The organism is Rhizobium centroccidentale, from assembly GCF_030182565.1.
GTDB lineage: Bacteria > Pseudomonadota > Alphaproteobacteria > Rhizobiales > Rhizobiaceae > Rhizobium.
In genome coordinates, this window is the sequence record NZ_JAQJCG010000008.1 from 1 (window position 1) to 56,577 (window position 56,577).

The window sequence follows — 56,577 nt, forward strand, 5'->3', positions numbered from 1 at the left end:
TTGCCGTAATACTCAATGACTTCTCGCTTGAATGCGCTGCTGTATTTGGACATGCAAAACCCCCGAAGTTGGGTGTCCAACTTTCGGGGGTCAATTCATGATGACGGGGCCTTCATATCCGATTTGCGCGCCCGCACCCCGTCGAGACCGCGGGCGCGTTTTCGATCAGAAGTTCCGTTCGAAACGAAGGATGCCGGCGACCGTATCATCCTTGATGTAGTCATAATGCACATAGGTGAGTTCCGGCTCGACCAGGAAATCCTTGACCGGATAGATCTTGAGGTTTGTGGTCGCCTCGAACATCTTAGACTCTGTATAGGCAAGCTGCAGGTTCCACTTCAGCTTGTCGTTGACCGGGACGCCAACGCCGGCCCAAAGCGCCCAGTCACCCCAGCCACATTTGGCCGCGTTGGTGCCGCTTGAGGTCGTGCAAGCTGAAATATCCTGGTTGGTGCCGGCATATTTGTTCAGCTTGTCGCCGTCGGTATTCCAGCCACCCATCAGAAAGGCTTCCACGCCGCCGAACTTGGCGTCGAGACGAGCCTTGATGGCACCTTCCTCAACAATGGAATCATAGCCGCCGACGACCTTGATGCCCCAGTTGCCGGCCTTGTAGCCGAGCCCGGCAACGACGTCGGGAGCATAGTGGTTGGATTTGTCGTCCGTCCACCAGCCGGCACCGTAAGAGGCTTCACCGTCGGAGGTGGAATTGGAGTCTTCCAGCGAGATCACAGCCGAGAAGCCATTGTCCGGCTCGTATTTATAGGTCAGCTGATTAAGTTCATACGGCCCGTCATAGATCACGTCGTCGTTGATGACATCGCCCGCATAGCCCACGTAAAGATTGTACTGAGAATCGAGTTTGCCGACTGTGAAGCCGCCGAGGCTGATATTGGCAAATAGCAGTTTGGAGGAGGTCGCGCCTCCATCATTCCACTCCCAGCGGAAGATGGTGTTGGTCTTCAATGGACCGTATTCGGTGTCGGTCGCCGTATCGACATTGAGCTCCACACGCTCATGCCAGAGCGTGCCGACTTTACTGCGCGGATTATAGGCGTCATACCACTCGCCTTCCGTGCGAACCTTTCCGCCGACTTTCAGGCAGGTTTCAGTACCGGGAATATAGAAATAGCCTGTGCCGTATCCATCGCAGATGCGGACATATTCAAGCGGTTCGGGTTCCGCAGCGACAATAGCGTCGGCGGCATGGGCAGCGCTCGCCGCGACAATGGCGGCGGCGGAGCCAAGAAGAAGGCTCTTGATGTTCATGGTGTCTCCATTCGACTATCTGTCAGAGATGGAGTCTCCCGGCAGACAACAGCGTGCCCCTCCATAGCCTGACTGTTCCCCTCAAACAGGGCGAAGCAATAAGCTTCGCCGTCAAAACTGAACCCGTGAGCTTGTCCCAGCAAGTTAATAAGGCTGCCGAACTAATTCCTGCAACGCAGAAGAGTAGCGGACGTGACAAAAATGTCACGCGCCTGTCGCAATGACAAAACGGACACGACACACGCGCTGGAGCGAATGCATACCACAGTTGTACACTTGCGAAACACAATGCTTTGGCCACAATCCCCAACACGTGCGGCCCCAACGCGTGCGGGCAGCCTTATCGCACCTGATCGAGGAGACGCTTGCATTCCAGAAGATCGTAAAGCGTCTCCTGAAGCAAAGCGCGATCCTCCTTGCCGACACTCGATTTGCCGATGGAGACATCAGGCACGCCGTCGTCACCGCTGACGAAATTGAAGAAACGGCGGCTGATCGGCGCCTTGGCGCGACCGACAATCTGGTCTTCGTCAGAATTGGCAGAGGCCACGCGGGGCTCCACGGCGGCGGGCTCTTGAGCTGCCGCGAGCGCTTCCACACTGGCCAGATCGCCATGCCCGACGGCGATGACGAACTTGTTGCCGTTGGTCTTCAGGAGCTTCTGAACACCCTTGATCGTATAACCGTGATCGTAGAGCAGATGGCGGATACCATTCAGCAGGTCGACATCCTCGGGGCGATAATAGCGCCGGCCGCCACCCCGCTTCATCGGCTTTATCTGCGGAAACCGGGTCTCCCAGAACCGTAGGACATGCTGCGGCAGATCAAGGTCTTCCGCGACTTCGCTGATCGTGCGAAATGCATCCGGGCTCTTGTCCATCATCATACTCCCACACTGCGCATACGGCGCCGTTTGGCCGGATCACGCAAAAGCGGATGTCGGCATTCGTATCACTCCATGATACGACTCACCATATTTCAACGGTTTGGCGGTGGAAATTCAAGTCACATCTTCAGCCGCTGCACAGGCTGGCGACAAATCAGCACAAAAGATGCTCCGGAGCGACCGCACGGCAAAGCGTGCGACCGAACGAAAACAGAAATCACAAGGATGGATCAGGAGGCGGGATTTACCGGCTTGGCCTTCGCCTTGCGGCTCGCATGTGCTTTCAGAATGCGGGTCTTGAGGACGTTCGACGCCTTGAAGGTCATGACACGCCGCGGAGAGATCGGCACTTCCTCGCCGGTCTTCGGATTGCGGCCAATGCGTTCATTCTTGTCACGCACCTGGAATGTCGCAAACGAGGAGAGCTTTACCGTTTCTCCACGCACGATGGCGTTGCAAATTTCATCGATCACAGTCTCGACGAGCTCCGCCGACTCCGTTCTGGAGAGACCAACTTTCCGGAATACCGACTCCGCCAGGTCTGCGCGCGTCACTGTCTTGCCCGTCATAGCTCCCCGCCCATATTGCTGCGTAATCTTCTTCAGGTTTTGCGAGACTATTGCCGTTGCGCCGAACGGTCAAGCTCTTGTTCGGAACGGCTTTTAGAGATGCGGCACTACCAGCGCAACAGGACCGCGCCCCAGGTGAAGCCGCCGCCCATGGCCTCCAGCATCACCAGGTCGCCCTTCTTGATTCGCCCGTCACCGGCCGCAACGGCGAGCGCAAGCGGGATGGACGCAGCCGACGTGTTGCCGTGAAGGTCTACAGTGACCACAACTTTCTCGGGAGCGATTCCGAGCTTCTTGGCGGACCCATCGATGATGCGGCGGTTGGCCTGATGCGGCACGAGCCAGTCGAGATCGTCGGGCGTGGTGCCCGTCGCATCGAATGCGGCCTGGATGACGTCGGTAATCATGCCGACGGCGTGCTTGAACACTTCGCGCCCCGCCATATGCAGGACACCGACCGTTCCCGTCGTGGACGGGCCGCCATCGACATAAAGCTTTTCCTTGTGGGAGCCATCGGAGCGCAGACTTGCCGTCAGCACACCGCGATCGCTATTGGCACCGCTTCCCTCGCCAGCTTCAAGGATCAGCGCACCAGCGCCATCACCGAAAAGGACGCACGTCGTACGATCGGTCCAATTGAGGATACGGGAAAATGTCTCGGCGCCGATGACGAGCACGCGCTTGGCAAGGCCGCCGCGAATATAGGCGTCGGCCGTGGTTACCGCATAGACGAAGCCGGTGCAGACGGCCTGAACATCGAAGGCGAAGCCATGATGCATGCCGAGCCGATTCTGGATATTCACCGCCGTGGCAGGAAAGGTATTGTCGGGCGTCGATGTGGCAACGATGATGAGGTCGAGGTCATCCGGCGTCATCCCGGCATTGGCGAGAGCCGCACGCGCCGCCTGCTCGCCAAGCGAAGCCGTGGTTTCACCTTCGCCGGCGATATAGCGTTGGCGAATGCCGGAGCGCTGGACGATCCAGTCGTCGCTGGTATCGACGACCTGCTCCATCTCGGCATTGGTCATGACGCGTTTGGGGAGCGCCGCCCCAAAACCGCGAACAATTGAACGGATCATTCTGCTTGTACCCCGTCTCTCATGCCGCTTCCGGCCCGATGGGGGGCAGCCGTTTGGCATGATATCTCTTCAAATCGTTTTCGATTTTCTGCGTGAGCCCATTCTTGGCCATATCATAGCCGACATCGATGGCGGCTGCGAAGGCTTCCGCATTGGCGCCGCCATGGCTCTTGATGACGATACCGTTGAGGCCGAGGAAAACGCCGCCATTGACCTTGCTGGGGTCGAGCTTCTCGCGCAGCAGATCGAAGGCGCCCTTGGCTAATACATAGCCGATACGCGCAAGCAGCGTGCGCGACATGGCGGCGCGCAGATAGGCGCCGATCTGCTTTGCCGTGCCTTCCGCCGCCTTCAGCGCGATATTGCCGGAAAAGCCTTCCGTGACGACGACGTCGACCGTGCCCTTGCCGATATCATCGCCTTCGACAAAACCGGAATACTCAAGCGATTCGAGATTGGCTTCGCGAATGAGACGGCCGGCGTCTTTAACCTCTTCCTGGCCCTTGATTTCCTCGACGCCGACATTCAGCAGGCCGACGGTCGGGCGTTCGATCTCGAAGAGCGCGCGCGCCATAGCGCCACCCATCAGGGCAAAGTCGAGCAATTGCTGGGCATCGGCGCCGATCGTCGCGCCGACATCGAGCACGATGCTTTCGCCGCGCAGCGTCGGCCAGATCGCCGCGATTGCCGGACGTTCGATATTGGCCATGGTGCGGAGACAGAATTTCGCCATCGCCATCAGCGCGCCGGTGTTGCCGGCGGACACGACGACATCGGCATCGCCCGTCTTCACCGCCTCGATGGAGCGCCACATGCTGGAGACGTAGCGGCCGCGGCGCAGCGCCTGGCTCGGCTTTTCATCCATGCTGATGGCAACCTCGCATTCGTGAAAGACCGATTTTTCGCGAAGCTTGGGATATTTGGCGAGGACCGCCTCGCAGCGTTCCTTCTGTCCGTACATGATGAATGTAATATCGGGATGCCTATCCAGCGCCTTGGCCGCGCCGGGAACAACAACCTCAGGGCCGAAGTCGCCACCCATTAGGTCAAGAGAAATTCTGATCACGCGTCCCTAGTCCTTTTTCTCCGCCGCGACGGGCGAATTTGGCGTCAAAATACCGTTTTCTCCCCCGGTTACAACTGAATTGTGCTCGAACGGCACCGGGGCCTATTCCTTTTTCCAATCTTTCAGAACGGCAAAGGGCGAAGGTTTTCTGTCATCTTCGCCCGTGTCTTCTATATGCGCATCGAACTCGACCCCGGGCTTGCGCGGATAGGGATCGATGGCGAGGGCGGCAAATTCCGCAACGGCCGCGCCGGCGTCAATCGTATCGCCGGTAAAGGTCTCCGGAAGATCCGGGCCATCGGGATCAAGTATCATTTCTCCGGCATCCACAGAAGGCGCACGCGCCAGTTTGGAATCCTCGGGCACGAAGATGTGCTCGAAGTCCTCGTCGATATCAGATTCGACCGGCTCGAGTGTGACAACGCAAGCCTGAACGATCTTTGCTTTCACATTGCCCTTGATGCGCACGCCGTCACGCTTCCAGCGAGAAATCTTGAGGTCGGCTTCGAGCTTGCCGACCGAAAGAACATCCCAGAGAGCGGCGAGCCCGGCCAATTCGCGATCGTCAGCCTCGACATGGACATCCACCGGATTGGCGGAGATATGTCCCACCTTCACCGGATAGGAAAATGGCGTTTCATCGGAGTCGTGTCTTTTCATTTTTATCTCCTAACCGGCCCGTTGGCCGACTTTATCCGGCACTGGCAGCGTCGCCGAGCCCGTAGCGATCTGGTTTTCGGTTATGGTCGCCAAGTGCGCTTCCGCGATCATCATCCAATCGGCCAGCGAACGCATGGATGCCGCGCTTTCGCTCGCCTTGGGATAGATGTTGCGCTGAAGCGCCGCGGCAAGCGCGGTGCGATCGCCGCTATCCATGGCACCCGCATAACTTTCGAGCCGCCCATAAAACATGCCGGCCAGCTTCTTCATGCGCTTCGGCACGCTGTTGTCGCCTATACCGAGCTCGCGGATCGAATAATCGATATCCTCGAAGAAAGCATCCACGATTTCCTGCGCCAGTTCCTGACCGCTTGTCGCCGACGATCGCGTGCGGCGAAAGAACAGGATCATCATCACCGACAGCAATTCGAAGCGCCCCATCACCGTATCGGGCACCTCGTAGTCGGTATAGAAAACCGGCTGTCGCGCCATGGATGTCAGCGCCTCATACTGCCTGACAACGATGATCTGATTGTGATTTCTTTTGCGGAAGAGCCCAAAAATCATGAAAATTCCCGGAATTGGCTCCCTCGGAGCGCGCCGATTTTGCTTGGCCTTGTTGCATCCACGCAAAAGCTGGTTTACCGAAGCAGGCGCGAATTGCAATGCCGTTTGTGCCCGCTTCGAGGCTCCAGCCCTTACCGTCGTCACGTTGTGCATGATCGGTGACGAAGAGTGCCGAACAACATGATTGTGCCTTTTGCCATCGCGGAAAGGCCACAATGATGTGCACAGCAAGGTCATATCGGCCGTCCGGCCATCGGATTGATTCATTAGGGGAGATGAGATGTCGTTGACCAGACGGTATTTCAAGTCTGACATTACTTTCAGCAGCGCTGCCGCCATCGCCCTCGTGATTGCGACCATGGGTCTTTCGGGTTGCAAGACCAGCGAGGTTATGAACAACGGTTATATCTTCGACCCGCAGTCGCTGGCACTTGCGCCGGTCGGTTCGAGCCGCGAACAAGTCCTGCTGTCGCTCGGCACGCCTTCCACCACCGCGACCTTCGATGGCGAAGTCTTCTACTACATCTCCCAGAAGCGTACGCGCGCCGTCGCTTTCATGAAGCCGAAGCTGGTCGATCAGAACATTCTGGCGATCTATTTCGACAAGGACGGGGTGGTGAAGCAGGAAGCCAACTACACGCTGAAGGACGGCAAGGTCTTCGACATGATCAGCCGCACGACCCCGACCGGCGGTCGCGACATCACCTTCCTGCAGCAGATCCTCCAGGGCAGCGGAAGCGGCGTCAACGGCGCAAGGAACTTCCTCAACAACCTCAACCCGGGCCAATAAGACCGGACGATATCTCAATGAAAAACCCGCGAGGCACTGCGCTCCGCGGGTTTTCTTTTTGCGTTTTGTCTGCTTCGCTTAGCCGGCAAGGATCGCAAGCAACAGCAGGGCGACGATATTGGTGATCTTGATCGCCGGATTGACGGCCGGACCTGCCGTATCCTTGTAGGGATCGCCGACGGTGTCGCCCGTTACCGATGCCTTGTGAGCTTCCGAGCCTTTCATATGGCGCGTGCCGTCCTTGTCGACGAAGCCATCCTCGAAGCTCTTCTTGGCGTTGTCCCAGGCGCCGCCGCCCGACGTCATCGAGATGGCGACGAAGAGGCCGTTGATGATCACGCCGAGCAGCGAAGCGCCGAGAGCGGCAAAGGCAGAGGCTTTGGAGCCGGACAATAGCAGGACGCCGAAATAGACCACGACCGGCGCCAGAACCGGCAAGAGCGACGGAATGATCATCTCGCGGATGGCCGCCTTGGTCAGCAGATCGACGGCGCGGCCGTAATCGGGACGCTCCGTGCCCTGCATGATACCGGGCTTTTCACGAAACTGCTTGCGAACCTCTTCCACGATCGCTCCGGCGGCTCGGCCGACGGCCGTCATGGCGATACCGCCGAAGAGATAGGGGATGAGGCCGCCGAACAGCAGACCGGCAACGACGTAAGGGTTCGAAAGCTCGAACGAGATCGTGCCGATATTGGCGAAGTACGGGTATTTGTCACCGTGAGCGGCAAAATACTGCAAATCGTTCGCATAGGCCGCGAACAAGACCAGCGCGCCGAGGCCCGCCGAACCGATTGCGTAACCTTTGGTAACGGCCTTAGTGGTGTTACCGACAGCGTCCAGCGCATCGGTGGATTTGCGTACTTCCGGCGGAAGATGCGACATCTCCGCGATGCCGCCGGCATTGTCCGTGACCGGGCCGAAGGCGTCGAGCGCGACGATCATACCGGCAAGGCCGAGCATGGCGGTGACCGCAATACCCGTGCCGAACAGGCCGCCGAGCTGGTAGGTGGCGATGATGCCGCCGACGATGACGATCGCCGGCAATGCCGTCGATTCCAGCGAGACGGCAAGGCCCTGGATGACGTTGGTGCCATGACCGGTAACCGATGCCTGGGCGATGGAATTGACCGGCCGCTTGTTGGTGCCGGTATAGTATTCGGTGATGACGACGATCAGCGCCGTGACGATGAGACCGACGATACCGCAGGTAAAGAGCTTCGTGCCGGTGATGTCGAAGCCGCCAACGGTGCCGATCGAACCCCAGCCGATGGTGAGCGAGGTGGCTGCGGCCAGACCGATGATCGACAGTACGCCGGTCGCGATGAGGCCCTTGTAAAGAGCACCCATGATCGAACCATTGACACCGAGCTTGACGAAGAAGGTGCCGATGATCGAGGTGATGATGCAGGCGCCGCAAATCGCCAGCGGGTAGATCATGGCCGAGCCAAGAAGCGGTGAGCCGGCGAAGAAGATAGCAGCGAGAACCATGGTCGCGACAACGGACACCGCATAGGTTTCGAACAGGTCGGCCGCCATGCCGGCGCAATCGCCAACATTGTCGCCGACGTTGTCGGCGATGGTGGCCGGATTGCGCGGATCGTCCTCCGGAATGCCGGCTTCAACCTTGCCGACGAGGTCACCGCCGACGTCGGCCCCCTTGGTGAAGATACCGCCGCCGAGACGGGCGAAGATCGAGATCAGCGAGGCGCCGAAACCAAGGGCGACGAGCGCATCGATCACGTCACGCGAACCGGCTTCATGGCCGAGAATACCGGTCAGGACGTAGAAGTAGATGGACACCCCGAGCAAGGCGAGGCCCGCGACCAGCATGCCGGTAATGGCGCCCGACTTGAAGGCAATGTCGAGGCCAGCAGACAGGCTCTGCGACGAGGCTTGCGCGGTCCGAACATTGGCACGCACGGAGACGTGCATGCCGATGAAACCTGCGGCGCCTGAGAGGATTGCGCCGATCAGGAAGCCAAAAGCGGCTTCGGCCGACAAGAGGAGCCAGGCCGCGATGAAAACGATGATCCCGACGATGGCGATGGTTCTATATTGGCGCGCCAGATAGGCTTGCGCTCCTTCACGAATATACCCGGCAATCTCCTGCATGCGGGCGTTGCCCTGATCGGCAGCGAGCACCGACCGGGTTGCCCATACGGCGTAAATCACCGAGAGCAGTCCGCATGCGATCACTCCTAAAAGAATCGACATTTCGCTTTTTCCCTCCAAAAAAGCCGGCGGTTCACTCCTCCCCCGGCCGCCTGCAACAACGGTCGATCCCCTCCTCCAGGAGATCGGCCGATGTGCAGTTGCGAGATTGATGGCGGGAAAACGTCGCGTCAAGACCGTCCGCGGGTAAAACACCCGCAGAAGGTTCAAAAGAATATTCGAAGATGAAATCAGGCGCGAACGAAGGAAACGAAAATGCGTACCGCTACGATCCGAGCGTCCGACGAGGCTTATTTCTTCGCTTCGCCGCGAACCTGCTTGGCGATTCGGTCGAGCACGGCATTCACGAGCTTCGGCTCGTCCTCCTCGAAGAAGGCATGCGCGATTTCGACATATTCAGTGACTATGACAGGAACCGGCACGTCCTTGCGGTCGATAAGCTCGAAGGTGCCAGCGCGCAGGATAGCGCGCACGGTGCTATCGAGACGCGACAATGCCCAGTCGTCTTGAAGCGCAGAGCCGATCAGCGGATCGAGCCGCGTCTGCTCACGCACGACGCCCGACACGATGGAGCGGAACCAGGATGCATCGGCCTTCAGATAGGTCTCGCCATCCAGCTCCTGCCCGAGACGGTGGGCTTCGTATTCAGCCACCACCTCCAGAACGCCGGTTCCGCCGATATCCATCTGATAGAGCGCCTGAACCGCCGCAAGACGCGCGGCACCCCGCTGGTTGGCGGGCTTGGCCGGTCGCTCGTTATCCTGATTGCTCATCTATTATGCACCCAACTTCTCTTTCAGCGCGATCATGGTCAGCGCCGCACGGGCGGCGAAACCGCCCTTGTCCTTGTCCGAACGGCGCGCACGCGCCCATGCCTGCTCATCGTTCTCGACGGTAAGGATACCATTGCCGATCGCGAGAGATTCGCTGACGGCCAGATCCATCAGAGCCCGCGAGGATTCATTGGCGACGATATCGAAATGATAGGTCTCGCCGCGGATAACCATGCCGAGAGCCACATAGCCGTCATAAACCACATTACCATTGTCGCCGCCATCGAGCGCCATGGCAATTGCCGCGGGGATCTCCAGAGCACCGGGCACGGTAACGATATCATAGGTCGCGCCTGCCTCCTCGAGAGCGGCCTTGGCGCCGTCGAGCAGGGCATCGGCCATATCGTCATAGAAGCGAGCTTCGACGATAAGGATATGAGCATTGGAAGAGCTGGTCATACATCACCTGCAATTTGAGAGGGCGCGGCACCTTGTTAGGCCGGGTCAAACCACGGCGGGCCTCGCTTGGCAAGTGTTTTTCAATGGCCCGCGCCGATTCCGACCCTATTTGGAAATGATCGGCGCGCCGCGGAAATTGTGGCTTCCGCACACGCAACCGCTTCGATAATAATTTGCAGCCTGCGAGGGGGAGGTTCATGACGAAGAAATCCACACCCGCCATCAATGTCGGCGAGCTTGAACTGGAACATTGGCAGCAAGGCAGCTTCTTTGCCGGCAGCGACACGTCCTTCGGAGCGAAGCTCGGGCTGAAGCAGCTCGGCATCAGCTACAACGAGGTGCCCCCGGGCAAATCCGGCTGTCCGTTTCACAATCATCATGTCGAGGAGGAGATGTTCGTCATTCTCGACGGCGAAGGCGAATATCGCTTCGGCGGCCAGCGCATCGCGGTCGGCAAGGGCGATGTTCTGGGCGCTCCAGCCGGCGGCCCGGAAACGGCACATCAGCTGATCAATGTCGGCCCCGGCGTGCTCACCTATCTCGCCATTTCCACGAAGGCGCGGACCGAAATCGTGGAATATCCCGATTCCGGCAAGTTCCTGGCCAAAACCTATAGCGACGGCAGGACGGCTTTCCGTGCGATCGGCCGCGCCGCTGCCACCAACCTCGACTACTGGGACGGCGAGCCCGGCGCCTCCGACGACTGACCACCACCAAAACCATTTTCAGCAAAGACCTAATCCGATGACCCATATTCCGACACTGACGACCGATCGGCTTCTGCTGCGGGGCCATACGCTTGATGATTTCGACGAATTCCTCGAGCTCTGGAAATACAAAGATATCGTCCGCTTCATCGGCGGCGAGATGCCCACGCGCGAACAGGTTTGGGCCCGCCTTTTACGCTATGCCGGCCTATGGCATCATCTCGGCTTCGGTTTCTTTGCCGTCGAGGAACGCCAAAGCGGCCGGCTGATCGGCGAAGTGGGATTTCTGGATCTGCATCGCGACATGACGCCGATGACGGAAGGCACGCTGGAAGCCGGCTGGGGCATCACGCCGCCGATGCAAGGCAAGGGCTATGCGACGGAGGCCATGAACGCAGCGATCGCCTGGGCGGACGGGCAGTTCGCAGGACGTCGCATGACCTGCATCGTGGATTTCGAAAACCTGCCGTCGATACGGGTTGCCGAAAAGATCGGCTTCCGCCGTATCGGCGAAGTCATACTAAAGGACAGGTCCAACGTCCTATTCGAACGTTAAGCGCTGTGGGGAGAACTATCATGCTGGATAGGTTTTCCGTCAAACCTTACGAGCTCGATGACGCCGAAGCCACGATCGACATTTTCCTGAGGGCCATTCGCGAGGTGGCGTCCAAGGACTACAATCCGGCACAGATCACTGCCTGGGCGAAGGTCGATGATGCCGAAATATGGGCACAATATCGAGCGAGCCGGCCGACCTGGCTTGCGATGGATGGTTCAAAGCCCATCGGCTTTACCGATCTGAAATCGGATGGTTGCCTGGATATGATGTTCGTCTCGCCCGATTATCAGGGAAAGGGCGTCGCCAGCCTGTTGCTCGCGACCGTCGAAAGCGCGGCCCGCGAACAGGGCTTTCAACGGATATTTACCGAAGCAAGCCTGACAGCCCGCCCCTTCTTCGAACGCAACGGCTTTGTCGTCGTGACCGCGCAGCAGGTAGAAAAGCGCGGCCAGATATTGTCGAACTTCCTGATGGAAAAAACTCTCACGTAAGCTGCCAAGGCGCCGACCGGCGCCTTGGCAGCGAGCCTGCGACATTCAGCCCTCGCGGACGATCGGGAATTCCGCCAGCCGGGCGGCGTAGCGTGCCATGGTGTCGACTTCGAAATTGACGAAGTCACCGGCCTTGCGTTCGCCCCAGGTCGTCACCTCCAGGGAATGGCGGATCAGCAGTACGTCGAATTCCGTACCCTCGACGGCATTGACCGTGAGCGAGGTGCCATCGAGCGCAACCGAACCCTTCGGTGCGACGAATCTTGCGAGATGCTCCGGGGCGCGCAGGCGGAAGCGGGTGGCCTCGCCCTCTGATGTCACGGAGAGGATTTCCGCCCTGCCGTCGATATGGCCTGACACGATGTGACCGCCGAGCTCGTCGCCGACCTTCAGGGAGCGCTCGAGATTGATCTTGGCTCCGGCCTCCCAGCTGCCGATGGTCGTCAGGCGGAGTGCCTCTTCCCAGGCCTCGACCTCGAACCATCGTCCGTTGCTGCCCTGCTCAGGCAGACCCGTAACCGTCAGGCAAACCCCGGCGTGCGAGATGGACGCGCCCATATCGATCGTCTCGGGATCGTAATTGGTGGCAACGCGCAGCTTGATGCCTTCCTTCAAGGGAGAAATGGATTCAACCGTGCCGACGTCGGTGACAATTCCGGTAAACATCAAAAACCTCTTTCGTATTCGTAGCAGAGATCGTCGCCGAAGCGGCTCTCGCCGACATGAATAAAATCAGCTGGGATATTGGACTTGAGAACCGGCGATTCAATACCGCCCTCGCCGATATCGGCCGGCCCCTGGAACAGCAGGATGCGATCGACCAGTCCGGCATCGAGGAAGCGCCGCGCCGTCCTGGCGCCGCCTTCCACCAGCAGGGACGAGATGCCGCGTGTACCAAGCGCCTCCAGCAGCTCTCCCGGCTCGCTGGAATTGGATTGCAATACCTCGACACCGGCGGCATCGAGCGCCACACGACGTCCGAGGAATGCGGCATCGGTATTGTCATCGAAGGACGGCGGATGGCCGGCGACCGCGATGACCGGGTACTTGCGTGCAGTCTGCACAAGCTTGCTGCCGAGCGGAAGCTGCAGTTGCTCATCGATGACGATACGGAGCGGCGAACGATCCTCCAAGCCGGGAAGCCGGCAAGTCAATTCCGGATCGTCTGATATCGCTGTGCCGATGCCGACGAGAATGGCGTCGCTTTCGGCGCGCAGCATCTGCACCTGCGCGCGCGCGATATCGCCGGTAATGCGCACCTGCCCCTCGCCCGTCTTGCCGATCATGCCATCGGCGGAAACGGCAAGCTTGAGAGTCACATAGGGGCGGTTTCTCGTCTGGCGCATGAGATAGGCAGCGAGTGAGCGCCTGCCCTCCGTCTCCAAAACACCGGTATCGACCTCAATGCCGGCCTCGCGCAGCATGGTGATACCACGCCCGGAAACGCGCTGATCGGGATCGGTGACGCTGATGACGACGCGTGCCACGCCGTAAGCGATGAGCGCCTCGGCGCAGGGCGGCGTCTTTCCGTAATGCGAGCAGGGCTCGAGCGTCACATAGGCGCTGGCGCCTCTGGCCGCCTCGCCTGCCTCGGCCAGCGCCTGAGGCTCGGCGTGCGGGCGACCGCCGAGTGCGGTTACGCCGCTGCCGAGGATGACACCATCCCTAGCGACGATGCAGCCGACGGACGGATTGGTGGAGGTCAGTCCAAGATGCCGGCGCGACAGGCGGATGGCCGCGGCCATGAAACGCTCGTCCTCGGGCCGCGGCGCCATGGTCAGGGATCCAGCGGATCGCGAGCGATCTTCGCGTTGATCTCGTCGATCACGTGCTCGAAATCCTCGGCATGCGAGAAATCGCGGTAGACGGAGGCATAGCGCACGAAGGCGACGTCATCGAGGCTCTTCAGCGCCTCCAGTACCTGCAAACCGATCTGCTCGGAGCTGATTTCGGTCTCGCCGGAGCTTTCGAGGCGACGGACGATGCCCGATACGGCCCGCTCGATCCGGTCACGATCGACCGGGCGCTTGCGCAGCGCGATCTCGAAGGAGCGCACCAGCTTGTCGCGATCAAACGGCACCTTGCGGCCGGTCTTCTTGATGACCATCAGTTCGCGCAGTTGCACGCGCTCGAAGGTGGTGAAGCGGCCGCCGCAATCCGGACAAATGCGCCGACGGCGGATGGACGTGTTGTCCTCCGCCGGGCGCGAGTCCTTGACCTGGGTATCTTCTGAGCCGCAGTAAGGGCAGCGCATGCGCTCTCCTTAGCCCATATAGCCGTACATCGGGAAGCGGTCGGTGAGCTTGACCACCTTCTCGCGCACGGCAGCCTCGACGGCGGCATTGCCTTCGTCGGAATTGGCGACCTTCAAACCATCGAGCACTTCGATGATCAGATTGCCGATTTCACGGAATTCGGCTTCCTTGAAGCCGCGCGTCGTGCCGGCCGGGGTGCCGAGGCGAACGCCTGACGTGACGAAGGGCTTCTCGGGGTCGAAGGGAATGCCATTCTTGTTGCAGGTGACGTAGGCGCGGCCGAGTGCGGCCTCGGCACGCTTGCCGGTGGCGTTCTTCTTGCGCAGGTCGACCAGCATCAGATGGTTGTCGGTGCCGCCGGAGACGACGTCGACGCCGCCGGAAATCAGCGTTTCGGCAAGAGCCTTGGCGTTCTTGACGATCTGGGCGGCGTAGTCCTTGAACTCCGGCTGCAGCGCTTCGCCGAGGGCGACGGCCTTTGCGGCGATGACGTGCATCAGCGGGCCGCCCTGGAGGCCGGGGAATACGGCCGAATTGAATTTCTTGGCCAGATCCTCGTCATTGGTGAGGATCATGCCGCCGCGCGGGCCGCGCAGCGACTTGTGCGTGGTCGTCGTGGCAACGTGGCAATGCGGGAATGGCGACGGGTGCTGACCACCGGCAACCAGACCGGCGATGTGGGCCATGTCGACCATCAGATAGGCGCCGACGCTGTCGGCGATCTCGCGGAAGCGCTTCCAGTCCCAGATGCGGGAATAGGCCGTGCCGCCGGCGATGATGAGCTTCGGCTTGGTTTCTTCGGCCTTGCGCTGCACTTCATCCATATCGAGCAGGTTGTCGCCTTCGCGCACGCCGTAGGACACGACGTTGAACCACTTGCCGGACATATTGACCGGCGAGCCATGCGTGAGGTGACCGCCCGAATTCAGGTCGAGGCCCATGAAGGTGTCGCCGGGCTGAAGGAGCGCGAGAAAGACTGCCTGGTTCATCTGCGAACCGGAGTTCGGCTGAACGTTGGCGAAGTTGACGCCGAACAGCTTCTTGGCTCGCTCGATGGCGAGTTCCTCGGCGATATCGACGTACTGGCAGCCGCCGTAGTAGCGCTTGCCCGGATATCCCTCGGCGTATTTGTTGGTCATGATCGAGCCCTGCGCTTCCAGAACGGCGCGTGAGACGATGTTTTCCGAGGCGATCAGTTCGATTTCGTGCCGCTGGCGACCGAGCTCCTTGCCGATCGCGCCAAAGATTTCCGGATCGGTATCGGCAAGCGAGCGATTGAAAAAGGGTTCGGTGGACGCATTGGTCATCGTGAAAGCTCCTGAACGGGCCGGAACGGCAATGCAGACGGTATTAGCGTCAGGGTCGCCGGAGAGCAATACGATCAGCGACATTTGCTGGGCAAACTACGATGAGCGCCGACGACGAACGAAAAAGCCGCACCCGGGGATGCGGCTTCCATGTCGATAGTGATTCGAACAACGCCGATTACTGAACCGGCTGCTCCATGCCCTGGGTCGTATTGAGCGCTAACTGGGAGTTGCCGTCGAGATTATAGATGTCGTCACGGAACTGGACGATACCGTCGCGGGCGCTCCAAGCCGAAATATAGACGAAATAGACAGGCACTTCCGACGCCAAGGTGATCGGCGTGTTGACGCGGGTGGAGATGACCTGCTCGATGTGCTGACGCGGCCAGCCGGGCGTTTCGGCCAGCAGCCAGGTTGCGAGATCGCGCACGTTCTGAACGCGGACGCAGCCAGAGCTGTCGAAACGCATCAGCTTGTTGAACAGGCCCTGTTCCGGCGTGTCGTGCATGTATTCGTTGTTGGGATTGTGGAAGTTGATCTTCGTGGACGCCATGGCGTTGGTCTTGCCCGGGTCCTGACGGAACATCAGGTCTGGCGCCTTGTCCGAATTCCAGTCGATCGTCTCCGGCGCCACTTCCTGGCCCTTACCGTCGAGAAGGCGAATGTTGTTCTTCGTCAGGTAGGTCGGATCCTTGCGCATCAAGGGCACGATGTCCTTAATGACGATGGAGCGCGGCGCCGTCCAGTACGGGTTGAGGATGACCTCATAGATCTTCGAATTGATGATGTGCGTAGGCCGCGATTCCCGGCCGACGATCGCCTGGTGGCGCAACGCCACCTGACCATCCTCGACGGCCTCGACACGTGTCGCAGGGATATTGACCATGACGTGACGACGGCCGAGGTCGGACGGGAACGTCTGGAGGCGGACGAGATTGGTGTTGAGCTGCTGCAGACGGACATTGGCGGGGATGTTCATCGCCTTCAGCGTGAAATCGCCCAGGACGCCATCTGCCGGCAGACCGTGACGGGCCTGGAAACGCTTGACCGCGCCGTCGACATAGGAGTCGAAGGCGGAGGAGATGCCAGCCTCACGCGGCAGGTCGCCGGTTATCATCAAATGCTGGCGCAGCGACTGTACGGCCGGATCGGTCGCACCGAGCTGCAGCGCCTGCTGGCTTGTCGGATTGATCTGTGGCCATCCGCCGTTGGCGGCAATGCTCTGATATTGCGCGATCGCCTGCTGAATATTCGATACGGAATCTGGCCCGAGGATTGGCGCGTTCGACTGGACAGCGGCGGCAGTGCGCGCCGCGGCCTTGGCGTCGAACTGGTCGTCCCAATTGCCGCGGGAGCGATCGTTGATCAACGCCTCGAGCGGAGTTGCGTTTTGCGCAAGGGCCGGAGCGGCCAGTGCGGCAGCGCCAAGAGTTGCAGCCGACCGCAGGAAAGCGCGGCGCGAAAAGGGTCCAATTCCGTTTTTCTTCGACATATCCTAACCGTTCAACGCTGCGATCCAATCATGCGCAGCCTAGAGAGGAAGCAGTAAATAGCGCAGCTTGCGCCAAGTAACGTGGCTCAGTATCAACCCGTTCCCTTAATGCACCACCAAAAACTTGGCCACGAACTATCACAATATCGCGAAGCCAAGACCTTCAGGTCGGAAGATCGTATTTCGAGAACGCTGCCTGCAGTCGATTTCCGCTGTCATAGCAATATGGCCAATTCGTGTCTCCCGGCATGAAACTTGCTTTGCCACGCCAGTGCGAAAGAAAAGCCAAACTGCTTTTGCTAAAATACCACAGCTGCGCGTGGTTCATAGCGTGTCCTGATCCGGCGTCAATGGCTTAGCCGTCCCGGACGTTACATGGGACGGAAGGTGAAGCGCGGACGTGGCAAAAAGCGCACAGCGATCGGGCCGGCAATGCGTTCAAGCCGGACACGCAGGGAACGTGTCCAGCTTGCTTTTACTGGAAGGTCTTAGGATCAATCCCTGCCCGTTACTTAGAGGCGATAGAGGATCTGATCGTTCCAGAAGCGATCGAGGCGCTGGAGGAGCTTGTTCATCTGGGTGAACTCGTCGGTGCCGATGCCGCCTACCTTGTCGATCGAGCCGATGTGGCGCTCATAGAGCTTGGCGACGGTTTCGGCGATATCCTGGCCGGTTTCCGTCAGGCTGATGCGGACCGAGCGGCGGTCGATGCGCGAGCGCTGATGGTTGATGAAGCCAAGGTCGACCAGCTTCTTGACGTTGTAGGAAACGTTGGAGCCGAGGTAGAAACCGCGGGAGCGCAGCTCGCCGGCCGTCAGTTCGGAATTGCCGATGTTGAAGAGAAGAAGTGCCTGGACGGCGTTGACGTCGTCGCGACCCTGACGGTCGAACTCGTCTTTGATAACATCAAGCAGGCGGCGGTGCAGACGCTCGACCAGGTGAAGGGATTCCATGTAGAGAGCCCGGATGTCATCAACCTGCTGATCCCGAGCGTTTGCAACTGCCTGCGGCTTGATTTTCGTGTTCATCATGACTTGGCCTCACTCTGTTTTGTTTGGCGGTGTCGTTTTCTTCCCGCCTTGAGTGAGACCCTATCGAATACACATAAAATTCTACTTAAACTGCAGGCTTAACAGCACCTTACCAGGAAGTGTTGCTGTCTCAGGGTAAATCAACCATTACCTGCTGCTGCCGGCGCCGGCGTTTCTCCTGCCATAGCAGGATACGGAAAAGGCAATAAATCACGGCGACGCAGGCATGCAAGATCATGATCAGCGGATTGGATCCGAATATCTCCGGCCATACGCCATACATCAGTGCCTGCCCGCCTGCCGCCACCACCCACATGACCGGCCCCCACGAGACGGTAAGCCACAATCCGAGTGCCGCGACGGGGAAGACAACGGCCAAGCCTGCGCCCGCGACCTTCCATGGCAGCGCCAGCAGATCGAAGCGCGCATGACCTTCCAGCGAGTAGCCGACCAGCATGGCCCAATATTGCAGGCCGAGCCAGAAGCAGGCGATCGCAATCAGCCGCAGGAACAGAACGAACAGGATGTCCGTCAGCGTATTCTTGGGTACGGTCGAAGAATCAGGTTCCATGCGCGAACAATACGTAGGAGGCACGTGCCTCGCCAGAATATAATGGCTGCGGCCTTTCGCCTTGTTTTGAATCCTGGGGACGGCGTGATAGGTACGCGCCCCATATAGAATGCCATAAATAGACGAAGAAGGATGGCGGCATCATGGAGAACAAGACGCATCTCGTTGACGAGATTACCGGTCATCGGCGCATGCGGCGCAACCGCAAGGCCGATTGGACGCGCCGTCTCGTGCAGGAAAACCGGCTGACGGTCGACGATCTGATCTGGCCGATCTTCGTGATCCCGGGCACCGGCATCGTCGAGCCGATCCCTGCCATGCCTGGTGTCAACCGCATGACGGTGGACAAGGCCGTGGAGGCGGCGAAGGAAGCGGCCGATCTCGGCATCCCCGCGCTTGCCACCTTCCCTAACATCGAAATGGAGCTGCGCGACGAGACCGGCTCCAACAGCCTCGAGAAGAACAATCTCATCAATCTCACCACTGCCGCCATCAAGAAGGCCGTTCCGAATATCGGCGTCATTACCGACGTCGCGCTCGACCCGTTCACCAGCCACGGCCATGACGGCATCCTGCGCGGCAACGAGATCGTCAACGATGAAACGGTCGAACAGGTGGCACGGGCCGCGGTCTACCAAGCGGATGCCGGAGCAGACATCATCGCGCCTTCGGAAATGATGGACGGTCGCATCGGCGCGATCCGCCAGGCGCTCGATGCCGCGGGGCACCAGAGCGTCGGCATCATGAGCTATGCGACGAAATTCAGCTCGGCCTTCTACGGCCCCTATCGCGAGGCGATTTCGACCGGCGGCCTGCTGAAGGGCGACAAGAAGACCTATTACATCGATCCCGCCAACGGCACGGAAGCCGTGCGCGACGCCACGCTCGATGTCGAGGAAGGCGCCGACATGCTGATGGTCAAGCCCGGTCTCCCCTATCTCGACATCTGTTGGCGGCTGAAGGAAGCCTTCGGCCTTCCGACCTTTGCCTACCAGGTCTCCGGCGAATACGCGATGATCAAGGCGGCCGCCGCCAATGGCTGGATCGACGGGGAGAAGGTAATGCTCGAAACCCTGCTCGCCTTCAAGCGCGCCGGCTGTGACGGGATCCTCACCTATTTCGCTGTCGATGTGGCGAGACATCTGGCGAAGAAATAGCTTCGGTCCATCAGCTTATTGTATTTGCTGGAGCCGATACCATATGTTCGGCAAATGTTTCCCCCAATGTTTCCTCAAGGAGGAAAGCAATGAGCCTGAACCACAGCCCGCTCTATGCAGCACCGGACGACTGGCGCGCCTATAGTGGCGTGCTGAGCCGGCGCATCTTTGCGTTTATCGTCGATTACATCATCGTCGCGCTGCTGTGCATTCCTGCGGCCGTGCTGCTGTTTTTCGTTTCGATCCTGACACTGGGGCTCGGCTTCTTTCTCTATCCGGTGCTGTTCGTTCTCGTTGCAGGTCTCTATTTCGGCTGGACACTCGGCGGTCCTTACCAGGCTTCGCTCGGCATGCGCGCTATGGGCCTCACCATGGTTCGTGTTGACGGCCGGCGAATGGATTTCCTAATGGCGATCGTCCATCTGGCGCTGTTCTGGATCCTGAACTCCGTCCTGACGCCGCTCATCCTGCTGGTGGGTCTCTTCACCGACCGCAGCCGGCTCGTGCACGATCTGCTGCTTGGCACGGTCATCGCCCGAACAGCATAAAACAGCGTACAAGCATAGGGCACCTCATAATTTCCCGCGGTCCCCCGGGCGCGCGGGAGATATTTCTGTGCATGGTCCATTAGGAAACTTCGATCTTTAGCAAAGGACGTAGTTGACGTTTTCTAAACTTGGGCCATGCTTGTAGAAACGGATGCCGAAAGAAAGGTCAATCAACGGCAGATGAACACGCAGTCGACGCCATCTCCGCAGTTTTATCTGACGGCACCGGCTTCCTGCCCGTACTTGCCGCACGAGATGGAACGCAAGGTCTTCACGCACCTTGTGGGGCCTCGCGCCGCCGAGATGAACGATATTCTGACGCAGGGCGGCTTCAGGCGTTCTCAGAACATCGCCTATCGTCCCGCCTGCGAATCGTGCCGGGCGTGCATATCGGTCCGCATCCTGGCGCAAGAGTTCGAGCCCACCCGATCGATGAAACGGGTGCTGACAGCAAACAGCGATATCATCGCCACCGAATTTCCGGCGCAGCCCTCCAGCGAGCAATATTCGCTCTTCCGCCGCTATCTCGACTATCGTCATCAGCAAGGCGGCATGTCCGACATGACCGTGCTCGACTATGCGATCATGGTCGAGGACACGCATGTGAACACGCGCATCATCGAATATCGCCGTCGCGAAGAGGGTTCGGGGCTGGAGCAGCGTCCGAAGGGCGAACTGCTGGCTGCGGCTCTGACCGATGTGATGAGCGACGGGCTGTCCATGGTCTATTCCTACTTCAATCCCGATCTCGACGAGCGATCACTCGGCACCTTCATGATCCTCGATCATATCAAGCGGACGAAGGCGCTGGGATTGCCGCACGTCTATCTCGGCTATTGGGTCAAGGGCTCGCGCAAGATGGACTACAAGACCCGCTTTCAGCCGCAGGAACATCTGACGCCGCGCGGCTGGGAACGTTTCGACCCCACAGCCGACGGCGACAAAGATACCTTCCGCTGAATGTTTTCCCATCTCTCGGACCATAAGAAGGGCCTGCTGCTGACGACGCTCGGCGGTCTGGCGCTGTCGATGGATATTCCGCTGATACGACTTTCCAGCGGCGAAGTCTGGTCGGTACTGTCTGCCCGCAGCCTTGCGACCATCGTCGTGGCGCTGGCCGCCCTTTTCGTCATTCGCCGGGTCACTGGCTCGCTGAAGACTGTGTTACCGGGCTGGCTCGGAATTCCCGTTGGCTTCTTCTATGGGCTGACCACCATCACCTTCCTTCTCGCCGTCTATTATACCAAGGCGGCAAATGTGGTCTTCATCATCGCGCTCAACCCGATGTTCACCGCGCTGCTATCCTGGATTTTCCTGAAAGAGCGCCCTGCCCTTTCCACCTTCATTACCATGGCTGTCATGATCCTCGGTGTTGGCCTGATCGTGGGTGACGGCATGGAGGCTGGGCATCTGCTTGGCGACGCGCTTTCCGTGCTCGCATCGCTTTCCATCGCCTGTGCCATCACGATCAGCCGCGCCTCGGGCCGGGACATGGGTTTTGCGTCCTTGCTGGCGGCCGTCATGCCGGCGGCAGTCGGGCTCTATCATATGGTGCCCTCGGGCTTTTCCATAGACCATCCCGGCTGGATCCTTTTCGACGGCGCCGTGCTAATGCCGCTTTCCTTCTGGTGCCTTGCGACGGGCACGCGCTTTCTTTCGGCACCGGAGGTGGCGATGTTCTATCTGCTGGAAACGATTCTCGCACCGATCTGGGTCTGGATGATCTTCTCGGAAGCGCCGGCCAACATGACGCTTGCCGGCGGCGCGATACTGATCCTGGCACTGGCAGGTCACTCGCTCTGGCAGGCGCGGGTCAAGGCGAGAGCGGTAATCATCGCGCAAACTCTCGCGCCTTGAAGCAACGCCCATCCGATGTTATAACTAGGTTATTACATTGGAGCTGAGATATGAACGTCACCATCCGCAAGATCGGCAATTCCGAAGGCGTTATCATTCCGAAAGAAGTCCTGGGGCAGCTTGGTCTCGGAGCCGGTGACAGGTTGGAACTCAGTTTGAAAGATGGCGGATTGCTGATGCAGCCGGCTGACGCGGATTTTGCACGCCAGATGGAGCATGCGCAGCGCTTCATGGATCAATATAAAGTGGCACTCAAGAAGCTGGCAGAATAATGCCCTTTATCTTCCTGACTAGGCCGCTCATTGAGCAATTGCATAAGATGCAGATCAAAAGGTTCGGCGGCTCCTATGGTCTACGAGACGAGGGCTCCCCCGAATCCGCTTTGGCACGCCCGATTAACAAAGCTCAGTACGGCAGTGATGATATCATCGAACTAGCGGCCGCTTATCTATTTGGGTTGGCGAAAAACCACGCCTTCATTGATGGCAACAAGCGCATCGCCATCGTGGCGACAGCAGTTTTTCTTATGGAAAACGGCTACCGTATTCAAACGACAGACGCCAATCTTTACAGCTTCGTCATAGCAGTGGCCGCCGGAGAAATCGATGAAGAGGGAGCGACACGTTTCCTGCGAGACGTCTGCGTTCCCTACACAGATTGAAGCCTCAGGCGTCGATCCGCCCTCGTCAAGGTTCCGTCCAGGCTTTCGCAGTCGAGACGACGCACCACCCGGCCCTTCGCTAGAGCTCCGGCGTTCGTCGCTGCAATCGACCCCACTGGGCCGATTGCTCGGGCTTTGCCCGACCGCTCCTCACCCAGAAAACCTGCCGCTCCTGGGGAAGCCTTTCGGCACGGCACGACCGGTGCCGGCGCGGTCGCCCAGCCATTCCACCAATTCGCCCTTGGTCTTGGTGAAAGTGCGGCCGGCACTGTCTTCCCATGTCAGGCCATCGGCGATCGCGAAGCACCTGACATCCGCGATGCCGCCGTCCTTGTATTTCTGCAAGCGCACGCCCTTGCCGCGCGACATTTCCGGCACCTGCGCGAGCGGGAAGATGACCATCTTGCGGTTCTCGCCGACCACGGCAACATGGTCGCCTGATATCGGGACGAGAAGCTTGGTCTCGTCGGGATAGGAGACATTCATGATCTGCTTGCCCTTGCGGGTATTGGCGACAAGTTCCGCCTCGGCAACGATGAAGCCGTTGCCTGCCGTCGATGCGATCATCTGCTTGCGCTGCGGATCGTGGACGAAGGCGGTCAGCACATCCTGATCGTTTTCCATGTCGATCATAATGCGCAGCGGCTCGCCATGGCCGCGGCCGCCGGGCAGCTTGTCGCCGCCGAGCGTATAGGCCTTGCCGCCCGTCGTGATGATGAGGATCTTGTCCGTCGTCTGCGCCGGGAAAGCAACCTTGAGAGCGTCGCCCTCCTTGAAGGTCAGCGAGGACGTATCGGAAATATGGCCTTTGAGGGCGCGGATCCAACCCTTTTCGGAGACGACGACGGTAATCGGTTCCTTCTCGATCATCGCCTGCTGGATGGCCTCATCATCGGCTTCAGGCGCTTCGGCAAACTGCGTGCGGCGGCGACCGATCTCGGTCGCCTTGGCGAACTTCTTCTTCACCTCGCCGATTTCCCAGGCAACCGTCTGCCACTGCTTCTCGTCCGAAGCGAGCAGTGCCTCGATGTCGGCCTTCTCCTTCGTCAGGCCGTCAAACTCCTTACGGATTTCGAATTCTTCCAGCTTGCGCAAGGAGCGCAGCCGCATGTTGAGGATCGCCTCGACCTGATTGTCCGTGAGGCCGAACCGCTCCATCATGACAGGCTTCGGCTCATCCTCCTCGCGGATGATGGCGATGACCTCATCGATGTTGAGATAGGCAATCAGCAAGCCGCCGAGGATTTCGAGGCGCTTTTCGATGGCCGCCAGCCGGAAGCGCGAGCGGCGCAGCAGGACTTCACGGCGATGATCCAGCCACTCTTTCAGCACGTCGTTCAAGGCCATGACCTTGGGGATGCGGCCCATGGACAGGACGTTCATGTTGAGCGGGAACCGGCTCTCAAGCTCGGTGAGCTTGAACATCGATTCCATCAGGATCGTCGCGTCGACTGTGCGGCTTTTCGGCACGAGAACGACCCGGATATCCTCGGCGGATTCGTCACGAATGTCCTCGAGCAGCGGCAGCTTGCGTGCCAGCAGCAACTCGGCAATCTTTTCGATCAGCCGCGACTTCTGCACCTGAAACGGAATTTCCGTGATAACGATCTGGTAGCCGCCACGACCGAGATCCTCGATTTCCCACTTCGATCGGACACGGAAGCCGCCACGGCCGGTCTTGTAGCTTTCGATAATGCTCTGGCGATCATCGATGATGATGCCGCCGGTCGGAAAGTCCGGCCCTGGAATATACAGTTCCACCAGCTTCTCGACCGTCGCATCGCGATCCTTGATCAGATGCAGGGCGGCATCGCAAAGCTCGTGAGCATTGTGCGGCGGGATAGAGGTCGCCATCCCGACGGCGATGCCAGAAGAGCCGTTGGCGAGCAGATTGGGGAAAGCTCCAGGCAGAACGATCGGCTCGGAATTCGACTCGTCATAGGTGTCGCGGAAATCCACGGCATCCTGGTCGATGCCCTCGAGCAGCAGCTCGGAAACCGCCGTCATCTTGGATTCGGTGTAACGCATCGCAGCCGGGCTATCGCCGTCGATATTGCCGAAATTGCCCTGGCCGTTGACCAGCGTGTAGCGCTGCGAGAAATCCTGCGCCAGGCGCGCCAGTGCATCATAGATCGATTGGTCGCCATGTGGGTGATAGTTACCCATCACCTCGCCGACGATCTTGGCGCATTTGCGGAAGGCGGCATTGGGGCGCAGCCCCATCTCGCTCATCGCATAAACGATACGGCGATGTACCGGCTTCAGCCCGTCGCGGACGTCCGGAAGCGCGCGTTGCGTAATCGTCGACAAGGCATAGGCCAGGTAGCGCTCCTCGAGCGCGGCCTTCAGATCGACCGGAAGGATGTTGTCGTCGCCGTCACCGGGCGGCGGTGTCAGATTTTTTCCCATGGCCCTTGACTATAAGAGATGGCGATTCACAGCAAGAAATCAGCGGAAAGCACCTGTGGATGAAGGCGTTTCAAGCATATTGCGGGGTGGCTATCGATACATTTTTGCTGCACTGGCGCTCTACATTCATTGTCGTTGGATTTTCAGAGAAAGATCAATATAAGTCAGCGCAGTACACGCTCAATCTGTACGCCCCCGCCAATACCACCGGCTCAACGAGGAACGCCATCATGACTTTCTATCGGACCACGCGGCTGATGCTGTGCAGTGCCGCCATCCTGTCTTTCGCCAGCTCCGCCTTTGCGCTCGACGGCAATGATCTGCTGAAGAAGATCAACGACGTCTATGGCCAGCAGGGCGGTTCGATTGCTGCCACAGGCATTGATGTCGACGGAAGCACGGTGACGCTGAAGGGCACAAGCTTCAAGCCCGCCGGAATGGAAGACAGCATTCCGCTCGGCGACATCACCCTCGATGGCGTCGAGGAAAACAATGGCGGCTACACGATCGAGGAAATCGATTTTGCGGATGTTGATTTCAACAAGGACGGCGCCTCCGTTTCCGCCACCGACCTCAAGCTGACCGGCGTCGAGATTCCGGCCGACTCGAGCAAGGGCGACCTGAGCTCGCTGCTCTATTACAAGAGCGCCCATGCCGGCGCCGTATCCGTGACCAAGGACGATACCGAAGTGTTCTCGATCGAGGGCGCCGACGCCAACATGAAGAAGCGCGACGACAAGTCGGGCCTCGACTTCGACGCCAAGATCAATGGCATCAAGGCCGATCTCAGCAAGGTCGACGATGCGAAGACCAAGGAAGCGATCGACGCGCTGAAGCTGCAGCAGATCGACGGCACTGTTTCCATGAAGGGCAGCTGGGACATGGGGCCTGGCACCATCAACATCAGCGAATATTCCTTCGACTTCAGGGATATCGGCAAGCTGAATCTCGCCTTCAGCATTTCCGGCTACACGCCTGCCTTCGCCAAGTCGCTGCAGGATGCGCTGAAGACGGTTCGCTCCAATCCGAACCAGCAGGAAGCACAGCAGTCCGCCGGCCTCGCCATGCTCGGCCTGCTGCAGCAGCTCACCTTTAACAGCGCCCAGATCCGCTTCGACGACGCGTCGATTACGGCACGTGCGCTCGATTTTGCCGGCAAGCAACAGGGCGTCACGGGCAAGCAGCTCGCCGACACGCTGAAGGCAATGACGCCGATCATGATGGCGCAGCTCAACATTCCGGAGCTGCAGAATGCCGTCTCCGCAGCGGTCAGCACTTATCTCGACAACCCGAAGAGCCTGACGGTCACCGCCGCTCCCGGCAAGCCGGTACCGGTGCCGATGATCATCGGCGCCGCCATGGGCGCACCGACGACGATCCCGCAGGTTATCGGCCTCAAGGTTTCCTCGAACGACTGAGCGGCCGCTCGTCGAACCATTCAAAACCCGGCGATCTCGGTCGCCGGGTTTTTCTTTGCCTCAAAGCCCGGAGGCTTTTGGAAGCTGATACGTTCTGAGCTCGTTAAGCGCATGGGACATCAGGGCAAGCAGCTCCTCCGTCGTCGCCCCATCGCGCGCCTGAACGGACATGCCCTGCACGATCGCACCGAGAAAACGCGCCAGCGAGCGAGGGTCGGCGTCAGGCCGGATGTCTCCCTCCTCGATACCGCGCGCGATCCGGGCGGTGAAGATATCAAGCGTCTGCAGGCGCATCGATGCGACATGATGGGCGATCGGCTCGTTCTCCTCCGCACAATTCAGTACCGCTGTAGATATCATGCACCCCTTTGGATGCTCCGGGGCCGTGAATATCCTGGCGGAGTTCGTCAGAAAGCGCTCGAAGGCAGTCACGGTATCCAGCTTGTCCTGAAAGGGATTGCCGGGTTCCGGACGAGGCATGCGCCGATATTGATCAAGCGTCTCGCGATAGAGGTCGGCCTTCGAACCGAAGGCCGCATAGAGGCTTTGCGGCGTGATGCCCATCGCCGCCGTCAGATCGGCGATGGAGGAACCGTCATAGCCGTGCTTCCAGAAGGTGTCCCGGGCGGCAGCGAGAACCGTCTCGCGATCGAAGGCCGGTGGGCGTCCGCGCTTGCGCGGTGAAGAATTGTTCTTCTCTTCAATATTTTTCACAATGGTCACTCTAGAATTATTTCCCGACTTGGTTTATTCAGGAATGGTCATTGTGATTATATAAGGTTTTGCCCCATGAGTCTTCCCCTGGAAAATTTCGCACGCATCAGCGACGGCAGCCTTGCTGAAGGCGTCGATGCTGCAATCGATTCCGCCCTAGCCGAAAAGAGGCTGGTCGGGAGTGTCGTTCTGATCGCTCAGGATGGAGAATTGGTCTACGCCCGCGCCGCCGGTCTGGCGGATCGGGAAAACAAAGTCGCAATGCGGGAAGATGCCATCTTCCGCCTTGCCTCCGTCACCAAGCCGATCGTCACCATTGCCGCCATGCGGCTCGTCGAACAAGGCCGTATCGGGCTCGACGATCCGATCACCAAGTGGCTGCCGGATTTCCGGCCGCGTCTGCCGGATGGTGGTGAAGCCGTTATCCGCATCCGGCATCTTCTCACCCACACCTCCGGGCTGGGCTACACATTCGCCGAGGCGCAAGACGGCCCCTATCACAAGGCTGGCGTATCCGACGGGCTGGACACTCCAGGCCGATCATTGGCTGACAACCTCCCGCGCCTCGCCAGCGCGCCCCTTCTCTTCGCGCCCGGCGAAAACTGGCAGTATTCCCTGGCGATGGATGTCCTTGGCGGCATCATCGAGAAGGAAACCGGCGGCCCGCTCGGCGATGCGGTTGCCGATCTTGTCACGAAGCCGCTCGGCCTTTCCGACACGGGCTTCTACGTGCGCGACCGCAGCCGCCTGGCAGCTGCCTATGTGAATGGTACTCCAGGGCCGCAGCGAATGGGCGACGAGGCGCTCGTTCCAATCTTCGACGGCGTGATCCGCTTTGCACCCGACAGGATATTCGATCCCGCGTCCTATCACTCCGGCGGCGCCGGCATGGCCGGAACGGCAAGCGACATCCTTGCCATTCTGGACACGATCAGGAAGGGCGGTGCACCGCTGCTATCGGCCGATACAGTGAAAACCATGATGGCCGATCAGGCGGGCGGGCATATGCAGGCGCAGCAGGCCGGTTTCGGGTTCGGCTACGGCTGGTCCGTTGTCCTCGATCCCCTGGTCGCGCAGGTTCCCTTCTCGGCTGGCGCGATCAAATGGGGAGGCGTCTATGGGCACAGCTGGTTCGTCGACGCCGAAAAGGGCCTGACGGTGGTCGCCCTGACCAATACGACCCTTGAGGGTATGTGGGGCCAGTTCACCATAGATCTGGCGAAGGCGATCTACGCTGCGATCTGACTGACATCGGCCTATTAAGCAAAAAAACCGGCGATTTCGGTCGCCGGTTTTTTGCATTTTGGTAAGCCCTGAAGGACTTAGTCCTTCTTGACCGGCGGTACCGGGCGGATCGCCAGTTCGCGCAGCTGCGTCGGCGTGGCAGCCGAAGGAGCGCCCATCAGCAGATCCTGCGCCTGCTGGTTCATCGGGAACAGCGAGATCTCGCGCAGGTTCTTAGCGCCGACCAAAAGCATGACGATACGGTCGATGCCAAAGGCGGCACCACCGTGCGGTGGTGCACCGTACTGGAAGGCGCGGTAGAGACCGCCGAAGCGCTCTTCGACGTCGGTCTGGCTGAGGCCGACCTTTTCGAAGGCGGCGACCATGGTTTCCGGCGACTGGTTACGGATCGAACCCGAGGCGATTTCGAAGCCGTTGCAGACGGCGTCGTACTGGAACGCCTTGATCGTGAGGGGATCCTGGTTCTGCAGCGCCTCGAGGCCGCCCTGCGGCATAGAGAACGGGTTGTGGGCGAAATCGACCTTCTTTTCTTCCTCGCTCCATTCGAAGAACGGGAAGTCGACGATCCAGCACAGCTCGAAACGGTCGCGATCGACAAGATTCAGCTCTTCGCCGGCCCGGGTGCGGGCTTCACCGGCAAACTTGTAGAACTTGGAGGGATCGCCGGCGACGAAGAAGCAGGCGTCGCCGTCATCGAGGCCGAGCTGGGTGCGGATCGCATCCGTGCGCTCTTCGCCGATGTTCTTGGCAAGCGGGCCTGCGCCAACAGCCTTTTCCGACCAGACACCCAATTCCTTTGCGACACGCTCAAAATAATCCTCTTTGCTTTCGTTTTTATGCTGCGGATGTGCAACCGCATCGAAAACAAATGGATCAGGAACCCCTTCCTTGCGCCAGAAGATGTAGCCGAGGCCCGGCTGGCCCTGGCTCTGCGCCCAGGCGTTCATGCGGTCGCAGAATGCGCGCGAACCGCCGGTCTTGGCCGGGATGGCCCAGACTTCGACCTTCGGGTTGGAGGCGATCATGTTGGCGAAGACCTTGAAGCCCGAGCCGGCAAAATGCTCGGTGACGGCTTCCATGACGATCGGGTTACGCAGGTCCGGCTTGTCGGAGCCGTATTTGCGGATGGCAACATCGTAAGGGATGCGCGGCCACTCCTTGGTGACCGGCTTGCCTTCGGCAAACTCCTCGAACACCTGGGTCATCAGCGGCCCCATCGTGTTCCAGACGTCTTCCTGCGTCACAAAGCTCATTTCGAGGTCGAGCTGGTAGAATTCGCCCGGCAGACGATCGGCGCGCGGGTCTTCATCGCGGAAGCACGGCGCGATCTGGAAATAGCGGTCGAAGCCGGCGACCATCAGCAGCTGCTTGTACTGCTGCGGCGCCTGCGGCAGCGCGTAGAAGGTGCCGGGGTGGATACGGCTCGGCACGAGGAAGTCGCGCGCGCCTTCCGGCGACGATGCCGTCAGGATCGGGGTCGTGTATTCGGTGAAACCGACTTCGCCCATGTGGCGGCGCATCGAGGAAATGACCTGCGTACGCTTGACGATGTTCTTGTGCAGCGTTTCGCGGCGAAGATCGAGGAAGCGATACTTCAGGCGAACGTCTTCCGGATAGTCCGGTTCGCCGAAAACAGGAAGCGGCAGCTCCTTGGCAGCGGAGAGCACTTCGATCTCCTGCGCGTAAAGCTCGATCTCGCCGGTCGGCATGTTCTTGTTGACGGTGTCTTCCGTACGGGCCTTCACGAGGCCGTCGATGCGGATCACCCACTCGCCGCGAACGGTTTCGGCGAGCTTGAAGGCCGGAGAATCAGGGTCGGCAACGACCTGGGTGATGCCGTAGTGATCGCGCAGGTCGATGAACAGCACGCCGCCATGATCTCGGACGCGATGAACCCAGCCGGAGATGCGGACGGTCGAACCGACGTCGGACTTGCGCAGGGCGGCGCATGTGTGGCTGCGATAGCGATGCATAGTATATATCCTGGACTTGGCGGGCCGCGGCGAAAGGACATGCAAGCCCCTCGCCTGCCGACGAGAAAATCGGGCGGAAAAGCGCATGGCACGCCCGATTTGTCAAGGCTCGAACACCGGAAGTCAGCTTAAAGCTGTTTTCAGTCGCTATCCAACACAGCATCCGCAAGTAGCCACTGCGGCGGTTTGGCTACTTCGATGCTATTGCTGAACGCTTCAGTCAACTTTAAACAGGCATCCATATATCGTCGCCCCCGGAGCATAACATGCCGATCCTTACCCGCCGCAATCTGCTCAAAGCTTCAGCCGTTGCCGGCGCCTATGGCGTCGGCCTCGGAATCGCGGGGAAGTTTGCGGGCAAGGCAGCGGCAGCCGAGCCACTCACGCTGAAGACGGCCAAGCTCGAGGTCAATCTCACCGACGGCGGCACGACCCGGAACGTGCTCACCTATGGCAACGCCGGCATGCCGCCGGTGGTGCGCATGAGGAAGGGCGAAGCCTTCGCGGCCCGGCTCATCAACGGCATAGACGATCCGACGACCGTTCATTGGCATGGCATCCGGCTTCCGAACGCTATGGACGGCGTGCCGTTCCTCACCCAGCCGTATGTCTACACCGGCGATCATTTCGATTATACCTTCACGCCGCCGGACGCCGGCACCTTCTGGTATCATCCGCATTGCAACACCTTGGAACAGATGGGCCACGGCATGACCGGCGTCATCGTGGTCGAAAATCCCAAGGATCCCGCCTTCGATTGGGAAGTCGTGCTCAATCTGCGCGACTGGCGGCTTGGCAGCGACGGCCAGTTCATCGCGCAATTCAAGCCGCGCGATGCAGCCAAGTCCGGCACCTATGGCACGGTGCGGACCGCCAACTGGCAGCAGGAGCCGCAATATGACGCACCTTCCGGCGGTCTGGTGCGGCTGCGCATTGCCATTACCGACGTTACGCGCATCTATTCCTTCCGCATGGACGGCGCCGAGGCGACCGTGATCGCGATCGACGGCAATCCCGTACCGCGGCGTTTTCCGCTTGATCTCCTGCAGCTCGGACCGGGACAGCGGCTGGAGCTTGCCGTGCGCATACCCGACAGCGAAGGCGCGATCGTCAAGCTCGAGGACATCAAGGGCACCAATCCGAAGGTACTGGCGACGCTGCGCGCCGTGGGCGCATCATTGAAGCGCGACGTGCGCGATCTGGCGCCGCTCGAAGACAATCCCGTGCGGAAGGCAGATCTCGGTTCTGCCACCCATATTCCGCTGATCCTGAGCTCGACGGCGGAGAATACCGCCGATAACAGTATTTGCGGCTCTCTCGGCTACAGTTTCTGGGCGATCAATAAGGTGCCGTGGCCGGGCGATACGCCCGATCCGACCGCGCCGCTGGCCGAATTAAAGCTCGGCAAGAGCTATGTCATCGACATGGAAAACGTGACGCCGCATAGCCATCCCATCCACCTGCACGGAATGAGCTTTACCGTCATCTCCTCTTCGACGCGGCAGGTGCAGCCCTTCGTCTCCGATACCTATCTGATCCAGCCGGATGAGAAAGTGCAGCTTGCCTTCGTCGCCGACAATCCCGGCGATTGGCTGCTGCATTGCCATATCATCGAACACCAGAAGACGGGCATGACAGGTTACGTACGGGTGGCCTAGCCAGTCGCGAGCCGCTTCGATTTCTGGTTGCCTTGGTCAAAGCCGTCCCTGTTTCCGGCAATTTCAGTGAAAAGCGAAATGCGACAAAGGCTTTGTCCGCGAAAGTATTGACATATCGGGCTGAAAGGAGAAGGAAGTTAAGGAAGTATTTTACCATTGAATGTGTTGATATGATCGAAACTACCGCCCAATTGGAGGCGGCCTGCCAAGAGCTGGCCAAGTCGGAATTCATTACCATCGATACGGAATTCCTGCGAGAAACGACCTTCTGGCCGGAGCTGTGTTTGATACAGATGGCAAGCCCCACCACCGAAGTGCTGGTGGACCCGCTGGCCAAGGGGCTGGATCTGGCACCCTTCTTCGAACTGATGGCGAACCCATCGGTGCTGAAGGTGTTTCATGCTGCCCGCCAGGACATCGAAATCATCTTCCATCGCGGCAATCTCATTCCGCATCCGATCTTCGATACGCAAGTTGCGGCGATGGTCTGCGGCTTCGGCGATTCGGTCTCCTACGACCAACTCGTCAGCCGCATCAAGAACGTCCATATCGACAAGTCGTCGCGCTTCACCGACTGGAGCCGGCGGCCGCTCTCGGAAAAGCAACTCGACTATGCGCTTGCCGACGTGACGCATCTGCGCGACGTTTATCTCTCGCTCAAGGAGCAATTGCAGCGTGAAGGGCGCGCCTCCTGGCTGCAGGAGGAGATGGCGATCCTGGAGGCGCGCGAGACCTACGACCTGCATCCGGACGATGCCTGGCAGCGGCTGAAGATGCGGCTGCGCAAACCGCAAGAGCTGGCGGTGTTGAAATACGTTGCAGCCTGGCGCGAGCGCGAGGCACGTGCCCGCAACGTCCCACGCGCCCGCGTACTGAAGGATGACGCGATCTACGAAATCGCCCAGCAGCAACCGAAGGACACCGAGGCGCTTGCGCGGCTGCGCACCATCCCCAAGGGCTGGGAGCGCTCGGCCGCCGGTACGGCGGTGCTTGAGGCGATCAACGCGGCGCTGGCTCTGCCGAAGGCAGAAATGCCGCATCCGCCGCGCCATCAGCAGGCTCCCGAGGGCACGGCAGCGGCTTCCGAACTGTTGAAGGTCCTTTTGAAGCTTATTGCGGAAAAACATGGCGTTGCTCCGAAGGTGATCGCCAACAGCGACGATCTCGACAAGATCGCCGCGGAAGGAGAGAAGGCCGATGTGGCGGCCTTGACCGGCTGGCGGCGCGATCTCTTCGGCGAGACGGCCCTGCAGCTGATCCAGGGCCAGGTGGCCCTGCGCTTCGTCGGCAAGCGGATCGAGACCGTCGCTCTCTAGCCGCGACATTCTCCTTCCCGGATCCCTTGTAATTGCGTATGATTCGCCGAGCGATATCGCGGCTGCAATCACGATTGCGCCGCAAATTTCGTGGAATGAACGTCTGATGTAATCGTTCTATTCGATGACGTTCCAGTTTGCCGGCGCAATCCCGCGTCGATGACAGACGTCGCTTCTCGGCGGAAAAGTGAATGGGCATTTTCCATTCGATACGCAACTGGATCCTGATATCGCTGTTCGTCGCTTCGACGGGCGTCATTTACGGCAAACTATTCTTTCCGGAATCTCCGATATATATCGGCGGAATCTTCGCCCTGTTCTGCGGCATGCCGCTGCTTGCCTTCGAGCGCCGCATGATCCTGCCGCGGCTGAGTGACTGGATGCATAGGCTGCCAACGCCGGCCTTCATCCTTTCGGCTCTCGTCGTCGATTTCCTGCTGATGAGCGTCGGCTATGCCACCGCAGGCAGCTCCATGAAATTGCTAGGCCTCGTCAAAGCATCATGGGAAGACCTGACGGTGCTGAAGATAGACGTCTATATCTATGCCGTGGTGGTGACTGCCATCGTCATTTTCATCGGGCGCGTGCGGGAATTGCTCGGCCGCGACGTCTTCTCCAGCCTGTTGACCGGCCGTTACCGCAATCCGGTGCAGGAGGAGCGCGTCTTTCTTTTCGTCGATCTCGTCGGCTCCACTGCCTTTGCTGAGGAATATGGCGACTTGAAAACGCAAGAATTCCTCGGTGCGGTGTTCGGCGCCATGGCAGAGCCGGTGCGGCGGCACAAGGGCGCGATCGACGACTATATCGGCGATGCTGCCATCATCACCTGGCCGCTCCAGCGGGGCGTCAAGAATGCCAATTGCGTGCGCTGCGTCTTCAATATCCTCGACGATATCGAAAAGAACGCCGAGACCTGGCTGAAATCCTACGGGAGGGTGCCGCGTCTTAGAGCCGCTCTGCATGGCGGCAATGTCGTGACGGCCGAAATCGGCGTCGACCACCACAAGATCGCCTATTTCGGTGACACGGTGAATACGACCGCAAGGCTGGAGTCACTCTGCAAAACGCTGGAGCGACAGGTGCTGATTTCCAGCGACCTTGCCAGACGGATGGAGCTACCCGACGGGATCATCAAGGAAGAACTCGGCGAACATGCCGTTCGCGGCCGTGATCAGCACCTTGGCGTCATCGCCCTTCACACGCAGGACCGGCAGGCGTTGAAGACCGTTCGCGGCAGATCTTAAACAAGACGAATTGTTGGCTGCAATTCAGCACTGATGCACGCCTGAGCTTCACAGCCCATGGGTTGTCCACAGTCACCAAATCTTCACCTAAGCGTTAATTCGCAGACATGGGTCGCCTGTTAAGCGGAGTTGTTTTTACCACTCTCCACCACAAGGTGACATGATGACCCGAATCCTTTCCGCCTCGACGGCACTCTTCATTCTGCTTGCCGCATCGGCGCAAGCAGACGAGCAGCAATTCAAGGCAAAGCTCGTCGGCCAGGCGATCCTGCCGGCCAACACCATCACTGCCGCCCCCGCCGATGCGCCCGACTTCCTGAAAACGTCAGGCAAGTTCACCACGCCGGATCGCAAGCGCACCGACGCACTCGGCACCGTGCCGGGCAAGGACGGCGCCCGCGTCACCGACCTGAAGCTGCCCTTCGCCGGCCAGCCGATCCAGGGCTTCTCTGGCATCAAGACCATGCCCGATGGCACCTTCTGGACGCTCTCCGACAACGGCTTCGGCTCCAAACAGAACTCCTCCGACGCGATGCTTTTCCTGCATCAGCTGAAATTCGACTGGGACAATGGCAAGGTCGAGGTCGTCAAGAACCTGTTCCTGTCCGACCCGAACAAGAAAGCCCCCTTCCCGATCGTCATGGAAGGCGCCTACAAGCGTTACCTGACGGGCGCCGATTTCGACATCGAATCGATCCAGCCTGTTGCCGATGGCTTCTGGATCGGCGACGAGTTCGGTCCTTACCTGCTGAAATTCGACACGAACGGCCAACTGACCGACGTCTTCGCAACGACGCTCGAGGGCAAGCCGGTCCTGTCGCCCGACAACCCGCTGATCCAGCTGCCCGGCAACCCCACACAGAAGATGCCCGTCTTCAACCTGAAGCGCTCCGGCGGCTTCGAAGGCCTCGCCATGTCGAAGGACGGCTCGAAGCTCTACGGCCTGCTGGAAGGCCCGATCTACAAGGATGACGGCCAGATGGAGAGCGTCGACGGCAAGACGGCCATCCGGGTCATCGAATTCGACATCGCCTCGAAGAGCTGGACCGGCCGCAGCTGGCTCTATCCCTTCGCCGACAAGGGCGTCTCGATCGGCGATTTCAACATGCTCGACGCAACCACGGCCCTGGTCATCGAACGCGACAACGGCGCCGGCACGAAGGACAAAGCCTGCGCCGATCCCAAGCAGCCGAAGCCGGATTGCTTCGAGGCTCCGGCCGAGCTGAAGCGCGTCTACAAGATCGAGTTGAGCGACGCCAATGTCGGCAAGGCCGTCCGCAAGATCGGCTATATCGACCTGCTGCGCATCGAAGATCCGGACCACAAGCGTCGCCAGGGCGGCGGCGAAGGCTTCTACGACATGCCCTTCGTCACCATCGAGAATGTCGACCGCGTCGATGCCACACACATCATCATCGGCAACGACAACAACCTGCCCTTCTCGGCAGGCCGCGCCGTCGACAAGGCTGACGACAACGAATTCAGCCTGCTCGAAGTCGGCGATTTCCTGAGCGCGAAGTAGGAAAAACCACCTCTCCCCTCGGGGAGAAGGTGCCCGAAGGGCGGATGAGGGGGACGCTTTCTGACAGGCAGTTTTCGAGCCTTAGGCGAAAGCCCCTCAACCCGCGCTGTGCGCGACCTTCTCCCCTCGGGGAGAAGGTTGTCTGTCATTCGAAGCAGAAGGCCAGTCGGCGGTTCGTCAGCTTGCCGAGTTGCTGCAGGCGTCCGTCCAGCCGCTCGCCGGCAAAATCGTGATATTCGGCCGGGACGACGAATTCGAGGTCCAGATCCGGGTTTGTCGAGCGGCGGAACGACAGATTGCGCACGATACCGGGCATCGAGGCCGAAAACAGGTAGACGACGCGCAACAGGCCGCCGAGCAGCTTGGCGCGTTCGATGTAGAGCGGCGTTGCGATCGTCGCCAGCGGCTCGGTCGCTCCATCGTCGTTCAAGCCCTCGAAACGATAGTAATTGGCAAGCGCGATGAAGGCGCGGCCGGCATGAGTGATACCGACGAAGGACGTGTGGGCGATGATGTTCAGCGCCTGCAGGCCGCGATAATCCGGATGGGCACGCCAGCTGATATCGGCAAGAAGGCAGGCTGCCTGGCGATAGCGGCTTTCCTCGTCGGTCTCAGTGATGCCGAAAAACGGCAACATCCGCCCCGTCCACTCCGCCAGCTCGCGGGCATGTTCCGGCGAACGCGCGCGCAGGATGGCAAGCTCACCGGCGGCGGTGAGCAGCGGATCGCTGTTGCGCTCCGCCTCGGTCAACAGGGAATAGAGATAACCTTCACGCACGCCCTGGGCGGAGAAGGAGATCACAGAGGGCTTCATCGCGGTCAGCACTTCGCGCATCGCGACCGCGCCGAAGGGCAGCAGCGAACGACGATGCTTGGAAACCGCCTGCAGCGCCGGGTCCTTCGAATCCTTCGATTCGACGATCTGATCCAGAAAGCGGATCATTTCGTCGAGCGGTACTTCATAGCCCTGCATCATGTGCAGCGGATATTTGCGGATTTCCATGTGCAGCTTGGCCACGCTTCGCCATGTGCCGCCGACCGCATAGAAGGTGCGGCCCTCGCCCTTGCTCAATAGCTTGGCCGTCTTGACGTGCTTGCGCGCGAAGCTGCGCGCCTTCTCGATCGAGCCGCCGGCATATTCCGACAGGCGCAGGCCGCCGAGCGGCAGCGTTATGCCTTTGCCGATCTCCCGATCCTTGATGTCGATCAGCTCCAGCGAGCCGCCGCCGAGGTCGCCGGCGATGCCATCGGGGTGGAAAAAACCGCTGATGATGCCGAGCGCGGAAAAGCGCGCCTCTTCTTCGCCCGAAAGTACCCGCACCTTGCGCTGGAGGATGGCTTCTGCCTGATGGATGAACTGCGGACCGTTGCTGGCTTCACGCGCCGCGGCCGTTGCCAAAACGTAGATGGTGGCGGCACGCGCCTGATCGGAGAGTGCCTTGAAGCGATGCAGCGCGGCAAGCGCCCGCGCCACGCTTTCTTCGTCCATCTTTCCCGTCAGTGCTATGCCCTTGCCCAGGCCGCATAGCACTTTTTCGTTGAAGAGGATGGTCGGCGACCGCGAATGGCCTTCATAGACGACGAGACGGACCGAATTCGACCCGATATCGACAACGGAGACAGGGGCGATGCCCGGAAGACGCCCCTGGGCTTCTGATTCAACCATGCAGGTCCAATTTATTTGTTGCGGCCCGACAGCAGCCCAGCGATGAGTTTCGGTGCGCTGGATTTCAAGGCTTCACCACGGCCGGACAGGCTGGGATTGGTCATGAAATACTGCTGTGCATTGAATGGCTCTTTTCCCTGACGCACTTCCATGCGCCGTGAAGTCCCGTCCGGCAATATCTCGTAGCTTTGCTGATTGTCAATGATATTGCCCAGCATGATCTGTGAAAGCACCTGTTCATGCACGGTCTTGTTGGTGAGCGGCACGAGCGTTTCGACGCGGCGATCGAGATTGCGCGGCATCATATCGGCAGAGCCGATATAGACCAGCGCCTTGTCCGACGGCAGGCCGTGACCGTCGCCGAAGCAGAAAATGCGGCTGTGCTCGAGGAAGCGACCGACGATGGACTTGACGCGGATCCTTTCCGAAAGCCCGGGGATCTGGGGACGCAGGCAGCAAATGCCGCGCACGACAAGCTCGATATCGACGCCGGCATTGCTGGCACGATACAGCGCGTCGATGATATCGGGATCGACGAGCGAATTCATCTTCATCCAGATCGCGCCCGGACGGCCGTTCTTGGCATGTTCGATCTCGCCTTCGATATGCTGAAGGATGCGAGGACGCAGCGTATAGGGCGAAACCGCGATCTTCATGCCCTGTTCCGGCTCACCGTAACCGGTAATGAAGTTAAAGATGTTCGCCATGTCATGGGCGATCGTCGGATCGCAGGTGAAGTAGGAAAGGTCCGTGTAAATCTTGGCGGTGACCGGATGGTAGTTGCCGGTACCGAGATGGCAATAGGTGCGAAGCTTGCCGTCTTCGCGACGCACAACCATGGACATCTTCGAATGGGTCTTGAGCTCGATGAAGCCGAAGACGACCTGCACGCCGGCGCGCTCCAGATCGCGCGCCCAGCGGATGTTGGCTTCTTCGTCGAATCGAGCCTTCAGCTCCACCAGCGCCGTAACCGATTTGCCGAGATCGGCTGCATCGATCAGCGCGCGGACGATCGGGCTATCGTTCGACGTGCGGTAAAGCGTCTGCTTTATCGCCAGAACGTCAGGATCCCGAGCAGCCTGGAGAAGGAACTGGACCACCACGTCGAAGGATTCATAGGGATGGTGGACGACCATGTCCTTTTCGCGGATCGCGGCGAAGCAATCGCCGGCATGTTCGCGGACGCGCTCAGGAAATCGCGCATTGTAGGGCTCGAAGCGCAAATCGTCGCGCGGCGCCTTGCAGATTTCCGACAGCGTGTTGAGCGCGAGCAGGCCCGGCAGAACCGCGATGCGGTTTCCCGGGACGTTCAGCGACTCCACCACGAACTGGCGAAGCTCCAGCGGCATTTCGGAATCGGTTTCGATGCGGATCACGGACCCGCGGCGGCGACGCTTCAGCGCCGTTTCGAAGAAGCGCACCAGATCTTCGGCCTCTTCCTCGACTTCGATATCGCTGTCGCGAATGATGCGGAAGGTACCAGAGCCCTGCACCTCGTAGCCGGGATAGAGCCGGTGGATGAAGATGTTCACCACATCCTCGAGCGTGATGTAGCGGATGACGTTGCTGGCATCCGGTAGGCGGACGAAACGGTCCAGCGCCGGCGGCAGTCGCAGCAGCGCCGTCATCGGCTCGCGACCGTTCATGCTCTTCAGCTGCAGCGCGATCGAGAAACCGAGGTTCGGAATGAACGGGAACGGATGGGCCGGGTCGATGGAAAGCGGCGTCAGGACCGGGAAGATCGCCTGCTCGAACTCGGTATGAAGCCACTGACGGTCGGCGTCGGAAAGGGCAGCCGGGCGGACGATCAGAATATCTTCCTTGGCGAGATATTGCTGCAGGACGGCAAGGGAGGCTTGCTGCTCCATCTGCAGATTGTCAATCTCGCGGAGGATATCGTCGAGCTGCTCGGCCGGCGTCTTGCCGTCTGGCGTGCGCACGAGGATCTTCTGGCGGACCTGGCCTTCCAGGCCGGCGACGCGCACCATGAAGAACTCATCGAGGTTGGCGGCGGAAATCGAGAGGAAGCGGACGCGTTCCAGCAGCGGATGAGCGGTGTTCAACGTCTCTTCAAGGACGCGGCGGTTGAACTGCAGCCAGGAGAATTCGCGGTTGATGAAGCGCTCGGGGCTGGTCATCAATTCGCTGACCGGAGGTGCGGCCTCTGGATTTTCCTGGTTGGCGTCCTGATGTTCCGTGAGTGCCGAGTCCATGTTCCACCTACCCTCTTTCCAATCTTGTGCCACCTATATCAGTTTGACGACGGAACTGTGACAGTCGCAGCCAGCTCAATCCGTCTGGCCGGAACCACCCAGCTCGTTCAAGACCTCGGCGGCCAACAGGCGCGTTATCCTTGTTCCTCGAGCCAAAGCCAGCCGGTCCAGCCTGTCGACGATCAGCTGCGCCGCGTTCAGGGAACGCTCCATGCGATTGACGATATAAAGGACGAGTTTGTCATCGATATAAAGCTGGCGGTCGGCGAAGAGCTTGACGATCACCTGCGACAGCAACTCCTCGTCCGGTTCGCCGATCTCGACCACCGTCGCAGCCTTCAGGCGGGAGCGCAGGTCGGGCAGCGTCACCGGCCATGACATCGGCCAGAGCCTGCTCGTCATTAAGAGACTGGTGCCGTTTTCGCGAACGCTGTTGATGACATGAAAGAGTTCGGTATCGTCAAAGCCGAGGCGATCCACGTCTTCGAAGATGACGGGGCCATTCGCCGCTGCGACCGCGGCATCGGAGCCGGCGACAGGATGAATGTGGACGGCGCCGCACCGCTCGGTCCAGATGCTGGCGAGATGCGATTTGCCCGAACCGACGGGCCCCGCCAGGATGACGACCGGCGACGGCCAGTGCGGCCACGCGTCGACGATCCTCACCGCCGCGCTCAAGGGATCGGCGACGAGCAGATCGTCGCGTCCGTTTGCGGGGTCATGCGTAAAGGCCAAGGGCAGCTGCTCGGCGGCCTTGCGCCTTAGATCAGCGTTCTTTGCGTCGGTCATGTCTAGCTATTCTCGGTCTTGCCGGCCTTGGCTCTGCGCGCCTTGCCCGCTTCCGAGCGTCCGTAATAGAGATCACTCTGAAGGTAGCGCGAAAGGGCGAAGCGGACAAGAACGCCGCAGGCGGCAGCGGCAGGAACGGCTATCAGCAGTCCGACGAAGCCGAAAAGCGCGCCGAAGGCAAAAAGGGCGAACATCAGCCAGACCGGATGCAGGCCGACGCTTTCGCCGACGAGCTTCGGCTGCAGCACATTGCCTTCCAGGAACTGACCAGTGAAGAAGACGACGAGCGTCAGGCCGACCCAGAGATAGTCCGGCCAGAACTGAACGAGCGCGACGCCGACGGCCAGAACGAGACCGACCATCGAGCCGACATAGGGAATGAAGCTGATCATGCCGGCGAAAAGGCCGATCAGCAGGCCGAAGTTCAGGCCGACCAGCGAGAGACCGACACCGTAATAGACGCCGAGGATAATGCATAGCGAACCCTGTCCCCGGATAAAGCCGGCGATCGCCTGGTCAATCTCGCGGGCGATCTGGCGAACGGTGGCGACATGATCGCGCGGGATCCAGTCGTCCACCTTGGCGACCATCCGATCCCAGTCGAGCAGCATATAGAAGGCGACGACGGGTGTGACGACCATCAGCGAGAGAATGTTGACCAGCGCCTTGCCGGAGCTCCAGAGCTGCGCGAACAGGCCGCCGACAAAACTCAGACCCTCGGACATGATGCTGGAGAAATTGTCCTTGATCGCGCCGAGCTGATTGCGGATCCAATCCGGCAGCACCATCGTCTGCGCCTTGGCGATCAGCTGCTGAATCTGCTGCACATAGGTCGGAATGTGCTGGATGAAATCGTTGAACTGATTAACGATGATCGGAATGAAGATCGTCAGTGCCAGCGCGAAGATCAGCACGAAAGAGACGAGGATCACCACCGTCGCCATCAGGCGGCTGAGGCCGATCCGCTCCAGCCGGTCGGCGACCGGATCGAGGAAATAGGCGACCGCCATGCCGGCGATGAACGGCAGCAGGATTGTACTGAAGATATAGATAAAGGCGATGAAAGTGACGAGCACGATCACCCAGAAGGTGACTTGACGCTTGAGGCTCGCCCCGCTGACCTTTTGCTCCATCGTCTTCCCCGTTACTTCGCGCTCGCTTGCCGTGTGCTTAGGACATAGGATGATGCCGCAATTATGGTCAAGCCTGAGACTGGAAATCCGCCTCGGGCAATGGGAAGCGGGGAAAATCGAAGGGTTTGCGGCGCTTGCGCCTTGCATAAAGGCCCCTATCATGCAATGGCGACCCGATCAAAGCCCTGTCATAATGGACGGGCGGCCATCGGAGGCGGAAGCATGAGCCAGTCTGGAAAAAACGGTCTGACCTATAGCGACGCGGGTGTCGATATCGATGCCGGCAACCTGCTGGTCGAAAAGATCAAGCCTGCCGTCCGTTCGACGCGCCGGCCGGGTGCGGATGGCGAGATCGGCGGCTTCGGCGGCCTGTTCGACCTCAAGGCTGCCGGCTTCACCGATCCGGTGCTGGTTGCCGCCAATGACGGCGTCGGCACCAAGCTCAAGATCGCGATCGACGCCAACTATCATGACACCGTCGGCATCGACCTCGTTGCCATGTGCGTCAACGATCTGGTCGTCCAGGGTGCCGAGCCGCTGTTCTTCCTCGACTACTTCGCCACCGGCAAGCTCGACCCGGACCAGGGAGCCGCGATCGTCGGCGGCATTGCTGCCGGCTGCCGCGATGCAGGCTGTGCGCTGATCGGCGGCGAAACGGCTGAGATGCCGGGCATGTACTCCCATGGCGATTACGATCTGGCGGGCTTTGCCGTCGGTGCGGCCGAGCGTGGCCAGCTGCTGCCGTCGGGCGATATCGCCGAAGGCGACATCATTCTCGGGCTCGCCTCGTCAGGCGTTCATTCCAACGGCTTTTCGCTGGTGCGCAAGATCGTCGAGCTTTCCGGGCTCGGCTGGGATGCACCGGCTCCCTTCGCCGAAGGCAAGGCGCTTGGCGAAGCATTGCTGACGCCGACGCGCATCTATGTGAAGCCGCTGCTGAAAGCCATCCGCGAAACCCATGCCCTTAAGGCCCTCGCCCACATCACCGGCGGCGGCTTTCCGGAGAATATTCCGCGCGTACTGCCGAAGCATTTCGCCGCCGAAATCGATCTGGCCGCCGTCAAGGTGCCGCCGGTCTTCTCGTGGCTTGCCAAGACAGGCGGCGTCGAGGCCAAGGAAATGCTGCGCACCTTCAACTGCGGCATCGGCATGATCGTCGTCGTTGCTCAAGAGAATGTCGAAGCCGTGAAAGCCGTGCTTGAGGCTGAAGGCGAAGCAGTCGTTACGCTCGGCCGCATGGTCGCTCGCGAAGAAGGCGCTCCCGGCACTGTCTATAAGGGCACGCTCGCTCTATGACCACGCCGCGCAAACGCGTCGTCGTCTTCATCTCGGGCGGCGGCTCCAACATGCTGGCCCTTCTGAAAGCCACCAAGGCAACGGACTACCCTGCCGAGATCGTCGGCGTCATCTCCGACAAGGCTGATGCGGGTGGCCTCGCAAAGGCTGCGGCTGAGGGCATTGCGACCTTCGCTTTCGTGCGGAAGGAATTTGCCAGCAAGGAAGCCCATGAAGAGGCGATCCTTGCACAACTGGAAGCCCTCTCGCCCGATATCATCTGCCTCGCCGGCTATATGCGGCTACTCTCGGGCCGCTTCATCCAGGCTTACGAGGGCCGGATCATCAACATTCATCCGTCGCTGCTGCCGCTTTTTCCTGGCCTGCACACGCATCAGCGTGCGATCGATGCCGGCATGCGCATTGCCGGCTGCACCGTGCATTTCGTCACGGAAGGCATGGATGAAGGCCCGGTCGTCGGCCAGGCTGCCGTGCCTGTCTTGACCGACGATACCGCCGACAGCCTTGCCGCCCGCGTGCTTACGGTCGAACATCAGATTTATCCGCAATCGCTGCGGCTGGTGGCGGAAGGCAAGGTCAGGATGGAAGGCGGCAAGGCCGTGAGCCTCGGTAAAACACCCGCTGTCGATGGACGGCAGATTTTGTCACTGCTTGGGGATGCAGGTTAAATAAGGAATTCTGTGGCTAAACGCCCCCTCATCCGCCCTTCGGGCACCTTCTCCCCAAGGGGAGAAGGGAGAAGCGCTTCAGGTGCTCCCCTTTCAGCAAAGCCATCGCGTTTGGGGTTATGCAACTTCCTTTGAAGCGGAAGTCTAGTCTTCCCGGCAAAGTGCTTTTTGCCGGGATCGGCGTTTATAGCGACCCTCCTTCTCCCCTCGGGGAGAAGGTGCCCGAAGGGCGGATGAGGGGGAGCCAGTGTCTCACCCTCACAATCTTTCTCAAGCCGCAATCGCCATCAGCGGGTGCAGCGTGCCGTCGCTATAGACGATGCGGCCGCTGCGGAAGGTTGCGCGAATGCGGTGAACCGAACCGGGCTCGACTGCCACCAGATCGGCAAGCTGGCCGACAGCAATCTCACCTCGATCCATCAGACCCGCCGAACGCGCGGCGTTGGAGGTTGCCGTCGCAACGGCAGCCGGCAGACCGCCAGTAACAACATCCGCAATCTTGAAGATGGCCGGCACGAAGGCTGCGGGGTGATAATCGGCGGCGATGATGCCAAGCAGACCGGACCGAGCTGCATCCAGGGCGCTGAGATTGCCGGACATGGACTGGCCGCGCAGCGCGTTCGGCGCACCCATCAAGGTCCAGAGACCGCGGCGGCAGGCTTCTTCCGCAGCTGGCCCCGTCACCGGAAATTCGCTGATCGTCACGCCGAGATCGTGCATCGCTGCCACCTTCTCGGGGCTGTCGTCATCATGCGAGGCGAGCGACAGCTTGTGCTTCAACGCAAGTTCAACCACGTCACGAAGCTTGCGCTCGATCTTAGGGTCCTCGCGCTGCGCGATGCGCTGTGCGACGACTTCCTCGGCGGCCTCCCGCGACATGGAGCGGCGCTCCGACATGCTGCGGATATAGCTTTCGATGTCGTTATACTGCCCCTGCCCCGGTGTATGGTCGGTCAGGGAAACCATGTCGACGGAGCCCTCCTCCAGCAGCCGCTCCAGGGTCGGTGCCGCGCCGAGATTGGTGATTTCGTAGCGTGCATGGACACGGTGGTCGATCAGGAGCTCGTCGCGCAGGCTGCCGATGCCGCGAATGACAGCCGAGGTGGTTTCGAGCGAGCGAACGTGGCCGTAGACGCTTTCGGTCGCAAAAGAGAGCGCCGCAAAGGCCGTGGTGACGCCAGCCGCCGCCAGCTTCTTGTCCAGCTCGTGAATGCCGAAATCGATCGGCATCATCGCATTCGGCCGCGGCGCGATCTCGCGCTCCACCATGTCACAATGCAGGTCGACGAAGCCCGGCATCAGCAAACGGCCACCGCCGTCGAAAGTCGGCTGTTCCACCGGCTCCGAGCGGATCTCGGCAATCACCCCGTCCTCGATGCGCACCGCGCCCTTTTCGACGACCTCATTGGGAAGAACGAGCGTGAAATTGCTGAGCCACATCGGCTTTCTCCTGAAACAGCGTCCATGATCGAAGGAGGCTCGGAAACATTCGAATGTTTCCGGCCAGCACGCCCCGGTAAGCTCGATTCATGACATTGTGATGAATGGCGAGCAGAGTTTTCACAAAGCTCCCGCTCACCCGGTGGTCTATCTCAAGCTGGCGACATTCAAAGCTGCCCATTGCAGCAGCATGATCGTCTTGGCATCGTAGATGTCGCCCTTCTCCATCATGACAATCGCATCGGACAGGCGAACTTCCAGCACCTCGATATCCTCATGCTCCTCCGCAAGCCCGCCGCCATTGGCGACACGATCGGACGTATCGATCACGGCGGCGAAGAAATAGATGACCTCGGTCGAGGAACCGGGCGACGTCATCGACTTGAAGAGGAAACGGACGTCGCGTACGCGAAAACCTGTCTCTTCCATGGCTTCGCGGCGGATCGCCGCTTCCGGATCATCGCCGTCGAGCAGGCCGGCGGGCACCTCGATCATTCTCTCCGGCAGGCCGACAAGCTGCGACGGCAGACGGTGTTGCCGAACAAGCACCACCGTTTCATGGCTGGGATCATAAAGCAGCATGCAGGCGGCCGGCGTGCGATGATAGACCTCGCGCTTCAGGCGATGCTTTTCACCCCGCGAATCCGTGTAGTCGACCTCGAATGTGCTCAGCCGAGTCCATTGATCCGCCAGCGTCTTTTCGCTGACGATTTCGGCTTTCGCGTTTTCGAATTTACTCATGCCACGTCCTTGCGAAGCCATACCTTGTTATCGTGGACAGCCGCGCCGCCATAGGGTGCGACCGGATCAGCGCCGGTGAGCACATTGATGCCCTCACCATCGACGTGAGCCTTGTTCGGCCACAGTCCCTCGGCGATCAGCACGCCCGGCTTCACCTCCGTCGTTACGCGCGCGTGGAGGCGGATATCACCGCGTGTATTGCCGATGCGAACGAGTTCGCCATGAGCAATATCAAGCCGCTCGGCATCGGCCGGATTGATCATCACCTCGGGGCGCCCTTCCTTCTGCCGCGATGTCTTCGTTTCCGCGAAACTCGAATTCAGGAAATTGCGCGATGGCGAAGTAGCGAGCCGGAACGGATGCTCGGGGTCGGCCACCTCGATAACATCGACCTGATCCGGAAACTCCGGGAGCTCGATATGAGGGCCGAGCAGACCGACGGATGCTGGCGGGCGGTTCGGCGCCGGCTGGTTCGTCCAATCGGGACGGAACCGGAACTTACCGTCGGGATGAGCGAAGCCTTTGATGAAATGGGCCTCCTCGAAATCCGGCTGACGGTCGAACCATTTGTGCTCGACGAAATAATCGTAGTCCGGCAGGCCGCTCCTCGACAGAACCCGGTCGATCATCTCCCGAGCGGAGAAGCCAAAACCGGGGCGATCCGCAACGCCGAGGCGCTTGGCAAGCTCCTCGATCACGAAGAGATTGCTGCGTACCGTCGGCGGCGGCTCCACGAGCTTCGGGCCGAGAAGAATGTGGTTCTGGCCGCCGGCGCGATAGATGTCGTCATGTTCGACGAACATGGTGGCCGGGATGACGATATCGGCCATGTCGGCCGTATCGGTCATGAACTGCTCGTGTACCGCCACGAAGAGGTCGGAGCGGGCAAAGCCGCGCTTCACCAGCCGCTGCTCCGGCGCGATATTCACCGGATTGGTGTTCTGGATCAGCATGGCGGTCACCGGGCCGCGATGACGCAGCGCCACGGCATCGCCGGTCAAAGCGCGGCCGATCTGCGACTGATCGATCATGCGGATATCCATATCCTTCATGGCGCGGCCGGTCAGTTCGCTCGCATCCATGCGAAAGATATCGCTGTTCGAATGAAAGGCACCGCCACCCTCATATTGCCAGGAACCGAGAACTGTGGCGATCGACGCTGCCGCGTGCATGGCGATTGCGCCATTGCGCTGGCGGGTGAAGCCGTAGCCGAGGCGGAAGTAAGTCTTCTTCGTCGTTCCCACGAGCTTGGCGAAGGCTTCGATCTCATCGACCGAAAGGCCGGTGATGGCGGCAGCCCATGCCGGGGTCTTCGACTTCAGATGCTCTTCCAGGCCGGCGGGATCGTCGGCATATTTGGCCATGTAGTCGCGGTCGGCATAGCCGTCGCGGAAGGCTATGTGCATGACGGCGCAGGCAAGCGCCGCATCCGTGCCCGGCTTGACGATCAAGGCCATGTCGGCCTGCTTCATGGTCGGATTGTCGTAGATATCGACGACGACGATCTTGGCGCCGCGCTCCTTGCGGGATTTCACCGCATGGGTCATGACGTTGACTTGGGTCGCCACGGCATTCGTGCCCCAGATGACGACGCAGTCGGTGCGGCCCATCTCGCGCGGATCTGGGCCGCGCAGCACGCCGGTCGCCATCGTGAAGCCGGTCCAGGCCGGATTGGTGCAGATCGACGAGAAGAAGCCGGAATAGCGCTTGGCATGGCGAAGCCGCTCGATGGAATCGCGCTGCACCCAGCCCATGGTGCCGGCATAGAAATAGGGCCAGATCGCCTCGCTGCCGTCCCTGGCTTCGGCCTTGACGAAGGCTTCGGCGATTTCATCGAGCGCGTCGTCCCAGGAAAGCTCCTGCCAGCGCCCCTCGCCCTTGGCGCCGGCGCGGCGCAGCGGCTTCATCAAGCGATCGGGATGGTAAAGCCTTTCGGCATAGCGGGCGACCTTGGCGCAGATGACGCCGGAGGTATAGGAATGGTCGTTGGCACCGCGAACCCGGCCGATCTTGCCGTCCTCAGTCAGATCGACCTCCAGCGCGCAGGTGGAGGGACAGTCATGCGGACAGGCCGTGTGGCCGATGCGCGATTTGGCTTGGATAGGGGTCGCAATGTTCATGATGTTTGTATATTTCAAGCGATGTCCGGCCACTAGAGACAATCCGGCCCATCTCAACAATTCATGCGGACTTCACCGACAATGAACTATCGGCACATCTACCACGCGGGCAATTTTGCCGATGTCTTGAAACACGCAATCCTCGCGCGCCTCGTCCGCTACATGCAGAACAAGGACAAGGCGTTTCGCGTTCTCGACACCCATGCCGGCATCGGACTCTACGATCTTTCCTCCGAGGAAGCGCAGAAGACCGGCGAGTGGCGTGACGGTATCGGCAGGGTGCTGGAGGCGGAACTCGTGCCGCAGGTCGCCGACCTGCTAGAGCCCTATCTTGCCGCCATCCGGGAATTGAACCCCGAAGGCGGCCTCAGGCTCTATCCCGGCTCGCCGAAGCTCGCCCGCATGCTGTTTCGCCCGCAGGACCGGCTTTCTGCGATGGAGCTGCATCCAGACGATTTTCAGCGGCTGCACCGGCTCTTCGAGGGCGATCATCATGCCCGTGTTACCGAGCTGGACGGCTGGCTGGCGCTCGGCGCGCATCTGCCGCCGAAGGAGAAGCGCGGCATCGTGCTTGTCGACCCGCCTTTCGAAGAGGAAGGCGAATATGAACGGCTGGTCGACGGCCTGGCGAAGGCCTGGCGCCGGTTCCCCGGCGGCACTTATTGCCTCTGGTATCCGATCAAGAAGGATGCGCCTATCAAGCCTTTCCACGAGGCGCTACAGGCGCTGGAAATTCCAAAGATGCTCTGCGCCGAGCTGAGCGTCAAAAGCGACCGCGGCTTCACCGGGCTTACCGGCTCCGGCCTCATCATCGTCAACCCGCCCTTCACGCTGAAGGACGAGCTGCACGCGCTGCTGCCGGCCTTGAAGGATATCCTGGCGCAGGACCGTTTCGCCTCGCAGCGCGCCTTCTGGCTGCGCGGCGAACATTGAGACTTTTCACATCCATATTCCACAGGTGATTTCATGAGACTTCTTTGCTCGCCCACCTCCCCCTTCTCAAGCAAGGTGCGCATGGCGGCACGCCATCTCGGCATCAAGCTTGAGGAGATCCATGTCGACACGAATGCCGGTCCAACGCTGCTGATCGACAACAACCCGCTTGGCAAGATCCCGACCTTGCTGACCAGCGATGGCGAGGCGATTTTCGACAGCCGCGCCATCATGCATTATTTCGACCGGCGCGAAGGCGGGCTCTATCCTTCGAAGAAGGGCAAGCGGACGGAGATCGAAGTTCTGGAAGCGCTGATCGACGGCACCAACGAGTGCCTGCTGTCGATCGTCTACGAGCGTCGCTTTCGCGAGATGGAAAAGCAGCATCAGCCGTGGATCGACCGGCAGTGGACGAAGGTCAGCCGCGCCCTCACCCATCTCGACGCCGAACCGCCGAAGATCGGCAAGAAGCTGCATGCAGGCCATTTCGCGCTTGCCTCTCTCGTCGGCTATCTGCAGCTCCGCTTCGAAGGGCAATGGGAAGCGGACTATGCGGGATTGACGGACTGGGCACGCAAGTTCGAGAAGCATTTCCCCGATTTTCCGGCGATGAAGCCGCAAGTCTGAAGCGGTTCTGCGACGTCTCGCGTCACATCGGCAACTGATATCGGGCAAACGAAAAAGCCGAGGTTTTCACCCCGGCTTTTTCTTCATTCTATGCCATCAAGCGATTAGAACTTGACGCCGATACCGACCTTGACGCTCTGCTCGTCGTAGCCGCGAGAGAAGCGACCGGAGTCGAGGTCGAAGTTCTTCTTGCCGTAATCCGTGTAACGGTACTCGAGGCGAGCGGTGATGTTGTTGGTGATGAAGGTTTCAGCGCCTGCACCGACCGTGTAGCCAACAGCCGTCTTGCTGTCGGACGAGGTAGCATCTTCGAGCTTGTTCTGGCCGAGTGCCAGACCGGCCGTGCCGTACAGCATGAACGGATTGAAGTCATAACCGAGGCGGCCACGAACCGAGCCGTTGACGCCGTTCTTGGCGGTCAGACCGTTGCGGGTGCTGTCAATGCCTGCGTAGCCGAGGTCTGCTTCAATGCCGTATACGATCTGGCCCTGCTGCCAGTTGTAGCCGGTGAAGGCCTGGCCGCCGAAGCCATAGCCGTTGCCATTGCGGGTGAAGTGACCCTTGTTCCAGTCGCCTGCACCACCGATGTAGAAGCCGGACCAGTTGTTGACGGCCGGAGCTGCTTCCTGAGCGACGGGCGGCTGCGGAATCTGCTCAACAGCGTCAGCAGCCTGAGCTGCGGTGTAGCCGCCGAGAGCGAAAGCGGAGACCATGAGGGTCGTGATAAGAGTACGCATACTTTTCTCCTTTCAGTCCCGTGTGCCCCGCTTACTGTCCTTGACTTCGAAGCGCCACGAGCAATTAAAACATATCCCTCCCGGATCGAGGTTGAAATTGGAATGCAAATGAGGAAATGGAAGAGCCAAAATATGATATCATTGTGGCACAGACGTGGCTGAATTTCGATGTTGCTTCATCGCAACAGAGGAATTGTTAACCCTAATCATTAATTAAACCGTGTATACCTATTTTAAACTAAATATATCGCAAGTTTTACATAAGAAACCCCAAGGCGCTCCATTCGCTCATGCATCTTTTCATATGGTGTATCGAAGCCCTATATGAGCATCGATTGGGTAACAATGAGCAAAAGGCGATCTCTTGAGCCAGGAAAAACTACGCACGGCGTTGATAACCGGCGCCTCCAAAAGAATAGGCCTGGCAATTGCCGAGGATTTGTCGGCTAATGGCTTCGCCGTGGCGTTGCATGCCAATCAGTCCCTCACCGAGGCTGAGAAAATTGCGGCGAAACTGCGGCAAATGGGCCGGAGAGCTATTGCGATCAAGGCGGATCTGCAGGATTTGGGCGAGACTTCAACCCTTGTCGAAAGGGCGGCGGACGCCCTCGGCCCACTCGATCTTTTGGTCAATAATGCCTCTGCCTTCCTCGGTGATTTCGCCGATCATTTTGACGCAGAAGCCTTCGAGGCGCATTTCGCAATCCATGTGCGGGCGCCTTCGATTCTGGCTGCCGATTTCGTCCGGCAGCTTACCGAACCGCATCCGGGCCTGATCGTCAACATGGTCGATCAACGGGTCTGGGCGCTCAATCCGCGCTTCTATTCCTATACACTGTCGAAGGCCGCCCTCTGGACGGCGACTCAGACGATGGCCCAGAGCTTTGCGCCGCGTATCCGCGTCAATGCAATCGGCCCGGGCCCGACAGTGCGCAGCGTGCGGCAGACGGAAGAGGACTTTCAAGCGCAGATCGACGGCCTCATATTAAAGGCGGCACCGGGGCTCGAAGAATTCGGTCGGACCATCCGCTTTCTTTTTGACACGCCCTCGATCACGGGCCAAATGATAGCGCTCGATGGCGGCCAGCACCTTGCCTGGGAAACGCCAGATGTGTCGGAGAGTGCAGAATGAATGGAAGAAAGCTGCCCGATGGCGGCGTTCTCTACGACGAATCAGAGGATATCGAAGACGACATCGAGGTGGAAGGCGATGCCGCCGCCTCCCCTGTTGCGCCCGTCGATTGGAACGAAGGCGGCAGGAACGAGACCGGACTCCGCGGCGCCGAACTGATCGCCGAATTCGTCAAGCGGCTGCCCAACAATCCTGGCGTCTATCGCATGTTCAACGAGGCCGGCGACGTGCTTTACGTCGGCAAGGCGCGAAATCTGAAGAAGCGCGTTTCCAACTATGCGCTTGGCAAGGTGCATTCAAACCGCATCGCTCGCATGGTGCGCGAAACCGCCAATATGGAATTCGTCACCACGCGCACGGAAACGGAAGCGCTTCTGCTGGAAGCGAATCTCATCAAGCGCTTGCGCCCGCGCTTTAACGTGCTGCTGCGGGACGACAAATCCTTTCCCTATATTCTGATCACAGGCGATCATCGCGCGCCGGCGATCTTCAAGCATCGCGGCGCCCGCGCCCGCAAGGGCGAATATTTTGGCCCCTTCGCTTCGGCGGGCGCCGTTGGACGCACCATCAATTCGCTGCAACGTGCCTTCCTGATCCGCACCTGCACCGACAGCGTCTTCGAGACGCGCACGCGGCCCTGTCTGCTCTATCAGATCAAGCGCTGTTCCGGCCCCTGCACGCACGAAATCAGCGACGCAGGCTATGGAGAGCTGGTGCAGGAGGCGAAGGACTTCCTTTCCGGCAAGAGCCAGAACGTCAAGGCGCATATGGCCGAGGCGATGAACGCCGCCGCCGAGGATCTGGATTTCGAGCGCGCCGCCATTTTCCGCGACCGTTTGGCTGCGCTCTCGCATGTGCAGAGCCATCAGGGCATCAACCCGGCCGGCGTCGAGGAAGCTGATGTCTTCGCCATCCACCACGAGGGCGGCATTTCCTGCATCCAGGTCTTCTTCTTCCGAACCGGCCAGAACTGGGGCAACCGCGCCTATTTCCCGAAGGCCGATCCATCGCTCTCCGGCGCCGAAGTGCTGAACGCCTTCCTGGCGCAGTTTTATGACGACAAGCCCGTGCCGCGGCAGATCCTGCTGTCGGAGACGGTTGAGGAAATCGAGCTGCTGGCGGCGGCCCTCGGCGAGAAGGCCGGTCAAAAGGTTACGATCCTCGTGCCGCAGCGCGGCGAAAAGCGCGATCTGGTCGACCATGTCATCGCCAACGCCCGCGAGGCGCATGGCCGCAAGCTGGCGGAAACCGCCTCGCAATCGCGGCTGCTCGAGGGCTTCAAGGAAACCTTCAAACTTCCCTACGTGCCGCAGCGCATCGAGATCTACGACAACTCCCATATCATGGGCACGAATGCGGTCGGCGGCATGGTGGTGGCCGGGCCGGAAGGCTTCGTCAAAGGCCAGTACCGCAAGTTCAACATCAAATCGACCGACATCACGCCAGGCGACGACTTCGGCATGATGCGCGAAGTCATGACCCGCCGCTTCTCTCGTCTACTGAAGGAGGAAGGCAAGCCCGACCGCAACGGTGAGACCGACACCAGCGTCGAGGCCGCCGATCGCGCGTTCCCTGCCTGGCCCGACGTCATCCTCATCGACGGTGGCGAGGGGCAGATGACGGCCGTGCGCGCCATTCTCGAGGAGCTCGGAATCACCGACAGCGTCATCGCCATCGGCGTCGCCAAGGGTGTCGACCGCGAGGCCGGGCGCGAGCGTTTCTTTGCGCCATCGCGCGAAAGCTTCTCGCTGCCGCCGCGCGATCCCGTGCTCTATTTCATCCAGCGCCTACGCGATGAAGCCCACCGCTTCGCCATCGGTTCTCACCGCGCCCGGCGCAAGAAGGAAATGGTTAGGAATCCGCTGGACGAGATCGGCGGCATCGGCCCTTCGCGCAAGCGCGCGCTTCTCCAGCATTTCGGCACCGCGAAGGCCGTGTCGCGTGCCGCCCTTTCCGATCTGATGGCAGTCGAGGGCATTTCCGAAGCGGTGGCGCGTCAGGTCTATAACCATTTCCACGAGGACGCCGCGAAATAGGGAAGGCTCGTCGCAAATTCCACGCAATAGCGGTGAAAAAACAGAAACAATATTGACGATAAACTGACCAAACCATCATCTAGGGTGTGACCACCAAAAAGTGCGGAGCGGTTTTTGGGATCACACTCCATCAAACGACTTCAGCGGGATGGGATCAACAGTGCCCAGGCCGGTTCGGTCGAGACAACAGAAACGAAACGATTTCCATGGCTTCGCGCGCTTACAGCATCCCCAATCTGCTCACCTACGGCCGCATTATCTGCGTACCCCTGATCGTTCTATGCTTCTTCGTCGAGGGCAAGCTGGAGGGTTCGGATTTCGCGCGCTGGGTCGCGCTCTGGATCTTCGTCGTCGCCTCGATCACCGATTTCCTCGACGGCTATCTCGCACGCATCTGGAACCAGACCTCCAATATCGGCCGGATGCTCGATCCGATCGCCGACAAGTTGCTAGTCTCGGCCATCCTGCTTCTGGTCGCCGCCGACGGCACTATCGCCGGCTGGTCGCTCTGGGCCGCCATCATCATCCTCTGCCGCGAAATCCTGGTTTCGGGCCTGCGCGAATATCTGGCGGCGCTGAAAGTCAGCGTCCCCGTGACGCGCATCGCGAAATGGAAGACGACCGCCCAGCTCGTCGCTATCGCCTTCCTTCTGGCTGGGCCGGCAGGCGACAAGGTGCTACCCTATACGACGGAGATGGGCATCGTCCTGCTCTGGGTCGCAGCGCTTTTGACCATCTATACCGGCTATGATTATTTCCGGGCCGGGCTGAAGCATGTCGTGGATGAAGAGTGATGACGAAACTCGTCTATTTCGCCTGGGTGCGCGAGCGGATCGGCAAGGCCGAGGAAGAGATTTCCCTTCCCGCCGATGTCGTCACCGTCGGCGATCTCCTGAGTCATTTGAAGGGCTTGGGCGAGGAATACGAGGCCGCACTTCAATTCCCGCAGGCGATCCGTGTCGCGATCAATATGGAGCACGCCGAGCACGATGAGCCGATCGTCGGAGCGCGTGAAATCGGCCTCTTCCCGCCGATGACAGGGGGGTGAGAAGCGGTCGGGCAACGCCCGAGCAATCGATCCAGTGAATCGATTGCAGCGACGAACGCCCCTTCGGCAGGCTCAGGATGCCTTGGCGAAGGGTCGAGAGGCACCTCAGCATATTTGCGAAGCCGATCAAGGAATTGCGATGATTTCACCATTCGTCAAAGTCCAGCGGGAGGATTTCGATCTCCAGGCGGAGATCGGCCAACTAACCTCCGGGCGGCACGATATCGGCGCAGTCGTCACCTTCTCGGGGCTTTGCCGTGACGAAGGCGGCACATTGGGCGCCCTCGAACTCGAGCACTACCCCGGTATGGCGGAGGCGGAGATCACCCGCATCGCCAGACTCGCCATCGAGCGTTTCGAACTTCTCGGCCTGACCGCCATCCATCGCTACGGCAAGATTCCGCCGGGCGAGAACATCGTGCTCGTCATTGCCGCGGCACCGCATCGGCAGGCCGCCTTCGACGGCGCCAATTTTGTCATGGATTTTCTGAAGACCTCTGCCCCCTTCTGGAAAAAGGAGCATGGCAAGAATGGCGAAGAAGGCGGCTGGGTTTCGGCCAGGGATGCCGACGATGCCGCGCGGGCCAAGTGGGCCGGTGACACGTAAGCTTCAGGGCACCACTCTTTCGCGACGGCTCAGGACCAGCAGCAGGACGAGCAGCGAGAAGATGACGAAATCACGCCACAGGAAGGGGCCGTAAGCACCCCACATCGTCTCCGTCAGTCCAAGAAGTGCTGCCCCGCCCGCCGATTTCAGTGGATCGGAGTAGCCGCCGACCGCCGCGATCATCAGGACCTTCAGCCCGAACATCAGCCCTGCCCCGAAATCCATCGTTCCGTAATAGGAGGTGGCGAGCAGGCCGCAGATGGTTGCCACCAGGGCTGACGCTACATAGGCCAGCAGAAAGACACGGTTGGCGCTCGCCCCGCAAAGCTCGGCGGCAAGGGAATCGTCCGTCACTGCCCGCCAGATGCGGCCCCATCCGGTGAATTTCAGCACATAGGCGCCTGAGAGGATGACAAGGATCATCAACGCCGTGTTGAGCAGCTGAATTTCCGTCAGCGTCACACGGAAACCGCCGCTATCCCAGAAGACGATTGCGCCGTTCAGGAAGGGCGGCAACCAGATGCCGCGCGTATTCGAGGCAAGCCGCGCCGTTTCCATCAGGATGATCATCATGCCGAGTGCTGCGACGATCACGGTATTTGGCGATTTGCGCGACAGCGGCAGCATGATCGCGTGGCCGACGAGAAAGCTGGTGCCGATCGTGTAACCGACGGCGATGACGGCACCGAAGGCGAAGGCGGCCGGCAGGACAAGATACATCTTGGTGTAGCCGACATCGGTGAAGAGCACGAGCATCTGGCCGGCAAAGGCGAACAGCGCGCCATAGGTGATATCGGCCCGCTTCATGACCCCGAAGGCAATGGAATAGCCGAAGGCCAGCGTCGCATAAAGTGCAGCGAGCGGAACGGCATTCGCCAATTGCTGCAGAAGATAGGCCATTCGACTCCTCCGAAGAACAGATAAATAGTAACTGGCAAAATGAATTTTACCAGTTATAATTTT

54 protein-coding genes are annotated in these 56,577 nt (G+C 60.0%); 25 read left to right on the plus strand and 29 right to left on the minus strand.

The genetic code is table 11. The annotated features are described in order from the left end of the window. Nucleotides 1-165 precede the first annotated feature (165 nt). From PH562_RS12470 to PH562_RS12500, 7 genes are all read right to left on the minus strand, one after another. Complete coding sequence (locus PH562_RS12470; RefSeq protein ID WP_285173340.1) at nt 166-1,269, minus strand: porin; 1,104 nt, start codon at nt 1,267-1,269, stop codon at nt 166-168. A gap of 340 nt (nt 1,270-1,609) precedes the next feature. Next, nucleotides 1,610-2,155: a MerR family transcriptional regulator gene (locus tag PH562_RS12475; protein WP_092710757.1), complete on the minus strand. Its 546-nt coding sequence runs from the start codon at nt 2,153-2,155 to the stop codon at nt 1,610-1,612. 230 nt (nt 2,156-2,385) lie between these two features. Beyond that, the gene (locus PH562_RS12480; RefSeq protein WP_069616254.1) at nt 2,386-2,724 is read right to left on the minus strand and encodes an integration host factor subunit alpha; all 339 of its coding nucleotides are present in this window, start codon (nt 2,722-2,724) and stop codon (nt 2,386-2,388) included. Between the two features lie 107 nt (nt 2,725-2,831). Then, nucleotides 2,832-3,803, minus strand: a complete 972-nt coding sequence (locus tag PH562_RS12485; RefSeq protein ID WP_285173358.1) for a beta-ketoacyl-ACP synthase III — start codon at nt 3,801-3,803, stop codon at nt 2,832-2,834. A gap of 19 nt (nt 3,804-3,822) precedes the next feature. Then, nucleotides 3,823-4,869, minus strand: coding sequence for a phosphate acyltransferase PlsX (plsX, locus tag PH562_RS12490; RefSeq protein WP_285173359.1), 1,047 nt, complete (start codon nt 4,867-4,869; stop codon nt 3,823-3,825). A 102-nt stretch (nt 4,870-4,971) separates the two neighbouring features. Next, nucleotides 4,972-5,529, minus strand: coding sequence for a YceD family protein (locus PH562_RS12495; RefSeq protein ID WP_285173361.1), 558 nt, complete (start codon nt 5,527-5,529; stop codon nt 4,972-4,974). A gap of 9 nt (nt 5,530-5,538) precedes the next feature. Next, on the minus strand, nt 5,539-6,096 hold the full coding sequence (locus PH562_RS12500; protein WP_095436235.1) for a ubiquinol-cytochrome C chaperone family protein: 558 nt from the start codon (nt 6,094-6,096) through the stop codon (nt 5,539-5,541). A 280-nt stretch (nt 6,097-6,376) separates the two neighbouring features. Here PH562_RS12500 and PH562_RS12505 point away from each other — a divergent pair, with 280 nt between their 5' ends. After that, nucleotides 6,377-6,886 carry an outer membrane protein assembly factor BamE gene (locus tag PH562_RS12505; RefSeq protein WP_069616250.1) on the plus strand — a complete coding sequence of 170 codons (510 nt, stop codon included), beginning with the start codon at nt 6,377-6,379 and terminating at the stop codon, nt 6,884-6,886. 78 nt (nt 6,887-6,964) lie between these two features. On the opposite strand, the gene PH562_RS12510 is transcribed toward PH562_RS12505, so the two are convergent. The 3 genes from PH562_RS12510 to PH562_RS12520 all read right to left on the minus strand — a co-directional run bounded on the left by PH562_RS12510 (nt 6,965) and on the right by PH562_RS12520 (nt 10,293). Further along, nucleotides 6,965-9,103 carry a sodium-translocating pyrophosphatase gene (locus tag PH562_RS12510; protein WP_285173367.1) on the minus strand — a complete coding sequence of 713 codons (2,139 nt, stop codon included), beginning with the start codon at nt 9,101-9,103 and terminating at the stop codon, nt 6,965-6,967. A gap of 248 nt (nt 9,104-9,351) precedes the next feature. Next, the gene (nusB, locus tag PH562_RS12515) at nt 9,352-9,834 is read right to left on the minus strand and encodes a transcription antitermination factor NusB (protein ID WP_047627120.1); all 483 of its coding nucleotides are present in this window, start codon (nt 9,832-9,834) and stop codon (nt 9,352-9,354) included. Between the two features lie 3 nt (nt 9,835-9,837). Then, nucleotides 9,838-10,293, minus strand: a complete 456-nt coding sequence (locus PH562_RS12520; RefSeq protein WP_285173371.1) for a 6,7-dimethyl-8-ribityllumazine synthase — start codon at nt 10,291-10,293, stop codon at nt 9,838-9,840. A gap of 197 nt (nt 10,294-10,490) precedes the next feature. Here PH562_RS12520 and PH562_RS12525 point away from each other — a divergent pair, with 197 nt between their 5' ends. The 3 genes from PH562_RS12525 to PH562_RS12535 are packed head-to-tail and all read left to right on the plus strand — an operon-like array spanning nt 10,491 to nt 12,050. Next, nucleotides 10,491-11,000, plus strand: a complete 510-nt coding sequence (locus PH562_RS12525; protein ID WP_285173373.1) for a cupin domain-containing protein — start codon at nt 10,491-10,493, stop codon at nt 10,998-11,000. Between the two features lie 37 nt (nt 11,001-11,037). Further along, nucleotides 11,038-11,556 carry a GNAT family N-acetyltransferase gene (locus tag PH562_RS12530; RefSeq protein WP_113229605.1) on the plus strand — a complete coding sequence of 173 codons (519 nt, stop codon included), beginning with the start codon at nt 11,038-11,040 and terminating at the stop codon, nt 11,554-11,556. A gap of 20 nt (nt 11,557-11,576) precedes the next feature. Further along, nucleotides 11,577-12,050 carry a GNAT family N-acetyltransferase gene (locus PH562_RS12535; RefSeq protein WP_285173377.1) on the plus strand — a complete coding sequence of 158 codons (474 nt, stop codon included), beginning with the start codon at nt 11,577-11,579 and terminating at the stop codon, nt 12,048-12,050. 45 nt (nt 12,051-12,095) lie between these two features. On the opposite strand, the gene PH562_RS12540 is transcribed toward PH562_RS12535, so the two are convergent. The 7 genes from PH562_RS12540 to PH562_RS12570 form a co-directional block, all read right to left on the minus strand. Beyond that, nucleotides 12,096-12,716 (minus strand): riboflavin synthase, encoded by a 621-nt coding sequence (locus PH562_RS12540; protein ID WP_285173379.1) that lies wholly within the window; start codon nt 12,714-12,716, stop codon nt 12,096-12,098. Next, nucleotides 12,716-13,825 carry a bifunctional diaminohydroxyphosphoribosylaminopyrimidine deaminase/5-amino-6-(5-phosphoribosylamino)uracil reductase RibD gene (gene ribD / locus PH562_RS12545; RefSeq protein WP_285173381.1) on the minus strand — a complete coding sequence of 370 codons (1,110 nt, stop codon included), beginning with the start codon at nt 13,823-13,825 and terminating at the stop codon, nt 12,716-12,718. The genes PH562_RS12540 and ribD overlap by 1 nt, the downstream gene beginning before the upstream one ends. A gap of 2 nt (nt 13,826-13,827) precedes the next feature. Continuing rightward, the gene (gene nrdR, locus PH562_RS12550) at nt 13,828-14,304 is read right to left on the minus strand and encodes a transcriptional regulator NrdR (protein WP_015339425.1); all 477 of its coding nucleotides are present in this window, start codon (nt 14,302-14,304) and stop codon (nt 13,828-13,830) included. Nucleotides 14,305-14,313: 9 nt separating this feature from the next. Then, nucleotides 14,314-15,612, minus strand: a complete 1,299-nt coding sequence (glyA, locus tag PH562_RS12555) for a serine hydroxymethyltransferase (RefSeq protein WP_015339424.1) — start codon at nt 15,610-15,612, stop codon at nt 14,314-14,316. Between the two features lie 178 nt (nt 15,613-15,790). After that, nucleotides 15,791-17,104, minus strand: coding sequence for a L,D-transpeptidase family protein (locus PH562_RS12560; protein WP_113229600.1), 1,314 nt, complete (start codon nt 17,102-17,104; stop codon nt 15,791-15,793). Between the two features lie 512 nt (nt 17,105-17,616). Continuing rightward, on the minus strand, nt 17,617-18,132 hold the full coding sequence (gene ldtR, locus PH562_RS12565; protein WP_069616333.1) for a transcriptional regulator LdtR: 516 nt from the start codon (nt 18,130-18,132) through the stop codon (nt 17,617-17,619). Between the two features lie 133 nt (nt 18,133-18,265). Next, the gene (locus PH562_RS12570; protein WP_113229599.1) at nt 18,266-18,706 is read right to left on the minus strand and encodes a DUF6163 family protein; all 441 of its coding nucleotides are present in this window, start codon (nt 18,704-18,706) and stop codon (nt 18,266-18,268) included. 143 nt (nt 18,707-18,849) lie between these two features. On the opposite strand from PH562_RS12570, the gene hemB reads away from it, so the two are divergent. The 6 genes from hemB to PH562_RS12600 all read left to right on the plus strand — a co-directional run bounded on the left by hemB (nt 18,850) and on the right by PH562_RS12600 (nt 22,929). After that, nucleotides 18,850-19,863, plus strand: a complete 1,014-nt coding sequence (hemB, locus tag PH562_RS12575; RefSeq protein WP_113229598.1) for a porphobilinogen synthase — start codon at nt 18,850-18,852, stop codon at nt 19,861-19,863. 89 nt (nt 19,864-19,952) lie between these two features. Further along, the gene (locus PH562_RS12580) at nt 19,953-20,411 is read left to right on the plus strand and encodes an RDD family protein (RefSeq protein ID WP_285173387.1); all 459 of its coding nucleotides are present in this window, start codon (nt 19,953-19,955) and stop codon (nt 20,409-20,411) included. Nucleotides 20,412-20,591: 180 nt separating this feature from the next. Then, nucleotides 20,592-21,371, plus strand: a complete 780-nt coding sequence (locus PH562_RS12585; protein WP_113229680.1) for an arginyltransferase — start codon at nt 20,592-20,594, stop codon at nt 21,369-21,371. Continuing rightward, a complete protein-coding gene (locus tag PH562_RS12590; protein ID WP_285173389.1) occupies nt 21,372-22,268 on the plus strand; it encodes a DMT family transporter in 897 nt (298 codons plus the stop codon). A 50-nt stretch (nt 22,269-22,318) separates the two neighbouring features. Continuing rightward, a complete protein-coding gene (locus PH562_RS12595) occupies nt 22,319-22,540 on the plus strand; it encodes an AbrB/MazE/SpoVT family DNA-binding domain-containing protein (RefSeq protein ID WP_285173391.1) in 222 nt (73 codons plus the stop codon). Next, nucleotides 22,540-22,929, plus strand: a complete 390-nt coding sequence (locus PH562_RS12600; protein WP_285173393.1) for a type II toxin-antitoxin system death-on-curing family toxin — start codon at nt 22,540-22,542, stop codon at nt 22,927-22,929. Before PH562_RS12595 ends, PH562_RS12600 begins: the two co-directional genes overlap by 1 nt. Before the next feature lie 150 nt (nt 22,930-23,079). On the opposite strand, the gene parC is transcribed toward PH562_RS12600, so the two are convergent. Then, on the minus strand, nt 23,080-25,338 hold the full coding sequence (gene parC / locus PH562_RS12605; RefSeq protein ID WP_285173396.1) for a DNA topoisomerase IV subunit A: 2,259 nt from the start codon (nt 25,336-25,338) through the stop codon (nt 23,080-23,082). Nucleotides 25,339-25,568: 230 nt separating this feature from the next. Here parC and PH562_RS12610 point away from each other — a divergent pair, with 230 nt between their 5' ends. Beyond that, nucleotides 25,569-26,756: a YdgA family protein gene (locus tag PH562_RS12610; RefSeq protein WP_113229592.1), complete on the plus strand. Its 1,188-nt coding sequence runs from the start codon at nt 25,569-25,571 to the stop codon at nt 26,754-26,756. A 60-nt stretch (nt 26,757-26,816) separates the two neighbouring features. Here PH562_RS12610 and PH562_RS12615 read toward each other — a convergent pair whose 3' ends face one another. Further along, nucleotides 26,817-27,479, minus strand: coding sequence for a TetR/AcrR family transcriptional regulator (locus PH562_RS12615; RefSeq protein WP_285173397.1), 663 nt, complete (start codon nt 27,477-27,479; stop codon nt 26,817-26,819). 66 nt (nt 27,480-27,545) lie between these two features. On the opposite strand from PH562_RS12615, the gene PH562_RS12620 reads away from it, so the two are divergent. After that, the gene (locus PH562_RS12620) at nt 27,546-28,715 is read left to right on the plus strand and encodes a serine hydrolase domain-containing protein (RefSeq protein ID WP_285173399.1); all 1,170 of its coding nucleotides are present in this window, start codon (nt 27,546-27,548) and stop codon (nt 28,713-28,715) included. A gap of 77 nt (nt 28,716-28,792) precedes the next feature. Here the strand turns inward: PH562_RS12620 and aspS are convergent, their stop codons facing one another. Further along, nucleotides 28,793-30,688 (minus strand): aspartate--tRNA ligase, encoded by a 1,896-nt coding sequence (gene aspS / locus PH562_RS12625; protein WP_285173401.1) that lies wholly within the window; start codon nt 30,686-30,688, stop codon nt 28,793-28,795. A gap of 266 nt (nt 30,689-30,954) precedes the next feature. Here aspS and PH562_RS12630 point away from each other — a divergent pair, with 266 nt between their 5' ends. The 4 genes from PH562_RS12630 to PH562_RS12645 all read left to right on the plus strand — a co-directional run bounded on the left by PH562_RS12630 (nt 30,955) and on the right by PH562_RS12645 (nt 36,428). Continuing rightward, the gene (locus PH562_RS12630; protein WP_285173403.1) at nt 30,955-32,346 is read left to right on the plus strand and encodes a multicopper oxidase family protein; all 1,392 of its coding nucleotides are present in this window, start codon (nt 30,955-30,957) and stop codon (nt 32,344-32,346) included. Nucleotides 32,347-32,516: 170 nt separating this feature from the next. Next, a complete protein-coding gene (gene rnd, locus PH562_RS12635) occupies nt 32,517-33,662 on the plus strand; it encodes a ribonuclease D (RefSeq protein WP_285173405.1) in 1,146 nt (381 codons plus the stop codon). A 191-nt stretch (nt 33,663-33,853) separates the two neighbouring features. Further along, nucleotides 33,854-34,906: an adenylate/guanylate cyclase domain-containing protein gene (locus PH562_RS12640; RefSeq protein ID WP_113229587.1), complete on the plus strand. Its 1,053-nt coding sequence runs from the start codon at nt 33,854-33,856 to the stop codon at nt 34,904-34,906. A 163-nt stretch (nt 34,907-35,069) separates the two neighbouring features. After that, a complete protein-coding gene (locus PH562_RS12645; RefSeq protein ID WP_285173641.1) occupies nt 35,070-36,428 on the plus strand; it encodes an esterase-like activity of phytase family protein in 1,359 nt (452 codons plus the stop codon). A gap of 145 nt (nt 36,429-36,573) precedes the next feature. On the opposite strand, the gene ppx is transcribed toward PH562_RS12645, so the two are convergent. The 4 genes from ppx to PH562_RS12665 all read right to left on the minus strand — a co-directional run bounded on the left by ppx (nt 36,574) and on the right by PH562_RS12665 (nt 42,229). Next, a complete protein-coding gene (ppx, locus tag PH562_RS12650) occupies nt 36,574-38,094 on the minus strand; it encodes an exopolyphosphatase (protein ID WP_113229586.1) in 1,521 nt (506 codons plus the stop codon). 11 nt (nt 38,095-38,105) lie between these two features. Further along, on the minus strand, nt 38,106-40,307 hold the full coding sequence (locus PH562_RS12655) for an RNA degradosome polyphosphate kinase (RefSeq protein WP_113229585.1): 2,202 nt from the start codon (nt 40,305-40,307) through the stop codon (nt 38,106-38,108). 75 nt (nt 40,308-40,382) lie between these two features. Then, complete coding sequence (gene hdaA, locus PH562_RS12660) at nt 40,383-41,096, minus strand: DnaA regulatory inactivator HdaA (RefSeq protein ID WP_285173408.1); 714 nt, start codon at nt 41,094-41,096, stop codon at nt 40,383-40,385. A 2-nt stretch (nt 41,097-41,098) separates the two neighbouring features. Beyond that, complete coding sequence (locus PH562_RS12665; RefSeq protein ID WP_113229583.1) at nt 41,099-42,229, minus strand: AI-2E family transporter; 1,131 nt, start codon at nt 42,227-42,229, stop codon at nt 41,099-41,101. Nucleotides 42,230-42,451: 222 nt separating this feature from the next. On the opposite strand from PH562_RS12665, the gene purM reads away from it, so the two are divergent. Continuing rightward, nucleotides 42,452-43,525, plus strand: a complete 1,074-nt coding sequence (gene purM, locus PH562_RS12670) for a phosphoribosylformylglycinamidine cyclo-ligase (protein ID WP_285173411.1) — start codon at nt 42,452-42,454, stop codon at nt 43,523-43,525. Continuing rightward, nucleotides 43,522-44,193, plus strand: a complete 672-nt coding sequence (gene purN, locus PH562_RS12675) for a phosphoribosylglycinamide formyltransferase (RefSeq protein WP_285173413.1) — start codon at nt 43,522-43,524, stop codon at nt 44,191-44,193. Before purM ends, purN begins: the two co-directional genes overlap by 4 nt. 270 nt (nt 44,194-44,463) lie before the next feature. Here purN and PH562_RS12680 read toward each other — a convergent pair whose 3' ends face one another. From PH562_RS12680 to PH562_RS12690, 3 genes are all read right to left on the minus strand, one after another. Further along, complete coding sequence (locus tag PH562_RS12680) at nt 44,464-45,633, minus strand: alpha-D-ribose 1-methylphosphonate 5-triphosphate diphosphatase (protein ID WP_285173414.1); 1,170 nt, start codon at nt 45,631-45,633, stop codon at nt 44,464-44,466. 147 nt (nt 45,634-45,780) lie between these two features. Beyond that, nucleotides 45,781-46,374, minus strand: coding sequence for an NUDIX domain-containing protein (locus PH562_RS12685; RefSeq protein ID WP_285173415.1), 594 nt, complete (start codon nt 46,372-46,374; stop codon nt 45,781-45,783). Next, the gene (locus PH562_RS12690; RefSeq protein WP_285173418.1) at nt 46,371-48,494 is read right to left on the minus strand and encodes a molybdopterin-containing oxidoreductase family protein; all 2,124 of its coding nucleotides are present in this window, start codon (nt 48,492-48,494) and stop codon (nt 46,371-46,373) included. The genes PH562_RS12685 and PH562_RS12690 overlap by 4 nt, the downstream gene beginning before the upstream one ends. Nucleotides 48,495-48,575: 81 nt before the next feature. On the opposite strand from PH562_RS12690, the gene PH562_RS12695 reads away from it, so the two are divergent. Together PH562_RS12695 and PH562_RS12700 are read left to right on the plus strand one after the other, a co-directional pair. Continuing rightward, nucleotides 48,576-49,427, plus strand: a complete 852-nt coding sequence (locus PH562_RS12695) for a 23S rRNA (adenine(2030)-N(6))-methyltransferase RlmJ (protein WP_285173420.1) — start codon at nt 48,576-48,578, stop codon at nt 49,425-49,427. 33 nt (nt 49,428-49,460) lie between these two features. Beyond that, a complete protein-coding gene (locus PH562_RS12700; RefSeq protein WP_285173423.1) occupies nt 49,461-50,054 on the plus strand; it encodes a glutathione S-transferase in 594 nt (197 codons plus the stop codon). Nucleotides 50,055-50,158: 104 nt separating this feature from the next. Here the strand turns inward: PH562_RS12700 and PH562_RS12705 are convergent, their stop codons facing one another. Next, nucleotides 50,159-50,791 (minus strand): outer membrane protein, encoded by a 633-nt coding sequence (locus PH562_RS12705; RefSeq protein ID WP_113229576.1) that lies wholly within the window; start codon nt 50,789-50,791, stop codon nt 50,159-50,161. A gap of 364 nt (nt 50,792-51,155) precedes the next feature. Between PH562_RS12705 and PH562_RS12710 the strand changes: the two genes are divergently transcribed. The 5 genes from PH562_RS12710 to PH562_RS12730 all read left to right on the plus strand — a co-directional run bounded on the left by PH562_RS12710 (nt 51,156) and on the right by PH562_RS12730 (nt 55,614). After that, nucleotides 51,156-51,923, plus strand: coding sequence for an SDR family oxidoreductase (locus tag PH562_RS12710; protein WP_285173425.1), 768 nt, complete (start codon nt 51,156-51,158; stop codon nt 51,921-51,923). Further along, a complete protein-coding gene (gene uvrC, locus PH562_RS12715) occupies nt 51,920-53,959 on the plus strand; it encodes an excinuclease ABC subunit UvrC (protein ID WP_285173427.1) in 2,040 nt (679 codons plus the stop codon). Before PH562_RS12710 ends, uvrC begins: the two co-directional genes overlap by 4 nt. A 206-nt stretch (nt 53,960-54,165) precedes the next feature. Next, nucleotides 54,166-54,753 carry a CDP-diacylglycerol--glycerol-3-phosphate 3-phosphatidyltransferase gene (gene pgsA, locus PH562_RS12720; protein ID WP_285173429.1) on the plus strand — a complete coding sequence of 196 codons (588 nt, stop codon included), beginning with the start codon at nt 54,166-54,168 and terminating at the stop codon, nt 54,751-54,753. Beyond that, the gene (moaD, locus tag PH562_RS12725) at nt 54,753-55,007 is read left to right on the plus strand and encodes a molybdopterin converting factor subunit 1 (protein ID WP_285173431.1); all 255 of its coding nucleotides are present in this window, start codon (nt 54,753-54,755) and stop codon (nt 55,005-55,007) included. The genes pgsA and moaD overlap by 1 nt, the downstream gene beginning before the upstream one ends. Nucleotides 55,008-55,146: 139 nt before the next feature. Next, on the plus strand, nt 55,147-55,614 hold the full coding sequence (locus PH562_RS12730; protein ID WP_285173433.1) for a molybdenum cofactor biosynthesis protein MoaE: 468 nt from the start codon (nt 55,147-55,149) through the stop codon (nt 55,612-55,614). A gap of 3 nt (nt 55,615-55,617) precedes the next feature. On the opposite strand, the gene PH562_RS12735 is transcribed toward PH562_RS12730, so the two are convergent. Further along, nucleotides 55,618-56,514: a branched-chain amino acid ABC transporter permease gene (locus PH562_RS12735; RefSeq protein WP_285173435.1), complete on the minus strand. Its 897-nt coding sequence runs from the start codon at nt 56,512-56,514 to the stop codon at nt 55,618-55,620. Nucleotides 56,515-56,577 lie beyond the last annotated feature (63 nt).

Excerpts from the sequence above, each read along its gene's own strand:
- PH562_RS12470 (WP_285173340.1), bottom strand. The coding sequence starts at position 1,269 with ATGAACATCAAGAGCCTTCTTCTTGGCTCCGCCGCCGCCATTGTCGCG.
- PH562_RS12475 (WP_092710757.1), bottom strand. The coding sequence starts at position 2,155 with ATGATGATGGACAAGAGCCCGGATGCATTTCGCACGATCAGCGAAGTC.
- PH562_RS12480 (WP_069616254.1), bottom strand. The coding sequence starts at position 2,724 with ATGACGGGCAAGACAGTGACGCGCGCAGACCTGGCGGAGTCGGTATTC.
- PH562_RS12485 (WP_285173358.1), bottom strand. The coding sequence starts at position 3,803 with ATGATCCGTTCAATTGTTCGCGGTTTTGGGGCGGCGCTCCCCAAACGC.
- PH562_RS12495 (WP_285173361.1), bottom strand. The coding sequence starts at position 5,529 with ATGAAAAGACACGACTCCGATGAAACGCCATTTTCCTATCCGGTGAAG.
- PH562_RS12500 (WP_095436235.1), bottom strand. The coding sequence starts at position 6,096 with ATGATTTTTGGGCTCTTCCGCAAAAGAAATCACAATCAGATCATCGTT.
- PH562_RS12505 (WP_069616250.1), top strand. The coding sequence starts at position 6,377 with ATGTCGTTGACCAGACGGTATTTCAAGTCTGACATTACTTTCAGCAGC.
- PH562_RS12510 (WP_285173367.1), bottom strand. The coding sequence starts at position 9,103 with ATGTCGATTCTTTTAGGAGTGATCGCATGCGGACTGCTCTCGGTGATT.
- nusB (WP_047627120.1), bottom strand. The coding sequence starts at position 9,834 with ATGAGCAATCAGGATAACGAGCGACCGGCCAAGCCCGCCAACCAGCGG.
- PH562_RS12520 (WP_285173371.1), bottom strand. The coding sequence starts at position 10,293 with ATGACCAGCTCTTCCAATGCTCATATCCTTATCGTCGAAGCTCGCTTC.
- PH562_RS12525 (WP_285173373.1), top strand. The coding sequence starts at position 10,491 with ATGACGAAGAAATCCACACCCGCCATCAATGTCGGCGAGCTTGAACTG.
- PH562_RS12530 (WP_113229605.1), top strand. The coding sequence starts at position 11,038 with ATGACCCATATTCCGACACTGACGACCGATCGGCTTCTGCTGCGGGGC.
- PH562_RS12535 (WP_285173377.1), top strand. The coding sequence starts at position 11,577 with ATGCTGGATAGGTTTTCCGTCAAACCTTACGAGCTCGATGACGCCGAA.
- PH562_RS12540 (WP_285173379.1), bottom strand. The coding sequence starts at position 12,716 with ATGTTTACCGGAATTGTCACCGACGTCGGCACGGTTGAATCCATTTCT.
- ribD (WP_285173381.1), bottom strand. The coding sequence starts at position 13,825 with ATGGCGCCGCGGCCCGAGGACGAGCGTTTCATGGCCGCGGCCATCCGC.
- nrdR (WP_015339425.1), bottom strand. The coding sequence starts at position 14,304 with ATGCGCTGCCCTTACTGCGGCTCAGAAGATACCCAGGTCAAGGACTCG.
- glyA (WP_015339424.1), bottom strand. The coding sequence starts at position 15,612 with ATGACCAATGCGTCCACCGAACCCTTTTTCAATCGCTCGCTTGCCGAT.
- PH562_RS12560 (WP_113229600.1), bottom strand. The coding sequence starts at position 17,104 with ATGTCGAAGAAAAACGGAATTGGACCCTTTTCGCGCCGCGCTTTCCTG.
- ldtR (WP_069616333.1), bottom strand. The coding sequence starts at position 18,132 with ATGAACACGAAAATCAAGCCGCAGGCAGTTGCAAACGCTCGGGATCAG.
- PH562_RS12570 (WP_113229599.1), bottom strand. The coding sequence starts at position 18,706 with ATGGAACCTGATTCTTCGACCGTACCCAAGAATACGCTGACGGACATC.
- hemB (WP_113229598.1), top strand. The coding sequence starts at position 18,850 with ATGGAGAACAAGACGCATCTCGTTGACGAGATTACCGGTCATCGGCGC.
- PH562_RS12580 (WP_285173387.1), top strand. The coding sequence starts at position 19,953 with ATGAGCCTGAACCACAGCCCGCTCTATGCAGCACCGGACGACTGGCGC.
- PH562_RS12585 (WP_113229680.1), top strand. The coding sequence starts at position 20,592 with ATGAACACGCAGTCGACGCCATCTCCGCAGTTTTATCTGACGGCACCG.
- PH562_RS12590 (WP_285173389.1), top strand. The coding sequence starts at position 21,372 with ATGTTTTCCCATCTCTCGGACCATAAGAAGGGCCTGCTGCTGACGACG.
- PH562_RS12595 (WP_285173391.1), top strand. The coding sequence starts at position 22,319 with ATGAACGTCACCATCCGCAAGATCGGCAATTCCGAAGGCGTTATCATT.
- PH562_RS12600 (WP_285173393.1), top strand. The coding sequence starts at position 22,540 with ATGCCCTTTATCTTCCTGACTAGGCCGCTCATTGAGCAATTGCATAAG.
- parC (WP_285173396.1), bottom strand. The coding sequence starts at position 25,338 with ATGGGAAAAAATCTGACACCGCCGCCCGGTGACGGCGACGACAACATC.
- PH562_RS12610 (WP_113229592.1), top strand. The coding sequence starts at position 25,569 with ATGACTTTCTATCGGACCACGCGGCTGATGCTGTGCAGTGCCGCCATC.
- PH562_RS12620 (WP_285173399.1), top strand. The coding sequence starts at position 27,546 with ATGAGTCTTCCCCTGGAAAATTTCGCACGCATCAGCGACGGCAGCCTT.
- aspS (WP_285173401.1), bottom strand. The coding sequence starts at position 30,688 with ATGCATCGCTATCGCAGCCACACATGCGCCGCCCTGCGCAAGTCCGAC.
- PH562_RS12630 (WP_285173403.1), top strand. The coding sequence starts at position 30,955 with ATGCCGATCCTTACCCGCCGCAATCTGCTCAAAGCTTCAGCCGTTGCC.
- rnd (WP_285173405.1), top strand. The coding sequence starts at position 32,517 with ATGATCGAAACTACCGCCCAATTGGAGGCGGCCTGCCAAGAGCTGGCC.
- PH562_RS12640 (WP_113229587.1), top strand. The coding sequence starts at position 33,854 with ATGGGCATTTTCCATTCGATACGCAACTGGATCCTGATATCGCTGTTC.
- PH562_RS12645 (WP_285173641.1), top strand. The coding sequence starts at position 35,070 with ATGACCCGAATCCTTTCCGCCTCGACGGCACTCTTCATTCTGCTTGCC.
- ppx (WP_113229586.1), bottom strand. The coding sequence starts at position 38,094 with ATGGTTGAATCAGAAGCCCAGGGGCGTCTTCCGGGCATCGCCCCTGTC.
- PH562_RS12655 (WP_113229585.1), bottom strand. The coding sequence starts at position 40,307 with ATGGACTCGGCACTCACGGAACATCAGGACGCCAACCAGGAAAATCCA.
- hdaA (WP_285173408.1), bottom strand. The coding sequence starts at position 41,096 with ATGACCGACGCAAAGAACGCTGATCTAAGGCGCAAGGCCGCCGAGCAG.
- PH562_RS12665 (WP_113229583.1), bottom strand. The coding sequence starts at position 42,229 with ATGGAGCAAAAGGTCAGCGGGGCGAGCCTCAAGCGTCAAGTCACCTTC.
- purM (WP_285173411.1), top strand. The coding sequence starts at position 42,452 with ATGAGCCAGTCTGGAAAAAACGGTCTGACCTATAGCGACGCGGGTGTC.
- purN (WP_285173413.1), top strand. The coding sequence starts at position 43,522 with ATGACCACGCCGCGCAAACGCGTCGTCGTCTTCATCTCGGGCGGCGGC.
- PH562_RS12680 (WP_285173414.1), bottom strand. The coding sequence starts at position 45,633 with ATGTGGCTCAGCAATTTCACGCTCGTTCTTCCCAATGAGGTCGTCGAA.
- PH562_RS12685 (WP_285173415.1), bottom strand. The coding sequence starts at position 46,374 with ATGAGTAAATTCGAAAACGCGAAAGCCGAAATCGTCAGCGAAAAGACG.
- PH562_RS12690 (WP_285173418.1), bottom strand. The coding sequence starts at position 48,494 with ATGAACATTGCGACCCCTATCCAAGCCAAATCGCGCATCGGCCACACG.
- PH562_RS12695 (WP_285173420.1), top strand. The coding sequence starts at position 48,576 with ATGAACTATCGGCACATCTACCACGCGGGCAATTTTGCCGATGTCTTG.
- PH562_RS12700 (WP_285173423.1), top strand. The coding sequence starts at position 49,461 with ATGAGACTTCTTTGCTCGCCCACCTCCCCCTTCTCAAGCAAGGTGCGC.
- PH562_RS12705 (WP_113229576.1), bottom strand. The coding sequence starts at position 50,791 with ATGCGTACTCTTATCACGACCCTCATGGTCTCCGCTTTCGCTCTCGGC.
- uvrC (WP_285173427.1), top strand. The coding sequence starts at position 51,920 with ATGAATGGAAGAAAGCTGCCCGATGGCGGCGTTCTCTACGACGAATCA.
- pgsA (WP_285173429.1), top strand. The coding sequence starts at position 54,166 with ATGGCTTCGCGCGCTTACAGCATCCCCAATCTGCTCACCTACGGCCGC.
- moaD (WP_285173431.1), top strand. The coding sequence starts at position 54,753 with ATGACGAAACTCGTCTATTTCGCCTGGGTGCGCGAGCGGATCGGCAAG.
- PH562_RS12730 (WP_285173433.1), top strand. The coding sequence starts at position 55,147 with ATGATTTCACCATTCGTCAAAGTCCAGCGGGAGGATTTCGATCTCCAG.
- PH562_RS12735 (WP_285173435.1), bottom strand. The coding sequence starts at position 56,514 with ATGGCCTATCTTCTGCAGCAATTGGCGAATGCCGTTCCGCTCGCTGCA.